This is a genomic window from Pseudomonas sp. B21-056 (assembly GCF_026016325.1).
GTDB lineage: Bacteria > Pseudomonadota > Gammaproteobacteria > Pseudomonadales > Pseudomonadaceae > Aquipseudomonas.
This window is the reverse complement of the sequence record NZ_CP087203.1, coordinates 3904650-3961226: the sequence shown is the minus strand read 5'-3', so window position 1 is coordinate 3961226 and position 56577 is coordinate 3904650. Positions and strand designations below refer to the sequence as shown.

The 56577-nt window shown below is 62.9% G+C and carries 51 protein-coding genes (1 of these 51 cut by a window edge); 18 read left to right on the top strand and 33 right to left on the bottom strand.

Translation table 11 applies throughout. The features are described 5' to 3' along the window. Positions 1-153: 153 nt before the first annotated feature. Positions 154-558, top strand: coding sequence for a TraR/DksA family transcriptional regulator (locus LOY67_RS16565; RefSeq protein ID WP_265063517.1), 405 nt, complete (start codon positions 154-156; stop codon positions 556-558). A 113-nt stretch (positions 559-671) separates the two neighbouring features. Continuing rightward, a complete protein-coding gene (locus tag LOY67_RS16560) occupies positions 672-2345 on the top strand; it encodes a methyl-accepting chemotaxis protein (RefSeq protein ID WP_413776138.1) in 1674 nt (557 codons plus the stop codon). A 240-nt stretch (positions 2346-2585) separates the two neighbouring features. Here the strand turns inward: LOY67_RS16560 and LOY67_RS16555 are convergent, their stop codons facing one another. Both LOY67_RS16555 and LOY67_RS16550 read right to left on the bottom strand, forming a co-directional pair. After that, positions 2586-2822 carry a DUF2789 domain-containing protein gene (locus LOY67_RS16555; RefSeq protein ID WP_265063515.1) on the bottom strand — a complete coding sequence of 79 codons (237 nt, stop codon included), beginning with the start codon at positions 2820-2822 and terminating at the stop codon, positions 2586-2588. 81 nt (positions 2823-2903) lie between these two features. Then, a complete protein-coding gene (locus LOY67_RS16550; RefSeq protein ID WP_265063514.1) occupies positions 2904-3152 on the bottom strand; it encodes a hypothetical protein in 249 nt (82 codons plus the stop codon). A 407-nt stretch (positions 3153-3559) separates the two neighbouring features. On the opposite strand from LOY67_RS16550, the gene LOY67_RS16545 reads away from it, so the two are divergent. The 3 genes from LOY67_RS16545 to LOY67_RS16535 all read left to right on the top strand — a co-directional run bounded on the left by LOY67_RS16545 (position 3560) and on the right by LOY67_RS16535 (position 5740). Beyond that, positions 3560-4030, top strand: coding sequence for a hypothetical protein (locus LOY67_RS16545; RefSeq protein WP_144925146.1), 471 nt, complete (start codon positions 3560-3562; stop codon positions 4028-4030). A gap of 124 nt (positions 4031-4154) precedes the next feature. Beyond that, the gene (locus tag LOY67_RS16540; protein ID WP_265063513.1) at positions 4155-5165 is read left to right on the top strand and encodes an ABC transporter substrate-binding protein; all 1011 of its coding nucleotides are present in this window, start codon (positions 4155-4157) and stop codon (positions 5163-5165) included. A 137-nt stretch (positions 5166-5302) separates the two neighbouring features. Further along, on the top strand, positions 5303-5740 hold the full coding sequence (locus tag LOY67_RS16535) for a DUF3995 domain-containing protein (protein WP_265063512.1): 438 nt from the start codon (positions 5303-5305) through the stop codon (positions 5738-5740). A gap of 151 nt (positions 5741-5891) precedes the next feature. Here LOY67_RS16535 and LOY67_RS16530 read toward each other — a convergent pair whose 3' ends face one another. From LOY67_RS16530 to LOY67_RS16500, 7 genes are all read right to left on the bottom strand, one after another. Continuing rightward, positions 5892-6245, bottom strand: coding sequence for a Na+/H+ antiporter subunit G (locus LOY67_RS16530; RefSeq protein WP_265063511.1), 354 nt, complete (start codon positions 6243-6245; stop codon positions 5892-5894). After that, the gene (locus LOY67_RS16525) at positions 6242-6520 is read right to left on the bottom strand and encodes a K+/H+ antiporter subunit F (protein ID WP_265063510.1); all 279 of its coding nucleotides are present in this window, start codon (positions 6518-6520) and stop codon (positions 6242-6244) included. The genes LOY67_RS16530 and LOY67_RS16525 overlap by 4 nt, the downstream gene beginning before the upstream one ends. Further along, on the bottom strand, positions 6517-7005 hold the full coding sequence (locus LOY67_RS16520) for a Na+/H+ antiporter subunit E (RefSeq protein ID WP_265063509.1): 489 nt from the start codon (positions 7003-7005) through the stop codon (positions 6517-6519). Before LOY67_RS16520 ends, LOY67_RS16525 begins: the two co-directional genes overlap by 4 nt. After that, positions 7002-8687: a monovalent cation/H+ antiporter subunit D gene (locus LOY67_RS16515; RefSeq protein ID WP_265063508.1), complete on the bottom strand. Its 1686-nt coding sequence runs from the start codon at positions 8685-8687 to the stop codon at positions 7002-7004. The genes LOY67_RS16520 and LOY67_RS16515 overlap by 4 nt, the downstream gene beginning before the upstream one ends. Next, positions 8684-9028 carry a Na+/H+ antiporter subunit C gene (locus LOY67_RS16510; RefSeq protein WP_265063507.1) on the bottom strand — a complete coding sequence of 115 codons (345 nt, stop codon included), beginning with the start codon at positions 9026-9028 and terminating at the stop codon, positions 8684-8686. Before LOY67_RS16510 ends, LOY67_RS16515 begins: the two co-directional genes overlap by 4 nt. Further along, a complete protein-coding gene (locus LOY67_RS16505) occupies positions 9028-11943 on the bottom strand; it encodes a monovalent cation/H+ antiporter subunit A (RefSeq protein WP_265063506.1) in 2916 nt (971 codons plus the stop codon). The genes LOY67_RS16510 and LOY67_RS16505 overlap by 1 nt, the downstream gene beginning before the upstream one ends. A 130-nt stretch (positions 11944-12073) precedes the next feature. Beyond that, entirely contained in the window at positions 12074-13087 is a 1014-nt protein-coding gene (locus tag LOY67_RS16500; RefSeq protein WP_265063505.1) for a DMT family transporter, read from the bottom strand. A gap of 3 nt (positions 13088-13090) precedes the next feature. Between LOY67_RS16500 and LOY67_RS16495 the strand changes: the two genes are divergently transcribed. After that, on the top strand, positions 13091-13654 hold the full coding sequence (locus LOY67_RS16495; protein ID WP_265063504.1) for a helix-turn-helix domain-containing protein: 564 nt from the start codon (positions 13091-13093) through the stop codon (positions 13652-13654). A 37-nt stretch (positions 13655-13691) separates the two neighbouring features. On the opposite strand, the gene LOY67_RS16490 is transcribed toward LOY67_RS16495, so the two are convergent. The 3 genes from LOY67_RS16490 to LOY67_RS16480 all read right to left on the bottom strand — a co-directional run bounded on the left by LOY67_RS16490 (position 13692) and on the right by LOY67_RS16480 (position 16876). Further along, positions 13692-14807: a Gfo/Idh/MocA family protein gene (locus LOY67_RS16490; protein ID WP_265063503.1), complete on the bottom strand. Its 1116-nt coding sequence runs from the start codon at positions 14805-14807 to the stop codon at positions 13692-13694. Positions 14808-15017: 210 nt separating this feature from the next. Further along, positions 15018-15785 carry an SDR family oxidoreductase gene (locus LOY67_RS16485; protein WP_265063502.1) on the bottom strand — a complete coding sequence of 256 codons (768 nt, stop codon included), beginning with the start codon at positions 15783-15785 and terminating at the stop codon, positions 15018-15020. Positions 15786-15808: 23 nt separating this feature from the next. Continuing rightward, entirely contained in the window at positions 15809-16876 is a 1068-nt protein-coding gene (locus LOY67_RS16480) for a phosphotransferase family protein (protein WP_265063501.1), read from the bottom strand. A 173-nt stretch (positions 16877-17049) separates the two neighbouring features. On the opposite strand from LOY67_RS16480, the gene LOY67_RS16475 reads away from it, so the two are divergent. Continuing rightward, positions 17050-17445 carry a DUF4280 domain-containing protein gene (locus LOY67_RS16475; protein ID WP_258624997.1) on the top strand — a complete coding sequence of 132 codons (396 nt, stop codon included), beginning with the start codon at positions 17050-17052 and terminating at the stop codon, positions 17443-17445. Positions 17446-17895: 450 nt separating this feature from the next. Here LOY67_RS16475 and LOY67_RS16470 read toward each other — a convergent pair whose 3' ends face one another. From LOY67_RS16470 to tssB, 10 genes are all read right to left on the bottom strand, one after another. Continuing rightward, positions 17896-18438 (bottom strand): toxin-antitoxin system YwqK family antitoxin, encoded by a 543-nt coding sequence (locus LOY67_RS16470; RefSeq protein WP_265063500.1) that lies wholly within the window; start codon positions 18436-18438, stop codon positions 17896-17898. 13 nt (positions 18439-18451) lie between these two features. Beyond that, the gene (tssI, locus tag LOY67_RS16465) at positions 18452-20461 is read right to left on the bottom strand and encodes a type VI secretion system tip protein VgrG (protein ID WP_265063499.1); all 2010 of its coding nucleotides are present in this window, start codon (positions 20459-20461) and stop codon (positions 18452-18454) included. A gap of 11 nt (positions 20462-20472) precedes the next feature. Next, entirely contained in the window at positions 20473-21039 is a 567-nt protein-coding gene (locus LOY67_RS16460) for a hypothetical protein (protein ID WP_265063498.1), read from the bottom strand. A gap of 28 nt (positions 21040-21067) precedes the next feature. After that, a complete protein-coding gene (gene tssH / locus LOY67_RS16455; RefSeq protein ID WP_265063497.1) occupies positions 21068-23611 on the bottom strand; it encodes a type VI secretion system ATPase TssH in 2544 nt (847 codons plus the stop codon). A gap of 1 nt (position 23612) precedes the next feature. After that, positions 23613-24638, bottom strand: a complete 1026-nt coding sequence (tssG, locus tag LOY67_RS16450; RefSeq protein ID WP_265063496.1) for a type VI secretion system baseplate subunit TssG — start codon at positions 24636-24638, stop codon at positions 23613-23615. After that, a complete protein-coding gene (gene tssF / locus LOY67_RS16445) occupies positions 24602-26392 on the bottom strand; it encodes a type VI secretion system baseplate subunit TssF (RefSeq protein ID WP_265063495.1) in 1791 nt (596 codons plus the stop codon). Before tssF ends, tssG begins: the two co-directional genes overlap by 37 nt. After that, positions 26376-26819 (bottom strand): type VI secretion system baseplate subunit TssE, encoded by a 444-nt coding sequence (gene tssE, locus LOY67_RS16440; RefSeq protein WP_265063494.1) that lies wholly within the window; start codon positions 26817-26819, stop codon positions 26376-26378. The genes tssF and tssE overlap by 17 nt, the downstream gene beginning before the upstream one ends. 13 nt (positions 26820-26832) lie before the next feature. Continuing rightward, complete coding sequence (locus LOY67_RS16435) at positions 26833-27330, bottom strand: Hcp family type VI secretion system effector (protein ID WP_265063493.1); 498 nt, start codon at positions 27328-27330, stop codon at positions 26833-26835. Between the two features lie 229 nt (positions 27331-27559). Next, positions 27560-29041: a type VI secretion system contractile sheath large subunit gene (gene tssC / locus LOY67_RS16430; protein WP_265063492.1), complete on the bottom strand. Its 1482-nt coding sequence runs from the start codon at positions 29039-29041 to the stop codon at positions 27560-27562. A 30-nt stretch (positions 29042-29071) separates the two neighbouring features. Then, complete coding sequence (gene tssB, locus LOY67_RS16425; RefSeq protein WP_041024202.1) at positions 29072-29632, bottom strand: type VI secretion system contractile sheath small subunit; 561 nt, start codon at positions 29630-29632, stop codon at positions 29072-29074. 224 nt (positions 29633-29856) lie between these two features. On the opposite strand from tssB, the gene LOY67_RS16420 reads away from it, so the two are divergent. From LOY67_RS16420 to tssA, 5 genes are read left to right on the top strand one after another with little or no spacing between them, the layout of a single operon-like run. Next, the gene (locus LOY67_RS16420) at positions 29857-30321 is read left to right on the top strand and encodes a type VI secretion protein (protein ID WP_265063491.1); all 465 of its coding nucleotides are present in this window, start codon (positions 29857-29859) and stop codon (positions 30319-30321) included. A 51-nt stretch (positions 30322-30372) separates the two neighbouring features. Beyond that, on the top strand, positions 30373-31701 hold the full coding sequence (gene tssK / locus LOY67_RS16415; protein ID WP_265063490.1) for a type VI secretion system baseplate subunit TssK: 1329 nt from the start codon (positions 30373-30375) through the stop codon (positions 31699-31701). Positions 31702-31719: 18 nt separating this feature from the next. After that, positions 31720-32484: a DotU family type IV/VI secretion system protein gene (locus LOY67_RS16410; RefSeq protein WP_265063489.1), complete on the top strand. Its 765-nt coding sequence runs from the start codon at positions 31720-31722 to the stop codon at positions 32482-32484. Beyond that, a complete protein-coding gene (locus tag LOY67_RS16405) occupies positions 32481-36350 on the top strand; it encodes a type VI secretion system protein (RefSeq protein ID WP_265063488.1) in 3870 nt (1289 codons plus the stop codon). The genes LOY67_RS16410 and LOY67_RS16405 overlap by 4 nt, the downstream gene beginning before the upstream one ends. Then, positions 36347-37435, top strand: coding sequence for a type VI secretion system protein TssA (gene tssA / locus LOY67_RS16400; RefSeq protein ID WP_265063487.1), 1089 nt, complete (start codon positions 36347-36349; stop codon positions 37433-37435). The genes LOY67_RS16405 and tssA overlap by 4 nt, the downstream gene beginning before the upstream one ends. Before the next feature lie 188 nt (positions 37436-37623). Here tssA and LOY67_RS16395 read toward each other — a convergent pair whose 3' ends face one another. Next, complete coding sequence (locus LOY67_RS16395) at positions 37624-38574, bottom strand: 2-hydroxyacid dehydrogenase (protein WP_265063486.1); 951 nt, start codon at positions 38572-38574, stop codon at positions 37624-37626. Between the two features lie 346 nt (positions 38575-38920). On the opposite strand from LOY67_RS16395, the gene LOY67_RS16390 reads away from it, so the two are divergent. Continuing rightward, positions 38921-40201, top strand: a complete 1281-nt coding sequence (locus LOY67_RS16390; protein ID WP_265063485.1) for a serine/threonine transporter — start codon at positions 38921-38923, stop codon at positions 40199-40201. Between the two features lie 234 nt (positions 40202-40435). Here LOY67_RS16390 and acnB read toward each other — a convergent pair whose 3' ends face one another. Further along, the gene (gene acnB / locus LOY67_RS16385) at positions 40436-43036 is read right to left on the bottom strand and encodes a bifunctional aconitate hydratase 2/2-methylisocitrate dehydratase (protein ID WP_265063484.1); all 2601 of its coding nucleotides are present in this window, start codon (positions 43034-43036) and stop codon (positions 40436-40438) included. Positions 43037-43442: 406 nt separating this feature from the next. Here acnB and LOY67_RS16380 point away from each other — a divergent pair, with 406 nt between their 5' ends. After that, on the top strand, positions 43443-43913 hold the full coding sequence (locus tag LOY67_RS16380; protein WP_024777015.1) for a DUF1289 domain-containing protein: 471 nt from the start codon (positions 43443-43445) through the stop codon (positions 43911-43913). A gap of 220 nt (positions 43914-44133) precedes the next feature. On the opposite strand, the gene LOY67_RS16375 is transcribed toward LOY67_RS16380, so the two are convergent. Further along, positions 44134-44997 carry a universal stress protein gene (locus tag LOY67_RS16375; RefSeq protein ID WP_265063483.1) on the bottom strand — a complete coding sequence of 288 codons (864 nt, stop codon included), beginning with the start codon at positions 44995-44997 and terminating at the stop codon, positions 44134-44136. Between the two features lie 179 nt (positions 44998-45176). On the opposite strand from LOY67_RS16375, the gene LOY67_RS16370 reads away from it, so the two are divergent. After that, positions 45177-45782: a tRNA-(ms[2]io[6]A)-hydroxylase gene (locus LOY67_RS16370; protein ID WP_265063482.1), complete on the top strand. Its 606-nt coding sequence runs from the start codon at positions 45177-45179 to the stop codon at positions 45780-45782. Positions 45783-45877: 95 nt separating this feature from the next. Here LOY67_RS16370 and LOY67_RS16365 read toward each other — a convergent pair whose 3' ends face one another. From LOY67_RS16365 to LOY67_RS28340, 3 genes are all read right to left on the bottom strand, one after another. Beyond that, positions 45878-46366: a GFA family protein gene (locus tag LOY67_RS16365; RefSeq protein ID WP_265063481.1), complete on the bottom strand. Its 489-nt coding sequence runs from the start codon at positions 46364-46366 to the stop codon at positions 45878-45880. 140 nt (positions 46367-46506) lie between these two features. Next, a complete protein-coding gene (locus LOY67_RS16360) occupies positions 46507-47139 on the bottom strand; it encodes a DNA-3-methyladenine glycosylase family protein (protein ID WP_265063480.1) in 633 nt (210 codons plus the stop codon). A gap of 22 nt (positions 47140-47161) precedes the next feature. Further along, on the bottom strand, positions 47162-48244 hold the full coding sequence (locus tag LOY67_RS28340) for a bifunctional transcriptional activator/DNA repair enzyme AdaA (protein ID WP_320109990.1): 1083 nt from the start codon (positions 48242-48244) through the stop codon (positions 47162-47164). 144 nt (positions 48245-48388) lie between these two features. Here LOY67_RS28340 and LOY67_RS28595 point away from each other — a divergent pair, with 144 nt between their 5' ends. Both LOY67_RS28595 and LOY67_RS16340 read left to right on the top strand, forming a co-directional pair. Further along, on the top strand, positions 48389-48853 hold the full coding sequence (locus LOY67_RS28595) for a hypothetical protein (protein WP_413776137.1): 465 nt from the start codon (positions 48389-48391) through the stop codon (positions 48851-48853). A gap of 190 nt (positions 48854-49043) precedes the next feature. Further along, the gene (locus LOY67_RS16340; RefSeq protein ID WP_265063479.1) at positions 49044-49631 is read left to right on the top strand and encodes a LysE family translocator; all 588 of its coding nucleotides are present in this window, start codon (positions 49044-49046) and stop codon (positions 49629-49631) included. 151 nt (positions 49632-49782) lie between these two features. Here the strand turns inward: LOY67_RS16340 and LOY67_RS16335 are convergent, their stop codons facing one another. Next, entirely contained in the window at positions 49783-50607 is an 825-nt protein-coding gene (locus LOY67_RS16335; protein WP_265063478.1) for a helix-turn-helix transcriptional regulator, read from the bottom strand. Between the two features lie 146 nt (positions 50608-50753). On the opposite strand from LOY67_RS16335, the gene LOY67_RS16330 reads away from it, so the two are divergent. After that, complete coding sequence (locus LOY67_RS16330; RefSeq protein WP_265063477.1) at positions 50754-51716, top strand: sensor domain-containing diguanylate cyclase; 963 nt, start codon at positions 50754-50756, stop codon at positions 51714-51716. A 1084-nt stretch (positions 51717-52800) separates the two neighbouring features. On the opposite strand, the gene fabI is transcribed toward LOY67_RS16330, so the two are convergent. The 4 genes in view from fabI to LOY67_RS16310 are tightly spaced (at most 19 nt apart) and all read right to left on the bottom strand, a layout consistent with a single transcriptional unit that may run on beyond the window. Beyond that, entirely contained in the window at positions 52801-53595 is a 795-nt protein-coding gene (gene fabI / locus LOY67_RS16325) for an enoyl-ACP reductase FabI (protein ID WP_003202751.1), read from the bottom strand. A 19-nt stretch (positions 53596-53614) separates the two neighbouring features. Continuing rightward, positions 53615-55225, bottom strand: a complete 1611-nt coding sequence (locus LOY67_RS16320) for an ABC transporter ATP-binding protein (protein WP_265063476.1) — start codon at positions 55223-55225, stop codon at positions 53615-53617. Between the two features lies 1 nt (position 55226). Continuing rightward, the gene (locus LOY67_RS16315) at positions 55227-56246 is read right to left on the bottom strand and encodes an ABC transporter permease (RefSeq protein WP_265063475.1); all 1020 of its coding nucleotides are present in this window, start codon (positions 56244-56246) and stop codon (positions 55227-55229) included. Between the two features lies 1 nt (position 56247). Further along, on the bottom strand, positions 56248-56577 hold the end of the coding sequence (locus LOY67_RS16310; protein ID WP_265063474.1) for a microcin C ABC transporter permease YejB. Its footprint extends 744 nt past the window's final position; the window shows 330 of its 1074 coding nt (coding positions 745-1074); its start codon lies beyond the right edge, outside the window; it ends in the stop codon at positions 56248-56250.

Genomic DNA, 56577 nt, shown 5'->3' with positions numbered 1-56577 from the left:
CTGAGGCCTCGACTCGGCCTTAGACTGCCGCCCCTCGTAAATTGAGTGCCGGGTGGCGCTTGGAATAGACGGCGCCTTCCTGACGAGCGTGGCAGCTGCGCTGCGGGACGCTCCATAATTCGCCTTAATGCACGTTTTTTTATAGAGATATCAATGACAAAGGAAAAGTTGCTGGCTATGCCGGCGGATGACTACATGAACCCCGAGCAGCTGGCTTTCTTCACCAAGCTGTTGCAGAACATGAAAGTCGAAACCCACGAGCGCATCGAACAGAACCGAATCGCCATTGAGAGCCTGGATTCCCCGGCTGACCCGGCCGACGCTGCTTCCGTGGAAGAAGAGCGTACGTGGCTGGTCAACGCCATCGATCGTGACCAGCGCATGCTGCCCCAGCTGGAGCAGGCCCTGGACCGTATCAGCGACGAAAGCTTCGGCTGGTGCGACGACAGCGGCGAGCCGATCGGCCTCAAGCGCCTGCTGATCAGCCCGACCACCAAGTACTGCATCGAAGCCCAGGAACGTCACGAGCAGATCGACAAGCACCAGCGTCAGGCCTGATCCCCGACCTGGCAGGCCTCGTGGCGAGGGCGCTTGCTCCCGCCGGGCCGCGTAGCGGCCCCATAGAATCACCCGATCCCGTTGATCGACCGCAAGAACGCGACTAATGGACCATGGATAATGGCTCGATAGTGGCGTTTAATGCTGGCATAACAACGAGAAGTGTGGTGACGAACATGGCGACAGACGGATCTCTGGCGGGAGCGGTGCCTGCCTCGGTATCTGCTACAAAGAGCACGGCGCGCTGGCTGACGCCGACCTTGCAGAGCCTTGCCTTGACCTTGCTGCTGTGCGGCATGGTGCTGGGAGGCTGGTCGCTGTACCTGGGCCTGCCCCTGGCGATACTGATCGTCTGGTTGCCGCGATTGCGCTCGCGTCTGGTCACTGTGCCGCAATCTTCGCCTGGCACCGGCTCCCTGGCCGAGCTGACCCGCGATCTGTCCCACACCACCAGTCATAACGCGTTGTCGGCCGCCGGTGTCGCCTATTCGGTCAGGCAGTTGGCCGGCAAGGTCCAGTCACAACTCGATGCGGCGGCGCAGATCGTCAGCAATGCCGAATCGATGATCGTCACCGAACAGGCCACTTCCCAGCTCAGCCAGCAAGCCCTGGGCGCCGCCAGCGAGGCCCATCGCAGCAGCGTTGCCGGGCGCAGCGAACTGGTGGAGTCCATCAGCCGCATGCACCAGCTCAGCCAGCGGGCAAACGAAAGTCGCGAGTTGATCGAGGCCTTGAGCGTGCGCAGCGACGAGATCCAGCGGGTGAGCCTGGTGATTCAGTCGATTGCCAGCCAGACCAACCTGTTGGCGCTGAACGCGGCCATCGAAGCAGCGCGGGCCGGCGAGCATGGCCGTGGGTTCGCCGTGGTTGCCGATGAAGTCCGTGGCCTGGCGGGCCGCACGGCGGCGGCGACCGGCGAGGTCGGGGTCATGGTGGCGGACATCCAGCAACGCACCGCCCAGGTGGTCGAGCAGATCCGTCAGTTGGCCGGGGACCTGGACAGCGGCGTGCAGCAGGTCGAGCACACGGGCCAGCACCTGGAGAACATTGCCCGGCTCGCGGCCGGTGTCGAAACCCAGGTCAGCGCCATCGCCCAGGGTACGGACACCAACCGCGAGCAGCTCGACAGCCTGTTCCACGCCATCGAGCAGATGCGCAGCGACCTGTCCATCAGCGACCAGCAGACCCAACGCCTGGCCGAAGCGGCGGTGCAGATGGAAGGGCAGGCCGAAACCATCAGTGAGCGCCTGGCCGAAGTGGGCCTCGACGATTATCACCAGCGGGTCTACGACCTGGCGCGTGAAGGCGCGGGTCAGATCGCCGCGCAGTTCGAGGCGGATATCGATCAGGGGCGTATCAGCCTGGAGGATCTGTTCGATCGTAACTACCAGGCCATTGCCGATACCCATCCAGCCAAGTTCCAGACCCGATTCGACCGTTACACCGACCAGGTCCTGCCGGCCATCCAGGAGCCTTTGCTCGCCCGACACGAAGGCCTGGTGTTTGCGATTGCCTGCACCCAACAGGGGTATGTGCCGACCCACAACAAAGTTTTCAGCCAGCCACTGACCGGCGATCCGGCGGTAGACACACTGAACAACCGCACCAAGCGCAAGTTCTCCGACCGTACCGGGATCCGATGCGGCAGCCACCAGCAACCGGTGCTGTTGCAGACCTACACCCGGGACACGGGCGAGCTGATGCATGACCTTTCCGTACCCATCATGCTCAAGGGCCGCCACTGGGGTGGGTTGCGGTTGGGCTATAAGCCCGAGAAGCCGCGCTAGGCCTCTTCGGATAGCGCGATTTGCGCTGTATCAGTCGATACCTTGGTGACGGGGCCATAGCTATCGCGAGCAAGCTCGCTCCCACATGGGGCTTGCGGTGGCCGCAAGATCCGGGAGCACCACAAATCCCCTGTGGGAGCGAGCCTGCTCGCGATAGCGGTGGGGCTGTCAGCAAAGTATCGACTGACCCACCGCTATCACGCGCAAGCTCGCTCCCACAAAGCAAATGCTGTTGAGCCGCTATTTATCGTCGTGCAGACGCACGTTCAACTGATCCACCAACACCGCCTCTTCGCCATCGGCGAGCAACCATTCCCGTAGCAGGTCCTTTTGCTGATCCGACCAGAAATCGGCCTCCACCAGTTTGGTCTCCGGATCCAGGGGGTGTGCCACGATGAAATCGTCGATGGCTTTTTCATCCGAGGGCAGGCCCAGTTGATCGAACAGGGTCTTGAGTTCGTGGGAAGGCTGTTCCATGGGGTTCTCCTTTGGGCATGCGCCGTCATGGCGCTTCGGTTGCGTCCCTTTATCTGAGGCAAGCGAGCGTCAGGAGTTCGATTATTGCTGCGTTCCGGCACTTCGCTCGAGATGCCTGGCCAGGTAGCAGGCTTCGTTATGATCCGTGCGGAAACCTCTTACACGTCCAGTCGATGTTTCTTCAATATGGAAAAAACACTTGCCGGCCAGGACCACCCGATAACGCGGTTGGATCAGCGAGGCTGGCAGATAGTCGATCCCGTCAAAGCTCTCATGCGTATTGACGAGGCAAGGTACGACGGGTTGGATCAAGGTTGTGAAAGTGCCCATGTGAATTCCTTTTCTATGGTTTACCGACGAATTGCCGGGTGTTTCGAGTAGTCTCCGCGCCTCCGGCTGCTCTAGAATCGTCAGCACTGTGTGGACGGTTGCGCCTATCTAAAGCAATTTTTTTTAGGCTCGATGTCAGAAAAATGCTTTTTTAAGTGAGAATTTTCCCTAAAGTTAGTAGTCCCACCTTTTCCGATGCTCAGAGTGGCTATTTCCTTCAGCTCCTGACGACCTCCCGGGAAAGACGGCGAGAGTGGCAATCCTTTAGTCTTCTCTCGCCCCGGGACAGGGGGCGCCGTTTACTTCGAATTTCAGTGACAGGTCCATTGCGACATTACAGTCGGCACGGGTTCTTGTGGTCCGTCCTTTCTGTAGAACGGGCCATTTTCAAAGATGGGGATGTTTCCTTGGCAGTAAGTAATCTCGACACGCATGCATTATTTGTACTGGGTGACCTGCGGGCGAAACTGGTCAAACTGTTTCAGTCTCGTTTCGTCTACATCACCGAGCAGACCGCCGAAGGCATCTACGTCGCCGAAATCGACACCGAGTCGGCCCTCGTGGTTGACGACAAGCCCAGGCTCGAGCTCAAGGTGGGTGATCATTTTCGCGCGGCGGTATTGCCCAGTCGCGAGGGTGGCAAGTTTGAGATCAGGTTTCGCGAAATCAAACTGACGGTCTATGGCCTTGGGGACTACGCGTTCGTCACGACCCCGGGCGGCCAGGCCATCCTCTTCAAGGAAGGCCACAGCGTGGTGACCGTGTACGCGGCGAACGAACAGCTGCAGGAAGGCTTGACCAAGACCCTGAAGGCAGTCACTGCCAAAGCCGCGAAATGGCGCAAGGGCGAACTGGTGACGTTCAAGGCCAGCGAGTGATACCCGGCACCGGCGACCGTTTTGCGGGAACCTCGGCTACAGTCAGTTGACTGAATTATTCAGGGACTTGCGTTCGGTTGCGCAGGACCGTTCAGCTATGGCTGTCTGGCATGGGGTACATCGTATGAAACGAGTTCGACAGTGGCTGGCTGCCTGGGCCGCCTGTGCTGTATTGGTTTCCTCATTTCCAGCATCGGCTGCTTCAGCACCGATCCACTTCGCCGACCTGAACTGGGAAAGCGGTAGCCTGATCACCGATATCCTGCGGATCATCGTCGAAAAAGGCTACGGCCTGAAAACCGACACCTTGCCGGGCACCACCATCACCCTGGAAACCGCCCTGGCCAATAACGACATACAGGTCATCGGCGAAGAGTGGGCCGGGCGCAGTCCGGTGTGGGTCAAGGCTGAAGCCGAGGGCAAGGTGATCGCCCTGGGCGATACGGTCAAGGGCGCGACGGAAGGCTGGTGGGTGCCGGAATACGTGATCAAGGGCGATCCCGCCAAGGGCATCAAGCCTCTGGCGCCGGACCTTCGCAGCGTCAGCGACCTGGCGCGCTACAAGCACGTGTTCAAGGATCCGGAAAGTCCCGACAAGGGGCGCTTCCTCAACAGCCCCATCGGCTGGACATCCGAAGTGGTCAATAAACAGAAGCTCCAGGCGTATGGTCTGACCGACAGCTATGTGAATTTCCGCAGTGGCTCGGGGGCGGCGCTGGATGCGGAAATCACCTCGTCGATTCGTCGAGGCAAACCGATCCTGTTCTATTACTGGTCGCCCACGCCGCTGCTCGGGCGCTTCAAGCTGGTGCAACTGCAAGAGCCGCCGTTCGATGCCGAGGCCTGGAAAACCCTGACCGACGCCGACAATCCCAACCCCAGGCCGACCCGTTCGCTGGCGTCGAAACTGTCGATCGGCGTCTCCGCGCCGTTCCAGAAACAGTATCCGGACATTGCCGAATTCTTCAGCAAGGTCGACCTGCCCATCGATCCATTGAACAAGGCCCTGGCCGAGATGAGCGAAAAACGCACGCCGCCCCGTGAGGCTGCCGAGGCGTTCCTCAAGGCCCATCCCCAGGTGTGGCAGGCCTGGCTGCCCAAAGAGGTCGCGGATAAGGTTTCCGCCGGCCTGTAGTGCGCCGCTTGTCGACGGTTTGAACACTTGATCCTGAGCAATGCGTCGTTCGCTGGAAATGGGCAATCTCCATCCGTCCTGCGAAATGCCAGATTCGAGCTAGGATGATTGTTCAACCTTTTCCAGGAGGCTGGCGAATGACGCTTTTATTGGCACGGACGCTGGTCGCGGTGTTTGCGGCCATCAGTTTGATTCATTTGTACTGGGCCCTGGGCGGACGCTGGGCGGCCCAGGCGGTGGTGCCTCAGGTTCCGGTCAGGCAGGGGGAAGTGCTGCGCCCGGCGTTCGATCCTTCGGGCTGGTTGACCTTGTTGGTGGCCCTGGCGCTGTTGTTTATCGCGCTGCTGGTGTGCCTGCGAGGCGGGCTGCTGGCGCCGCCTGTCACCCATCGGGCGCTGCAGTGGCTGATCAGTGCGATTGCCTTGCTGATGTTTGCCCGGGCCATCGGCGAGTCGAACCTGGTGGGGTTCTTCAAGGAGTTCAAGGAGTCGACCTTCGCCCGGCTCGATACCTGGGTCTATTCCCCGTTGTGCGTCGTGCTGGGCGCCGGGTTGCTGGCGGTGGCCTGGGCCTGAGCACTCTGGCGCAGTTGTGGCGAGGGGATTTATCCCCGCTGGGCTGCGAAGCGGCCCCAATATCCTGCATCTGATCCTAATCTGGCGAGCGCTTCGCACTCGAGCGGGGATAAATCCCCTCGCCACAATAGTGCACGGCTCGGAATGTCCGTCAGTCTTGCCGCCGGCTACTCACCTCCGCCGGCACATCATCCCCGGCCATGCGCTTGCGAAACAACGCCGCCCGGGCCAGCAGCAGGGTGGTCACCGGTACGGTGATGGACAGCAGGATCGGTATCAGCCACGCATGCAGCACCGGCCCGGACTTGAGCGCCGAGAAATAAACGATCGAGGCCAGCGCCACGCACCAGGCCCCCAGCGTCGAAGCCAGGGCCGGTGGATGCATGCGCTGGAAATAATCCTTCAAGCGCACCAGGCCGATGGCCCCGACCAGGGCGAACAGGCTGCCGAGTACCAGCAGGATCGCCACCGGCACCTCGACCCACATCGATAATTGCCCGGTCATTCGATCACCTCGCCACGCAGCAGGAACTTGGCAAGGGCAAACGAGCCGACAAAGCCGAACAGGGCGATCAGCAACGCCGCCTCGAAGTAGGTGTCACTGGCGTAGCGAATGCCCAGCACCAGCATTATCAGCATCGCAACGATGTACAGGTAATCCAGGGCCAGGACCCGGTCTTGCGCCGATGGCCCCTTGAACAGCCGCAGCAGGGTCAGCACCAGTGCCAGGGAGAACAGGAACAGGCTCAGCAGAATCGCGTTGGACAGTAACGGACTCATTCGAAAATCTCCATCAACGGTCGCTCATAAGTGGCCTTGAAATGCGCGATGAACGACGCTTCGTCTTCCAGATCGAACACATGCATCAGCAGGACGCGGCGATCCAGCGCCAGTTCCGACCAGACGGTCCCGGGAGTCATCGCGGTGATCATCGACAAGGCCGCGAGGCCATTGGCATCGTGCAGGTCCAGCGGCACCTTGACGAACCGCGAGCGAGGCGGGCGCCGCCCGGCATTCAGCACGCCCCAGGCCACCGCGAGGTTGGACGCCAGCACATCACGACCCACCCGCAGGAACAGCCGCAGCACCACCCAGGGGCGTCGGATACGAATGGGGCGTGGCCGCAGCGGGCGCATCAGCAGCGGTGCCAGCAAGCCCAGCGCCGCCCCCAGCAGCAGGTGCCCGGCGCTGAGGGACTGGTTCAGCAGCAGCCACAGCGCCCAGAGTGCCAGGGACAGCCATGGCGCGGGAAACAGGCGTTTCATGGTTGCACCTCCGGCACTGCGCTGATGGCGTCGGGGCTGGGGACGCTACGGGTAGCAAGCACCGACATCACGTAGTGTTCCGGCGTGTTCAGCGCATTGGCGGCGTCCTGGGTATAACGCAGCAGGGGTTCAGCCTTGAACGTCAAGGCGATCCCCAGGCCGAGCAGCGCAATGATCGGCAGGCATTCGAAAGGCCGTAGCAAGGGTGACGGCCGTTCCTTTGGCGTCCAGAAACGCTGGATGCCCAAACGCGAGAAAGCGATCAACGAGGCCAGCCCGGACAGGATCAGCAAGGCCAGCAGGCCCCATGCCTGAGGCGACACCGGCTGTCCAGTGTCAGCTCCGAGCCCCTGGGGATTGAGCAGGGCGTTCAACAGCCCCAGCTTGCCGATGAATCCCGATAACGGTGGCATGCCGACGATCAACAGCGCGCAGGCAATGAAACTCAGGCCCAGGAACGCCATGGTCCAGGGAATCACTTGCCCGACCACGGCTTTCTGCTCGTCATCGAGGTTGGTGCCCTTGGGCGGTTGCAGGGACTCCAGCGGTCGCGGCAAGGTATCGAGGTCGTCCTCCAGCGACAACTCATTGGCCGAACGCGAGCGCTCGATCAGCTCCGCCAGCAGGAAGAGTGCGCACAGCGCGAGGGTCGAACTCACCAGGTAGAACAGCGCAGCACCCACCAGATTCGGCTGGGCGAAGCCGATGGCCGACAACAGGATGCCGGCCGACACCAGGATGCTCAGGCTGGCCATGCGTTCCAGGCGTTGGGCGGCCAGAATGGCGATGGCCGCGCAGACGATGGTCGCCATGCCGCCGTAGATCAGCCAGTCGCCGCCGAAATAGGCAGAGGCACCGGCCTGGCCGGAGAACAGCAAGGTCCACAGGCGCAAGATCGTGTAGACGCCCACTTTGGTCATGATCGCGAACAGCGCCGCTACAGGTGCGCTGGCGGCGCTATAGGCCGGCACCAACCAGAAGTTCAGCGGCCACATGCCGGCCTTGGCCAGGAACGCCACCGCGAGGATCGCCGCCCCCGCATGCAGCAAGCCCCGGTCGGCTTCTGGCACCAGCGGCACTTTCAGGGCCAGGTCGGCCATGTTCAGGGTGCCGGTGACGCCATAGATCAACGCCGCGCCGATCAGGAACAATGACGAGGCCAGCAGGTTGATCGAGATGTAGTGCAAGCCTGACGACACCCGCGCCCGCCCCGAGCCATGCAGCAGCAAGCCGTAGGAGGCGGCCAGCAATACCTCGAAAAACACGAACAGGTTGAACAGGTCCCCGGTGAGGAAGGCGCCATAGAGGCCCATCAGCTGGATCTGGAACAATGCATGGAAACTGGCCCCGGCGCCGTGCCAGCGGGCCATGGCGAACAACAGGGCGCTGACACCGATGATGCCGGTCAGCACCAGCATCAGCGCCGACAGGCGGTCTACCACCAGGACGATGCCGAACGGTGCCTGCCAGTTACCCGGCAAATACACGCCAATGGAGGCGGGCAGGGCCTGGTCCTGGGTCCAATGCAGCAACATGACCGAGATGCCCAGGCCCAGCAGGCTGGAGAACAGATTGATCCGTGCCTTGAGCGAGCGGTGCTTTTCGCCCAGCATCAGCATCAACGCAGCGGTGAGCAGCGGCAGCAGGATCGGGGCGGCGATCAGATGGGGCGTCAACATCATTCCCTGGGCTCCCGGCCGTCCACATGGTCGGTGCCGGTCAGGCCCCGGGAGGCCAGCAGTACCACCAGGAACAACGCGGTCATGGCGAAGCTGATGACGATGGCGGTCAGCACCAGGGCCTGGGGCAGCGGATCGGTGTAGTGCAACAGGTCCTGGGTCACGCCGTCCTTGACGATCGGCTCCTTGCCGATGAACAGGCTGCCCATGCTGAAGATGAACAGGTTGACGCCGTAGGACAGCAGGCACAGGCCCATGACCACCTGAAAGGTCCGTGGCCGCAGCACCAACCAGACACCGGAGGCGGCCAGGACGCCGATTGCAATAGCGATGACTTCTTCCATCAGGGGGTGGCTCCTTTGAGGGCTTTGGCCTGCAGGCCCGGTTTGTGGGCCCGCACCGACTGGTGCGCCAGCGCGGTGAGGATCAGCAGCGTCGAGCCGACCACCACGGCGTACACGCCGATGTCGAAGAACAGTGCGCTGGCCAGGTGAATGTCACCCAGCAGCGGCAACTTCAAATGCCAGGTGTGAGTGGTGAGGAACGGGTAGCCCACGGCCATCGCCCCCAGGCCCGTCGCCGTGGCGAACAGCAACCCGGTGCCCATCCAGCGCAACGGTCGCAGGCTCATTTGCGCCTCGACCCACTGGGTACCGGCGACCATGTACTGGAGGATGAACGCCACCGACATCACCAGCCCGGCCACGAAACCGCCACCTGGTTGGTTGTGACCGCGCATGAACAGGTAGAACGACACCACCAGGGCAATCGGCAACAGCAGGCGCACCAGCACCGACGGCACCATCATGAAGCCCAGCGCGGTGTCGCTGGCATGCCGCGGGTTGACCAGGTCGGTGACCACGTCCGGCGCCAGCAGGCGTTGCTGCGCTGGTAGCTGCATGCTTTCCTTCGGCGGCCGGAAGCGCCGCAGCAGGGCAAACACGGCCAGGGCCACGGCCACCAGCACGGTGATTTCCCCCAGGGTGTCGAAGCCGCGGAAATCCACCAGCATCACGTTGACCACGTTGCTGCCGCCGCCTTCGGGCAGGGCCCGGCTGAGGTAGAACGAAGAAATGTCGTTGGGCGTCTGGCGCGTCAGCATCGCGTAGGACAACAGCGCCATGCCGCCACCCACCGCGCCGGACAACAGCAAGTCACGCAGGCGCCGGATGCGCGCGCGCCGTTCGCTGTCGGGCCGGGGCGCTGCGTCCTCGATCCGCCGAGGCAGCCAGCGCAGGCCCAGCAGGATCAGCACCGTGGTCACCACTTCCACCACCAGTTGCGTCAGGGCCAGGTCGGGGGCGGAGAACCAGACGAAGGTCACGCAGGTCATCAGCCCGCAGACGCTGACCATGGTCAGGGCCGCGAGACGGTGATACTTGGCCTGCCAGGCCGCGCCCAGGGCACAGGCGATGGCCAGCAGCCAAAGGATGACGAAGACGATGGAGCCGGGAATCTTCGGCCGGTCGCCCCAGACCAGCGAGCTGTGCAGCATCGGGATCAGCCCGGCCAGCACCGCTGCCAGCACCAGCAGGAACAACTGGGCCTGGAGGCGGCGGGTACTGATGAGTCGCTCCAGTCGCCGGCCCTGGCGCATCATCAGCACCAGGCTGCGCTCGAACAGACGCTTGCCGCTGAACCGGCCAATGAACGGAGTACGGGTGATCTGCCCACGCTTGAATTGCTTGCGCAGCAGCAGATACAGCACGACGCCAGCCGACATCGCCACCAGGCTCATGATCATCGGCGCATTGAAACCATGCCAGATCGCCAGGCTGTACTGGGGCAGGGCCCCCCCCACGACCGGCAGCGCGGCCGCCGCGAGCAAGGAACCGACCACCTGGGCCGGGAAAATCCCCACCAGCAGGCAGGTGAACACCAGCAATTCCACCGGCGCGCGCATCCAGCGCGGTGGTTCGTGGGGAATATGGGGAAGATCGCTGGCCGTCGGGCCGAAGAACACGTCCACGGTGAAGCGCAGGGAGTAGGCGACGCTGAAGGTTCCGGCGATGGTGGCAATGATCGGCAGCGCCAATTCGACCCAGGCCGTGGCGGAAATGAACACCGTCTCGGCGAAGAACATTTCCTTGGACAGGAAACCGTTGAGCAACGGCACCCCGGCCATCGCCGCGCTGGCGACCATCGCCAGGGTCGCGGTGAAGGGAATCAGCCGCACCAGGCCGCTGAGCCTGCGGATGTCCCGGGTGCCGCTTTCATGGTCGATGATCCCGGCGGCCATGAACAGCGAGGCCTTGAAAGTGGCGTGGTTGAGAATATGGAACACCGCCGCCACGGCCGCCAGCGGACTGTTCAGGCCCAGCAGCAGGGTGATCAACCCCAGGTGGCTGATGGTGGAATAGGCCAGCAACCCCTTGAGGTCATTCTGGAACATCGCGCAGTAGGCCCCCAGCAACAGCGTACAGGCCCCGGCACCGCCCACGATGTAGAACCATTGCTCGCTGCCCGACAGCGACGGCCACAACCGTGCCAGCAAGAACACCCCGGCCTTGACCATGGTCGCCGAGTGCAGATACGCAGAGACCGGCGTGGGCGCGGCCATGGCGTGGGGCAACCAGAAATGGAACGGGAACTGGGCACTTTTGCTCAGGGCGCCGAGCAGGATCAGCGTCAGCAGGATGGGGTAGAGAGCATGGGCCCGGATCAGATCGCCAGCCGCCAGGACCTTGTCCAGCTCATAGCTGCCCACCACGTGGCCGAGCAGCAGCACCCCGGCCAACAGGCACAACCCGCCGGCCCCGGTCACCATCAAGGCCATGTAGGCGCCGCGCCGGGCATCGGCGCGGTGGTGCCAGTAGCCGATCAGCAGGAACGAGAACAGGCTGGTCAATTCCCAGAAAAATACCATCTGGATCAGGTTGCCGGAGATCACCAGCCCGAGCATGGCGCCCATGAACGCCAGGAAGAATGCAAAGAAACGCGGCACCGGATCTTCCGGCGACATGTAATAGCGGGCGTACAACGACACCAGCGTACCGATACCCAGCACCAGCAACGAAAACAGCCAGGCAAACCCGTCCAGGCGCAGGATGAAGTTAAGGCCCAGGCTGGGCAACCACGCGTATTGCTCGTAGATCACCCCACCGCTGGCGATCTGCGGGTAGAGCAAGGCCACCTGAACGGTGCCGACCAGGGCGACGAGGCCTGCCAGCAGCGATTCGGCGTTACGGGCGTTATGCGGCAGCAGCGCCGCGACACAGCTGCCGATGAAGGGCAAAAGCAATAGAACTATCAGTGACATAGGCTTCTATTCGGCGGGAGGTTGTGAGGGATCATACGTGGCGTGATCCTGATCACCAACCGCGAGGATGTCGCAGAATCCTACAAGATAGCTGGAGTTTTCCTGTTTTGAGTTGTTTCAGGGAATGGCCTCAACCCTCACCTTCCAGCACCTTGTCCGCCTCGATGGCACTTTTGCTCCGGGTCTTGAGTTCACTGACAATCACCGCCGCCACGATCAATGCCGCGCCGAGCAAGGCAATCCCCGGCAACCGCTCGCCCGCCAGGCGCCCGGCGATGCCGGCCCATACCGGTTCACCGGCGTAGATCAGTGTGGCGCGGGTCGGCGAGACGCTTTTCTGTGCCCAGTTCATCGCCACCTGGATCGCCGCGCTGGCGGCGCCCAGGCCCACGGCGCTGAACAGCAGGGTCCAGGAGAATCCCGGGAGCGCCTCCTGGGTCGGCACCACCATCAGGAACGCCAGCACCGCCGTGCTTGCCAGCTGCACCACGGTCACACGGCGCACATCGACCTGGCCGGCATAGGTGCTGATCAGGATGATTTCGGCGGCAATCGCGATGGCGCTGATCAGCGTGGCGATTTCGCCGGGGCTGAAGTTCAGCGACGCACCGGCAGGTCCCGATAGCAACATCAGCCCGGTGAACGCCAGCATGATGCCGATGCTCGGCATCAAGCCAGGCCGACGGCCCAGCACCAGCCACTGCAACAGCGGCACGAATGGCACATAGAGCGCGGTAATGAACGCCGACTGGCTGCTGGGGATGGTTTGCAGGCCGACCGTCTGCAGACCATAGCCGAGCATGATCGCCACGCCGATGAAGGCCCCGGCCTTGAGTTCGAACAAGGTCAGGTCCCGTAGATGTCGCCAGGAGAACAGCGCGACAAACGCCGCCGCGGCGGCAAAGCGCAGGCCGACGAAAAACATCGGCCCGCTGACGGTCATGGCGTGCTGCACCAGCAGGAAAGTACCGCCCCAGATCATGGTGATCAGCACCAGCACGCATTCAGCCTTGCTGAGCTGCAGGAAGCGGGAGGAAGTTTGAGGGGCGTTCACCGATGCCATGACCTTGCGCGCCACTGGAGAGGGACGCACAATGCGTCCGAAGTTGGGCAGTATAATGCGCAATCTCGACAAATGAGTCATACCGTGCACAAAGAAAACGGCCAGCGCGCCTCAGTCCTGCAACACGTCAGCCAGAACGTCCGCCGTCTGCGACATGCCGCGCAGCTCAGCCAGACGGCGCTGGCGGAACTGTCCGGGGTCAGCCGGCGCATGCTGGTCGCCATCGAGGCCGGTGAAAAGAACGTCAGCCTGACTACCTTGGACCGTGTTGCCGAAGCCCTCGATGTGGCCTTCAGCGATCTGATCCAGGCCCCCGATGTCCGTGACCCGAGCCGTATCAACGAGCTGGCCTGGGCCGGCACGATCTCCGGCAGCAAAGCTGTGCTCCTGGCCAAGGCCAATGCCAGCCGCGAAGTCGAACTGTGGGAATGGCGCCTGGAGCCTGGCGAACATTACGCGTCTGAACCGGATAACGATGGCTGGAGCGAACAGCTCTATGTATTCGAGGGGTGCCTGACCTTGCTGCTGGGCGAGGAAGAGCGTCGGATCGGCTCGGGTGAGTTTTTCATGTTCGCCAGTAACCAGCCCCATGGTTATCGCAACGATGGGGCGGTGGCGACGCGGTTCGTACGCAACGTGGTGATTTGATTCCTAAAGACAGCCAGTGGCGAGGTGCAACGCGGGGTCACAAACCGCTGACTTGCACCCACCGCTGTTCCCGTGCCGACAGGCGAATTGCCGCCGCCAGCCGCTCCACTTCCCAGGCCTCTTCGAAGTCCGTCCCACTGCCACCCTGATCGGCAAGGGCCATGATCAATTCCTGCACCTCCAGGGTCTTCAATTCGTTGTAGCCCAACTGATGCCCGGCGGCCGGGCTGAACGCGGCATAGCCTGGCAGGTCCGGGCCGGCCAGCAGTCGCTGGAAACCCGCCTGGCCGACACGGCACACTTGCAGTTCGTTCAGCCGTTCCTGATCGAATATCAGCGTGCCAAGGGTGCCGCTGATCTCGAAGCCCAGCTGATTCTTACGGCCGTGTTTCAGCCAACTGCTGCTCACCGTGCCCCGGGCGCCGCAGCTGAAACGCAGCAGGGCGTGGACCTGATCGTCTACCGCAAGGGTGCGTTGCTCGGGATTGCCGGCGCTGGCGGGGCGTTGGTTATGCACGGTCTGGCTGTCGGCGCACACCGCCTCGACATCGCCCAGCAGATAGCGGGCCATGGCCAGCAAGTGGCTGCCCAGGTCCGCCAGCGCTCCACCGGCATGGGCCGCTTCGCAACGCCATGACCACGGCGAGGCCGGATCAGCCATGAAATCCTCGCTGAACTCGCCCTGGAAACTGATGATCCGGCCCAGCTCGCCGCGCTGGATCATTTCCCGTGCCAGATGAATGATCGGGTTGTGCTGGTAGTTGTAGCCGACCCGAGTCACCACGCCGGCAGCCTTGGCGGCTTGGCGCATCTGGTCGGCCTGTTCCAGGGAGACCGCCAAGGGTTTTTCGCAATAGACCGGCTTGCCCGCCGCCAACGCCGCCATGGCCATCGGAAAGTGCAGGTGATTGGGGGTGGTAATGGCGATCAGATTGACCTTCGGGTCGTCGATCAGTTGTTGCCAGTCGCTATGAGCCGTCTCGAACCCCCAACTCCGGGCGCATTGCCGTGCGCGCTGTGGATCGGCATCGGCCAACGCTGCCAGCTGCAAGTTCAGGGGAAGGTCGAAGACCGCTTTGGCATTGTTGAATGCCAAGGCATGGGCACGGCCCATGAAACCGGTGCCAATCAGACCGATGCCGAGTTCGCGCATGAGAAAGAGCCCTTTGAATGGTGATGTTCAGGAGGGTTCTTTATGGAATAAATATTCGCAAATTGCAAATATTGGAATAAATATTCATTTGCCTTGCGAAGACCCCTGTGGGAGCGAGCCTGCTCGCGATGGCGGTGTGTCAGTCAACATCAATGCCACTGAGCCACCGCCATCGCGAGCAGGCTCGCTCCCACAGGGGGAAATGCGGTGTCAGGAAAGGAACCCGCCATCCACATTCAGCGCCACGCCCGTGGTGTAGCTCGACGCGTCACTGGCCAGGTACAACACGGTGCCGGCCATTTCGCTCGGGTCGGCCACGCGCTTGAGCGGGATCTGCGCCAGGGCGGTTTTCAGGATGGCGTCGTTCTTGACCAGTGCCGAGGCGAACTTGGTGTCGGTCAGGCCCGGCAGCAGGGCGTTGCAGCGGATGCCGAACTGCGCGCATTCCTTGGCGAACACCTTGGTCATGTTGATCACCGCGGCCTTGGTCACCGAGTAGATGCCCTGGAAGACTCCCGGCGAGATGCCGTTGATCGATGCCACGTTGATGATGCTGCCACCGCCGTTGTCGCGCATCAATTTGCCGGCTTCTATCGACATGAAGAAGTAGCCGCGAATGTTCACGTCGACGGTTTTCTGGAAGGCGCCGAGGTCGGTGTCCAGCACGTTGCAGAACTGCGGGTTGGTGGCTGCGTTGTTCACCAGGATATCCAGGCGTCCGAACTGTTCGCGGATGCCGGCGAAGACCTGGCTGATCTGCTCCATTTCGCCGATGTGGCAGGCAATGGCGGTGGCTTTGCCGCCCGCGGCGATGATGGCATCGGCCACATGCTGGCAACCGTCGAGCTTGCGGCTGGAAACGATCACATGGGCGCCTTGCTGGGCGAGCAACTTGGCGATGGCCTCGCCGATGCCACGGCTGGCGCCGGAAACGAAGGCGATTTTACCGTCGAGGTCGAACAACTGGGTCTTGGACATGCTGTTTCCTTGTTATAGGGCGCTCAGAGCGTGGATTGACCGATAACCTGCAGGCTCATCTGCTCCAGCAGTTTGTTCATCTGAACGAACTGGGCGAAGCGTTTGTCCTGGGTCTGGCCGTGGAAGAAGCGGTAATAGATCTGCTGGACGATACCGGCCAGGCGGAACAGGCCGTAGGTGTAATAGAAATCGAAATTGTCGATGCGGATTCCGGCGCGTTCGGCGTAGTAATCCACGAACTCGCGACGGGTCAGCATGCCGGGCGCATGGCTGGGCTGGCGGCGCATCAACTGGACCGGTGCCGGGTCCGTCGCCTCGATCCAGTAGGCGAGGCTGTTGCCCAGGTCCATCAGCGGGTCGCCGAGGGTGGTCAGCTCCCAGTCCAGCACGCCGATGATCTGCATCGGGTTGTCCGGGTCGAGGATCACGTTGTCGAAGCGGTAGTCGTTGTGGACGATGCTCGAGGTCGGATGATCGGCAGGCATCTTGTCGTTGAGCCAGGCCTTGACCGTCTCCCATTGCGGCGCGTCGGGGGTCAGGGCTTTTTCGTAGCGCTCGCTCCAGCCGCGGATCTGGCGGGCCACGTAGCCTTCGGGCTTGCCGAGGTCGGCCAGGCCGCAGGCCTGGTAATCGACCCGGTGCAGTTCGACGAGCCGGTCGATGAAGCTCTTGCACAGCGCTTCGGTGCGGGCGGCGTCGAAACCCAGTTCCGGCGGCAGGTCGGAGCGCAGGATGATGCCCTTGACCCGTTCCATCACATAGAACTCGGCGCCCATCACCGATTCGTCGGTGCAATGCACATAGGCTTTCGGGCAATACGGAAAGCCGTCGCGCAACTGGTTGAGGATGCGGAATTCACGGCCCATGTCATGGGCGGACTTGGCCTTGTGACCGAACGGCGGACGGCGCAGGACGAATTCCTGTTCGGGGTATTCCAGCAGGTAGGTCAGGTTCGACGCGCCGCCGGGAAACTGGCTGATCCGTGGCGTGCCGGTGAGACCGGGGATGTGGGCCTTGAGGTACGGGTCGATCAGGTTGGCATCGAGTTCTTCACCGTCGCGCACGCGGGTGGACTGATCAGTAAACGCCATGCTTATCCCTTCTGCTTATTCTGGAGGCCATCGATCATTGGCTAATCTAATGGCGTGTGGGAGGCGTCACAAGCACGCCCGGGTCTTATAGGTTAGCGTGTTGCCGGATAATCAGCGGGCCTGATGCGCGCAGGTGAGCTATGGTTTCGGGGTCGCTTCATGGAGCCGCCGCGATGGGATGCCCGCAAGTCTGCAGTACCGCCACCCTGCAATGCAGCTTTGGCGCAGCCCCGGCGGTGCTCAATGTATTGCCGGTCAATCGCATGCTGACCGGTGGGATGCCGGCGGCGAATATCATGGACCATATCCCGCTGGTGAACGTCACCACGTTCGGGATGTGCATGAGCCTGGCGAACCCTACCGTAGCCGCTGCGACTGCGGCGGCCCTGGGTGTGCTGACCCCCATGCCTTGTATTCCGGCTACTGCTGCGCCCTGGATACCGGGTGGGGCGCCCACCTTGTTGTTGGGCAACATGCCGGCGATCGATGCCAACAGCACCTTGATGTGTTCCTGGGCGGGGGTGATCAAGATTGTTGTGCCGGGGCAGGTGCAGATGTTGATTCCCTGACTTGTTGACCGGGTACATATCCATTGCTGCGGTAACGGCTGATTATGGTTCCGCTTTTACAGCGGCTCACTTTTGAAAAGCGGTAACTGACAGATAGCCATCGCGAGCAAGCTCGCTCCCACGGGGGATTGGCGGTGGATGGAGATCTTGTGTCCAGCCCGGAACCCATGTGTGAGCGAGCCTGCTCGCGATAGCGGTAGCTCAGCCAATATTAATGTAACTGACAGATAGCCATCGCGAGCAGGCTCGCTCCCACAGGGGATTGGCGGTGGATGGAGATCCTGCGCCCAGCCCGGAACCCATGTGGGAGCGAGCCTGCTCGCGATAGCGGTGGCTCAGCCAATATTAATGTAACTGACAGATAGCCATCGCGAGCAGGCTCGCTCCCACCGGGTTTTCCGGTGGCTTCAGGTCTTGTGTCCCCTGCAAGGTCCTACAGCAGCAAGGAGCTCAGGCCTGCGCCGGATCATTCCAGCGCCTGAACCACCAGCGTATCCGAGAGATCGGCTTGCCATCCGCATCCAATGGTCGCCCATCCTCGGCGTAGGCGTGGGCCGGTTCCAGCAGTTGGCCGTTGAGGTAACGGGCCTCGACCGCCGGGTTGCCGTTGGGGTGCAGGCGGCGATAGCGGCCGTCGCGCACGCCGTCGCGATAGAACTCGGCCTCGGCCAGTTGCCCATCCGGGAAATAGTTGTTGGCTTCACCGTGCAGCAACCCGCCGCGATAAGTGGCCTGGCGCTGCAATCCGCCTTCGGCCGCGTAGAAGCTCGCCACGCCCTGCAGTTTGCCTTGCACAAACGGCAACACCGCCGAGACCTTGCCATTGGGGTGGTACAAGGTGCTGGTGCCTTGCAGTTCACCCCGGCTGTAGTTGAGTTTCGCTTGCGGGCGCCGGGCTTCTTCGATGTGCAGCGGGCCGTCGAGGTGGCCGTCGATCAATTGACCGTTCAGTTGGCTGTCGCCACTTTCCACATCGAGTTGCTTCGAGGCCATCGTTGCACTCCCGTCAGTTGACCTTCACCAGGCCGCCCTTGATGGTCAGCATGCCGCCGCCGTCCACTGTCTGTTCGGCGGCGGCCTTGTTCACCAGGCTGATGCCGGCGTCGTTGGTCAGGGTGGTGCCGGCCTTGTTCTCCAGCGAGGTACCGGCCTGGTTGCTCAAGGCGGTGCCGGCCTTCTGGCTGATGGAGGTGCTGGCCTGGGCTGCCAGGTCCGCGCCGCTCTTGATCGCGAAGCTGCCGCCGCTCTGCAGGGTCAGGGTGCCGCTGACCTTGATGGTCAGGTTGCCGTCCACCGTCAGTTCGTAGTTGCCGGTGACCTTGTGCGTGTAGTTGCCGCCGGTGCTGTGGTTCTGGTCCGAGCCCACCGTCACGCTGCGGGTGTCTTTCACATCGAGGCTGTCGCTGCCGGTCTGGATCGTCACGCTGCGCTTGCCTTTTTCCAGGGTGACGGTCTCGTCGCCATCCTTCACCGTGCGGGTGCGGGCGTTCTGCACGGTCAGGGTTTCGTCGTGGCCGACGGTGGCGGTGGTGTCGTTGAGCACGTTGATGTTGAAGTCCTTCTGGGCCTGGAGAAACACCTCCTCGGCGTCTTTCTTGTCTTCGAAGCGCAGCTCGTTGAAGCCGCCGCCACCCTTGGACGAGTTGGTCTTGATCCCGGACTGGGTCTGATTCGCCGGCAGCGCGTAGGGCAGGGCGTTGTCGCCGTTGTAGACGCAGCCGGTCACCAGCGGTCGGTCGGGGTCGCCATCGATGAAGGTGACGATGACTTCCTGGCCGATCCGGGGCACGAACTGCATGCCAAAACCCTTGCCGCTCCAGGGCAGGACCACCCGCACCCAGCAGGACGAGGTTTCGTCGTTCTTGCCGGTGCGGTCCCAGGGAAACTGCAACTTGATCCGCCCGTATTCATCGGTCCAGATTTCTTCGCCGGCCTTGCCCACCACCAGCGCCGTCTGGGTGTGCATGCGCGGTTTCGGCGTTAGGCGGGCGGGTCGATATGGCGTGGCCTTGGGGATCGCTTCGAAGCGATTGCGGTAGCTGTCGTGACTGGCTTCGTGGCTGACCGAGGTCACCACCCAGTCGATATTCAGCGACGGGTCTTCATGGCCGGCGAGGGTGAACCAATACCCCGGCACCAGCCAGCGGCAATCGCTTTCGCCGACAAACCGCTGCGCCTGGCTGCGCAAACCGTCCACCCGCTGCTTGGTCAGCGCATCGCCCTGGGCCTTGGCGTTATAGCCGCCCGGATGGTCGTACATCGAGCTGGGTCCGGCCACGGCTTCGGCCTGGCTGTAGAGCGAGGTCGTCGGCGTGGTGAATTCATAATCGGTCGTCTGATAGACCCCGGCCACCGCTTGCAGGGACACGTGCCCCGAGCGGATGCCATGCAGTTCCCGCTTGCCCATTCCTTGCCCGAGATAGTTCACTGTCGGCCCGTTGGGAATCGGTGCGAAGGCGTCGTTGCTGTCGGCCAGCACCAGGGTGTGCTTGCCGGCTTCATGGCTGAAGAACCAGAAAATCCCGTCTTCCTCCATCAAGCGCGAGACGAAGGCCAGATCGGTTTCGCCGTACTGCACGCAATATTCCCTCGGCGTGTAGCTGCCGCTGAGCTTGAGCTGGAAATCGGTAAACGCGTGGGCCTTGAAAATCGTCGTGACGATGTCCGAGGTGGCGAGGTTCTGGAACACGCGGTTGTTGCTGGCCAGGCTCAACCACCAGAGCCAGGGCCTGAGCAGCAGTTGATAGCGCTCGGCGGTGGCGTCGGCGGGAAGCTGGCGGATTTCGGCGACCAGCCAATCCAACGGGCGCAGCAGGGCGTCCTTGTGCAGGGTGGTGGTGACATGGCTGGCGACTGCGCTGGCGAGCGTCAGCGGGGCGCCGTCGACGACGCCATTGAGGATATGCGAGCCCAGAGCATTGAGGCGCTCTTCACCGGACAATGATTCAGGAAACAGCGCCGACACCGTGGCGGCGGTGAGTGAGAGAGTGGCGTTACTGTCGGTGTCGCGGGGCATCGGGCGACCTGTTATTGATAATTCAGTTCATGGATAACTTTGTTGCTGTTGCCGTTCTGGTAGTAAAAGTGCCATTTCGACGTGAATGGCCAATAAGTGGCGACGTACTCGCCCCACAAGACCGCTTCGGCCCAAGGACCCTGATGGGTATAGGGGGCTGCCCGTTGTATTGCGCCGACATTGTATTTATCCGCAGGCAACAGCCAGGAAATGTTGGTGCCGTAACGGAAAAGATCGTCTTGGGAAAAAACCGGATTCTGGTTTCCAGAGGTGTACAGGTTGTAGTGCCTGACCCTGATGAAGCCACCGAAGTTCTGAATGCCCACGCAGCATCCCGTCAGGTTTGCGGTGAGAAACAACAGGGGATCATTGCCTGTCGGATGCGCGGGGAGGTCGACGTAAAGACCCGAGTCCATATTCCAGGGCAGGTAGTAGGCGCGATGGGTGGTGCCTTCGACCAATGCCAACAAGTCCCGATCAAGGTCAAGGCTCAGGTCGAAGGTCTCAATGCCGGTATGGGCAGTGGGAAAAGTGGGGCGAAGGTGGCGATTGTGCTGTTCGAGACTGGCCTTCAACATGATGATGTTTCCTCCAACGACAATGAAATTATTCCAACACCCACTCCGCCAACTTCCCCGTCACCTGCGTCATCAACACGTTCTCGACATCCCGCGCCCCCGCCGCGCTGCACTTGGCGAGTACGGCCTTGACGATCCCGGCATCGAACTCGAACTGCTTGCCCGTCGCCGCCTTGTAGCGCCCGCGCAATTTCTCCAGTTTCGCCAACACGATCCCTTCCAGCGTCGCCTCATCCAGCGGCCGATACGCCACCACCGTCATGCGTGCCAGGAACGCCGGACGAAACGCTTGCAGCAGTACCTTGTGCAAGGCCTCGTTGAAGGCATCGCTGCCCAGTTGCGCGGCCGGTGTGTCCAGCAGCAATTCGGCGCCGACGTTGCTGGTGGCGAGCATCACGGTGTTCTTGAAATCCACCACCAGGCCGGTGCCGTCCTCCATCAGGCCCTTGTCGAAGACGTTGTAGAACGCCTCGAGCACATCGGGGTGGGCCTTTTCGATTTCATCCAGCAGCACCACCGAATAGGGCTTGCGCCGCACTGCCTCGGTGAGCACGCCGCCGCTGCCGTAACCGACGTAGCCGGGTGGGGCGCCTTTGAGTTGGCTGACGGTATGGGCTTCCTGGTACTCCGAAAGGTTGATGCTGATCAGGTTGCGTTCGCCGCCGTACAAGGCATCGGCCAACGCATAAGCGGTTTCGGTCTTGCCCACCCCGGTAGGGCCCACCAACAGGAACACACCCACCGGTTTCTGCGGGTCGGTGAGGCCGGCGCGGTAGGCTTGCAGGCGCTGGGCGATGGTATTGAGCGCGGTGGCCTGGCCCATCACCCGTTGGCCCATGCGCTGACCGAGGGTGCGCACGGCATGGGCTTCATCGGCGAGCATCTTGCCGACGGGGATGCCGGTCCAGCCGGCGATCACGGCGGCCACGGTCTTGCTGTCCACCTGCTCGGGCACCAGCGGATCGTCCTGGCGAATGGCATCGAGGCCGGCTTCCAGGCGCAGCAGTTCGGCGGCCAGGTGGTCGATGCGATTGTCGACTTCGGTGTCGGCTTTTTCAGCGTCGGCGCGTTCGCTCAGGGCCAGCAGTTCGCGCCGGGTGTCGAGCAGTTCGCGCACGGCTTCGCGTTCTTCGCCCCAGCGGGTTTCCAGTTCGCGGATGGCCTGCACGTTGTGGGTGGATTCGCCTTCCAGCAGGGTGATGCGTTCGCGATGGTCCAGCCCGGTGGCCTGCTCACGGCGCAGCCGTTCGACTTCGTCCTTGAGGCTGTTCTGCCGGTGACGCAGGCTTTCCAGGGGGGGCGGCACGTCGTGCTGGCCGAGGGCGACCCGGGCGCAGGCGGTGTCGAGCACGCTGATGGCCTTGTCCGGCAGTTGCCGTCCGGAAATGTAGCGGTGGGAGAGTTTCACCGCTTCGTGGATCGCCGCATCCAACACCTGCACGCCGTGGTGCTGCTCCAGTTTGCTGGCCACGCCACGGAGCATTTCCACGGCGGTGAGTTCGTCCGGCTCTTCGACCTGCACCAGTTGGAAGCGGCGGGCCAGGGCCGGGTCTTTCTCGAAGTATTTCTTGTACTCCAACCAGGTAGTGGCGGCCAGGGTGCGCAGCTCGCCCCGGGCCAGGGCCGGCTTGAGCAGGTTGGCCGCGTCGCTGCCGCCCTCTGCGCCACCGGCACCAATCAAGGTATGGGCTTCGTCGATGAACAGGATGATCGGTTTCTCGGCGCTGCGCACCGCGTCGATCACGCCTTTGAGGCGTTGCTCGAATTCACCCTTGACCCCCGCGCCGGCCTGCAACAGGCCGAGATCGAGCACCCGCAGCGTGACCTCTTGCAACGATGGCGGCACATCCCCGGCAGCGATGCGCAGGGCCAGGCCTTCGACCACGGCGGTCTTGCCGACGCCCGGTGCGCCCACCAGGATCGGGTTGTTCTGCCGGCGCCTGAGCAGGATATCGATGCATTGGCGGATCTCACCGTCGCGCCCGACGATGGGGTCGATGCGGCCGTTACGGGCATCATCGGTCAGGTCCTGGGTGTACTGGTCGAGTACCGGGTCCTGTTTTTGCGGCGCCTGCCCGGGTTTGGCCGCACGTGGGACGCCGACATGCTCCCGGGAGCTTTCGGTCCACTCCAGCAGATGCGTGCGCAAGGCATCCCGTGGAATGCGCAGCAGCGACGAGGCGCTGTTGAGCAACAGGCTACGGCGCTCATCACGGTCCAGCAGCGCCAGCAGCAACAGCCCCGAGCGGATGCTGTCCAGGCCGAGCACGCTGGCCTGGACCACGGCGTCTTCCAAAAGGCCGATGGTCTGCGCCGACAGGGCGGGGGTGCGGGTGCTGCCGGCCTTGAACAGGTCCAGGGCCTTGTTGGTTTCTGCCGCCACCGCGTCACGCTCAAGCCCGAAGCGCGGCAGCAGGCAGGCGAAGTCGCCGCCTTCGATGTCCAGCAACTCCAGCAGCAGATGCTCGATTTCCACGTAGTGATGACTGCGCTGCATACAGCGCTGCGCGGCCCGTTCCAGGGCGCGGCGGTTGTCCGGGTTGAGGCGTCCGATCAGGCTGGCCAGTTCCATTTCAGGCGATCTCCGGCTGACGAAGGCGGGTTTCGATCCGTTGCACGGCCAGGCTCGACTGCCGTTGCAGGCCGCCGTTCCAGTTCAGTCGAGGCGGGGCCTGATGGCCCAGTTGCAACGGGCCGGCACCGCGGATCAACAGCACCAGGGTGCAATCCAGGTCGGGGCCGAAATACAGGGCATACAGGCTGGCGAGCAGCGGATGGGTTTCGCCGTTGGGCAACAATCCGCCGGCCTGGGCTGCATTCAATGGGCCGAGGGTCAGGCGCACGCCGGCATGCTCGTCCCAGACCCGGGTACCGGCCACTGCGCTACGACCCAGGCGCAGGTTGCGACCGCCCGGTTGCAAGCGGCTACGGCTGGCTGGCGGGATTTCGCGCCAGCCACCTTCATACGCGGTCAGCTCCACTGGCAAGCCGAACTGCTCGCGGACGATGGCCGCGAATCCGGCCAGGGAACGCCGGCCATCGGCGTACAGCGCGGTGCATGCCAGTACGGCGGAATCGGGGGCGGCCTGGCGTTCCTGCAAGGCCTTGGGCAGCAGGCCGGTCAGCGCGCGCAGTTGGGCCTGTACGGCGGAGGCGCCCGGGGCGGTGAAGCCCAGGGCGATGCGGTGCTTGCGCATCACTTTGTAGAGCAGGCTGAGCAGGCGATGCTGGAACAGATCGAGAAATTCCGCCGGCGCATGATCCCGCGCTCGCGCCCGTTGCTGCAGCCATTCCTGATAGGCATAGGGCAACGGGCCGTCGGGGCCGCCGAGGCCGAAGATCGGCGTGGTCAGCACGGGTGGCGAATCGGGTGCCTGGCTCAGGTGCTCGACTTCACTGGCGGCGAACAGCGGCGTCAATGGTCCACGCAGGCGTAACGCTTCGGCGTGGGGCGCGGTGCCGCTGCCCAGGGGCTCGGCCTGGGGATGCTCACGCTCCAGCAGCAACAGCGCCTGGAGCCATTCGAAGCTCTGCGGATCGTGTCGCAGGCGTTGGCTCAGGTTCAGAGTGTCAGGGGTTTGCCGGCTTGGGGTTGCCACGTTTTCACCTCCCTGTCGGACTGAACCAGTACCGTGCGCACGAAGCGATTGGCGGTGGCATACAGTGAGAAGAACTGCGCCAGTACCCCGGAGAAGAGCACGGCGCTGCTGCCGACGAAATGCTGCGGATCGAGTTGCAGGCGTACTTCCAGGCCGTTGCGCCAGCCGCGCCAGGCGTCTTCGCCGACATGGGCGATGACCCGGTCGCAACCCAGGCCCATGACTCCTTCGATCTGACGGCGGGCGCTGGCCTCGTCCCGCAGGTTGTGCAGTTCCAGAATCTCGCGCAGCGCATCCAGCGCCTGGGGGCCTTCCACCAGGGACAAATGGTTGAGGGTCAACTGCGACACCAGCCGCCAGCGCGATTCACCGTCCAGCCGTGGCAGGCTCTGTGGGCTCGGCGGGTTGCGCAGGCGCGCCCAGGCCACCGGGCCCGGACGCTCGAAACCCAGCGGCGTGCCCGCCGGCAGGCTCTGGGCCAGGTGCCGGCTGGTGCACAGCAGTTCGGCGGTGAGGCTGTAGTCGCGGGTATCGGCGAGCGGGTCGAGCTGGGTGTCCACCAGGCTGACCATCAAGTCGGTGCCCAGCCGGTTCGGGCTCATGCCGCTGACCCGCCGCGCATGCCAATAGCAGGTCTGGTCGTTGCCGTGCTGGCTGCCGTAATAGGCCGGCACCTTGCGCACGCCCTGGCTGGACGTGGCGCGCATGGTGCGGATGCTGTGGATCTCGACACTGTTTTCCCGGTGACTGTCGGCCACCAGCCGATATTCGCTGCGGGTGCCGTCCGGGCGCAGCGGTTCGCTGGTCCGGGGAAACAGGTTGATCACCGGCGTGCAGCCCAGGGCGATGTCGCTGGCCTGGAGCGGCAGGCGACTGGCAGGGGCGCGATCAAAAACGATGTACAGGTACAGGGACGAACTGTCGCTGGTTGCTCCGGCCAGGGGCAGGTCGAAGAAGCCGAACTTGTCAGGGAAGGCAAAGTATTCCGCCAGCAGGCGCATGCCCGGATGCACGCCATCTTCGTCCGGCAGCAGGACTTCATCGCTGGCGAAACCGACGACCTGCGGCAGGCCGGCCAACGGTTCCGGCACGCTGCCCGGCGCACCGGCCAGGACCTTGACCGTGTGGGCGCCGAGCAGGTCGTACAGCCAGGCGTTGATCATCGGCGAAGCCGCCAGGTGCACCCGCAGGTAGTCGATCCCCAGCGTCGACCATTGACGCTCGCCCAGGCAGCGCAGGTTCAGGCGCAAGGCCGAACGCGCCTGGACCACGCCGGTCAGCGCCTGGGCCTCGTCACTGCCCAGCAGCACGGCTTCGCTGACTGCCAGCGGCCACAGGTGCACGGCGGCGGTGGTGCGAAAGTGAATGCTCTGGCCCTTGTCCGTGGTGACGAACAGTGGCGTGTCCCGGGGCAGGGGGTAGCCGTCGTCGAGGTTGCCTTTGCTCGGGTCGGGCTCGAACTGCACGATTGCGCACGAAGGCAGTGGCCGCATGGCCAGGGGATAAAGCTGTTCGAGCAAGGCATCGCTGAACTCGGCGTAGTCGTCGTCCAGTCGCCGTTGCAGGCGGGCGGCCAGCAGCGCGAAGCCTTCCAGCAGCCGTTCGACGTGCGGGTCCGGGCATTCGCCGGGGGACAGTTCCAGGCGCCGGGCAACCTTGGGGTAGCGTTCGGCGAACAGGCTCCCGGCATGCCGCAGCCAGGTCAGTTCGCGCTGGTAGTAGTCCAGCAGTTGCGGGTCAATCGAGTCGCTCATGTCGCACCTCAAGACCGTCGCCAGCGTGCTCGATGACAAATGCCACGGGCCATGCGTGCACGTCGCCGCGCAGCACTCCCAACAGCCGTATGCTCAGTTGTTGCGGGTGGCCCGGTACCGGGACGACCTGGACCTCGCCCAGTTGCAGGCGAGGTTCGAAATGGCTGATGGCCTGGTGTATCTCCCGGGTCAGCAAGCGCCGGTCATCGCTGCGCTGCTGTTGCAACGCGGTCCAGTCGGCAATGCCGTAATCGAGGATGCTCGGTGGTTCGGTCAGTGCCTGGGGGCCGCGTCGGGTGTTGAACAGGCGCTGCAGTTCGGCGTGAACCGAATCCTGCAACGCCTGCCGGTCGAACACCCGGCCGTGCTCATCCGCCTGGCTGGCCAGGCGTTCGAACAGCGGAGGGCGAAGCCCGAAGCCAGCCATGGCGGCAGCGTCCCTACTTGGTCATCTTGTTGGCCGCCAGGTCCCAGGTCGTGCCCGCCGTGCCTTCCTTGGTGCCGTCGTCTTTCTGGGCGGTGAGCTCCCACTTGATCTTGGTGAAGTTCAATGACACGGTTTCCACCGGCTTGCCACCCGTACCGCCACTGACGCTGACGTTGGACAGCACCACGTTGGTCAGGGTGTAGACGATGAAGGGCATGATCTGGCCGCTGCCTTCGGCGGCGTTGCGGCCGATGGTGATGACGGCTTGCGGGATCGGTTTGCCGGCGCAGCAATATTCGTTGAGCGACGGCGTGGAGCTGTCGATGAATTTGGTCAGGGTGAACTCACCGATGTGCGGCCGGCCGGAGGTACGCTCCGAGTTGCTGACGTCGTTGGTGACTTGCATCGCCACGTTGTGGCTGTAGGACATGACCTCGATCTTGTCCGTGAAACCCTCCAGCAGGCTGTCGCCCTTGATGTCGCCGCCGAGGTCGAGAATGATTGCATCCATTGTGTGGAACTCCAGAAGAGGACAAGTAGGTGGTACCCAATACCGCTAGAAACGAATGCCGAACCCCTGTGGCGAGGGGATTTATCCCCGCTGGGCTGCGTAGCAGCCCCTTGAACAGCCAGCTCAATCTCTCGGATAGACCGAGTTGCCGGGATTTGGGGCCGCTTCGCGCCCCAGCGGGGATAAATCCCCTCGCCACAACAAGCATCTTCGCCACAGGTTTCAGTCGTCAGGCAGCAACCGGTGGCGGCAGGGTCGCCACCAGGCGGATCGAGGCGGTCAGTTCCTCAAGCTGGAAGTGCGGTCGCAGGAACACCGTGGCCTTGTACGCCCCCGGCTTGCCGGCCACTTCCGTCACGTCCACCCGCGCCTCGCGCAACGGGTACTGCGCCTTGATCTCCTGGGGCGCGTTGTCGTTGATCAGCACGTAGTCGGCGATCCAGTTGTTGAGGTAGGTCTGCACGTTGTCGCGGGTCATGAAGCTGCCGACCTTGTCGCGCATGATCACCTTCAGGTAGTGGGCGAAACGCGAGGCCGCGAGCACGTAGGGCAACATCGCCGAGATCCGTGCGTTGGCGTTGGCCTCGTTGGTGTTGTAGACCTTGGCCCGGTTGGTGGTCTGGCCGCCGAAGAACACCGCGATGTCGCTGTTTTTCTTGTGGCACAGGGCGATGAAGCCCAGGTCGTTGAGCTCTTTCTCACGGCGGTCGGTGATCGCCACTTCGGTCGGGCACTTGAGTGACAGGTCCCCGGAGCTGGTGCGGAAGGTATGGGCCGGCAGGCCTTCCACCGCGCCGCCACCTTCGGCACCACGGATCGCCGCGCACCAGCCATATTTGGCGAAGGCTTCGGTGATGCGTTGCGACAGCGCCCAGGCGGCATTGCCCCACAGGTACTTGCTGTGGTCGGTGCCATTGACGTCTTCGACGTAGTTGATGCCTTCCACTGGCCGGGTGTCCGGGCCGTAGGGCAGGCGCAGGAGGAAGTGCGGCAGCACCAGGGACACGTAGCGCGAATCCTCGCTTTCACGGAACGAGCGCCACTTGATCAGCTCCTGGCTCTCGAAGATCTTCGACAGGTCCCGGGGCACTGCCAGTTCGGTGAAACTGGTCATGTCGAACAGGCGCGGGCTGGCGGCGGCAATGAACGGTGCGTGGGCCGCAGCAGCAACGTTGGAAAGTTTCTCCAGCAGGCCGATGTCCTGCGGATGGCGGCCGAAGGTGTAGTCGCCCACCAACAGGCTGAACGGGTGCCCGCCGAAGGTGCCGTATTCTTCCTCGTAGATTTTCTTGAAGAGTGCGCTCTGGTCGAACTCGACGGCTTTTTCCAGATCGCTCTGCAGCTCTTTCTGGGTGACGTTGAGCAGGCGCAGCTTGAGCCGGGTGCTGGTTTCGGTGTTCTGCACCAACAGGTGCAGGCCGCGCCAGGAAGCTTCGAGTTTCTGCAGGTCGGGGTGGTGCAATACTTCGTTGAGCTGGGCGCTGATCAGCCGGTCGATCTGGCTGATGCGGTCGTTGATCATCGCCACGGTGTCCTTGTCGATGGCCATGCCTTCGTCGAGGACCTGGGTGGCGAATTCGGCCAGCATGTCGCGGGCGTAATCCTGTTGGCTGTCGTCGTGGGCCATACGGCCTTCGGCGATGATCTTGTCCAGCAGGGACAGGGTCTGGGTCGTGCTCTCGCTGGCTTGAGCGCTGGATGAAGCAGGCATGGCTTTATCTCCCTTGAGTGATGAGCACGATCAGGCCTGTGGTTCGGCCGGGGCCGGATCATCGTTGGCGGCCACGGTCGGCAGCTCTTGCGGTGCGTCCTGGGGCCGGGCCGACTTGATCTCTTGCAGGCCTTCGGTGTTGACGATCACGTCGCGCAGCAACTTGTCCAGGTCATCGTTGCCGTCGAGCTTGGTCAGCAGGTCGCGCAGGCGCTGGCGGGCTTCGAACAGACGGCGCAATGGCGTGACCTGCTCCACGACCTTGACCGGGTCGAAGTCATCGATGTGGCGGAAGTTGAGTTCGATGTTGAGCTTGCTGTCGTCGCCACTGAGGGTGTTGTTCACCTGGAGCGTGGCGCGGGGGGCGATGGAGGCAAGGACCTCGTTGAAATTGTCGCGATCGATTTCCGTGAAGCGCCGCTCGTTGAGCTTGGGCAGCGGGTCCAGTGGCTTGCCCGAGAGGTCGGCCAGAATGCCGACGACCAGTGGCAATTCTTTCTTTTCGATGGCATTGCCGATTTCCACGTCGTAGGTGATCTGGACGCGGGGAGGACGGACTCTGTCGAGCTTGTGCTGGGTACTTTCTGCCATGGCGGCCGACTCCGATGCATGAGTGGAAGCAATGCATCGGGAGGCCCGCTCATCGCATTCCCTTGCTGATCCGCAGGTTGCAAATGGAGGGCAGAAAACCTGTCATTCCGTTGACGAACCTGGTGCATTCGACCGTGCAGGTCGAACTATCCAAGACGCTAGAACAGGTCTATAAAAATGCAAGCAAAAACAATTTTTGACCGCGACGAAAAGGAAGATTCATTTTGCGTGTGTTTTTTCATGGATTTTTTTTCAGCCTGGCGCTCAGCGGTTGCTCGTTCTTTGCGCCCAGCGTCGACCTGGACAGCCTGACCCTCGACGTCGCGTCCGGCGCCAACGACGACACGCCGATCGCCGTGGATTTCATCGCGGTGAACGATCCTGACCTGCTCAAGCAACTGTCGGCCATCACCGCCCGCCAGTGGTTCGCCGAGCGCGAACAGTTCCAGCGCGACTATCGTCAACTCATATCGGTGTGGGGGCTGGAGCTGGTTCCGGGACAGTTCATCGACCGCCAACCCTTCCCGCTGGAGGGCCGGCGCGCCGCTGGACTTTTGGTCTTCGCCAGCTATAACACACCCGGAGCCCACCGGCTCCGGCTGGACGATCAGCGCAACGCCTGGCTGAAGTTCGACAGCCGTGAGATGAGCCTCGTCAATGACGGCCAACTCAATGCCAGTCAGCCTTGAATGACCGCGGGCCGCCTCGTGCGGCGACACTGGGATGTCGAAGGGAGTCGTATGAGTCTGTTACCTGACGCGGTGTGCTGGCATGAGGGCATGCAACTGTTGCCCCAGCATTTTCAACTGCAAGGACTGCGCGCCGAGGCCCTCGCCGCGCATGTCGCGGCGGCCTGCAATCCCTGGTTCTGGGGTGTCAGCCAACTGGAGGTCGACCCATCGGCCCTCAGTGCCGGCCAGGTCCGGTTGCTGCAACTGCAGGGCACCTTGCCGGACGGTTTGCCGGTCAGTCTCCAGGCCGGTGTCGGGCCGACCCTGGAGCTGGACATCACCGAGGCGGTCAACAAGACCGACGATGCCACCGTCACCGTGTACCTGGCGATCAGCCCGCTCTGGCGTGCCGGGCAATTGCTGCCGCTCAAGGGACGCCTGCAATCGGTGGTCGGCGATGCGCTGCCGGACCTCACCAGCGGCGAGTTTCCCGAATCCATCACCGTCTGGCGCCCCAACCCGCGGCTGTGCACGCAACTGAGCAAGGCCGATTCGATCTGTCTGCCGCTGTTGCGCATTCGCAAGGAAGGCGGCGGTTTTCTGCGGGTGGCCTATACGCCGCCCACGCCGGTCCTGTTGCCCGAATCGGTGCTCGGTCGGCGGATTGCCGGGCTGTGTGCCCGGGCCCGGGAAAAATGCCTGTTCCTCGCCGGTCGGTTGCGCCAGGCCCAGGCGGCCGGCAACCAGGACGATGCGCTGGAGATCCGTCGGCAGATGACCGCCCTGTGGGCGCGCCTGCCGGAAGTCGAAGGCAGCCTGAACACGCGGGTGGCGACCCCCCAGGCGCTGTACGGTCTGTTGCTCGGGCTGGCCGGGGCCTGGTCGGCGCTCGATCCGCTGGCCGGCGTACCGGCGTTTGCACCCCTGGATTTCCTCGAGTTGCAACGCGGTTACGAACCGCTGCTCGACTGGCTCGACATCACCCTGGAACTGGTCCGCGCCGGTTATCGCAGCCTGGCCTTCGAGCGCAATGAGCAGGTCTTCTCCATCCAGTTGCCCGACGACCAGCCGAGCCAACGCCTGGTGATCGGCCTGCGCATGCCCAACGGCGCCAGTGAGCAAGCCGCCGCCGATTGGTTGCGCGGGGCGATCATCGCGTCCGCGCCACATGTCCCGCTGTTGAGCCGGCAGCGCATGAGCGGTCTGCCCCATCAGGCCATGAGCCGCAACGAGCAGGTGGCCTATAGCGTGGGCGACGACACCCGGTTGTTCGTGGTGGCCGCGGGCGGTCAGTGGTTCGACGGGCAACTGCCGTTGCACATCGTCGCGCCGGCGTCGACCCAGGCCAGCAGCCCGTGGCAAGTGGTGTTGTTCGTCGCGCAAGGTGAAAGTGCCTGATCGTAAAAGGGGAGTCGTATGCCTGACGGAAGTGGCGGGGCGGTTCGGGGTCTGCATGAGGCGCCGCTGAGCAGCGCGTTTCGGCAGGCCTGGCTGAAATGGTTCCAGGAATGGCAGGACTTGCCCAAGGACAACGACTCCGCGGCCCTGGTCAGCCGGGTGGTGGAATTTTCCGGACGCAGTGCCCAACGCTTGTGGCGGGTGGCGTTTGCCACCGTCGGCGACTCGGCCACCGAGCAGGTCAAGGCGCTGGTCTATGCCTTCGTCGCCCTGGTGGACGAAACCTTGCTGTTCACCCCTTGGCCCGGGCAACTGGCCTGGCAGCAGCATCCCCTTGAATCACGCATGTATTCCAGTCGCCAGGCCGGCGAACGACTGCCCTCGGCCATCAAGAAACTGCTGGACGAGCAGATGCCCGGTACCCGGGACCTGGCGAACGTCTACTTGCAATGCCTGATCCTCGGGTTCCAGGGCCGCCTGCGCGGCGAGCCCGGGCAGATCCAGCATGAGAAATGGCGCACGGCGCTGTTCACCTTCGCCTGGCAGCACGACCCGGATTATGTCGACGTCAGCCAACGCCTGGCGATGTCTGCGGCGGCGCCGCCGGTGCGTATGCCGGCGCAGACATCGCTGCCGGATGGATTGCGTCTGGGGCTGGCGATCCTGGCGATGGTGTTGCTGCTCACCGGGCTGGGGCACGTGTTCTGGCGTGACATCCGCGCGGAACTCGAGCCGGTGCTGCAATTGAACGAGTCGGTGGTCCTCCAGGAGCAAGACTCATGAGCCCCTTGAGCATCGTCGCCCTGGTGGTGCTGGCCATCGTCGTGGTGCTGCTGATCGCGGCGCTGATCTGGTGGCTGCGGACCCAGGGCGGAGCGGCGATCCGCAGTTTCTATGGGGCGGTCCGCCACATGGAGCAGGAGCAAGGCACCCGGGACCGCTACCAGATCCCCTGGCTGTTGATGCTCGGCAACGAAACCGACGGTGCCCAGTTGTGCAGCCAATGGCATTTGCAGCCGACGGACAAGGCCGCGTGGTTCGGGCGCTGGTGGTCGGATGCCGAGGGCGCGGTGCTGGTGGTGCCCCAGGCACTGTTCCTGCCCGATGAAGGCATGAACCGGCAGCGGGGCAACTGGTGGCGGCTGTTGGGGCTGATCCTGCGGTTGCGCAGCCGGCGGCCGATGGACGCGGTGATCTGGACCGTGCCGTTCGGCCGGCTCGACGACATCGAACACACCACCGAGCTGAGCCTCAAGGTCCGGCGCTGCTTCATCGACCTGCTGCAACGCTTCGGCCTCAGCCTGCCGGTGTACGTGGTGATTACCGGGATGGAAGAATTGCCCGGCTTCCAGGAACTGGTCAGCGCGCTGCCTGCCGAGGCGCGGGAATCGACACTGGGCTGGTCGTCGCCGTATTCACCCGACGCGGCCTGGCAATCGCACTGGAGCGACCAGGCGCTGGATCAGGTCAACGCCGCGCTGTCGCAGTCGATCATTGAAATCGGCGCGCTTTGCGGGCAGTTGAGCGGCGATCTGTATGGGTTGCCGGAGCGCTTCGAAGGGTTGCGGCGGGCCTTGCAGATCCTCCTCGAGCCGGTGTTCCAGGGCAACGCCCAGGGCGAGGCACCGCGTTTTCGCGGTATTTACTTCACCGCGAGCCAGGCTCCGACCGTCACCGGGGATGGTTTTGCCGCCAGCGACAAGGTCTTGCGTCAGACCGTGTTCGCCCGGCAGCTGTGGGCGCGGCGTTTCGTCGCCGAACGCGGCCTGGCCCAACCCGTGCCGCGCCTGCTGCGTCTGCGCCAGCGCTGGCATCGACTGGCCGGTGTGGTTGCGCTGGTGGTCGGGCTGGTCTGGTTGGGGGGCATGCTCTGGGTCTGGCATGACTCGGTGGAAGAGGCCGAGGCGTTGTCGCAGTTGATCCTGCGCACCCATAAGAACTACGTGGTGGTCGACCCTGACCAACCGCAACTGGAGCCGACCCGCTACAACGTGCAGGCCTACTGGAACATGCTGGAAAAAGCTCCGCGCTGGCACTTCGTCGCGGTGGTGTTTCCCACCTCGTGGTTCTCCTACGTAGACACGCAGTTGGAAGAGGGCTTGCGCCTGACCGCCCGGCATCACTGGGTCTTGCCCCTGCGTGACCTGCTCGCGTCGGACCTGGAGCAGCTCAAGGCCATCCGCAACACCGAGCGGCGCGGCAACGTGGAAAGCGAAGACCCGGCCCAATGGCAAAGCTATGTGAAGGCCAAGGACCTGGTGGAGCGCGCCGTGCGCCTCGAGCAGCAGAACCAGATGTTCAGCCAGGCGGTGAGCAACCCCAAGGCGCCGCTGGATGAGCTGGTGCTACTGAGCAATAACGCCTTGTCGCTGAGCCTCAACGCCGGCACGCTGAGCCGGACGCGGTTCTACAACCGGGTGTTGTTCGATGCAAAAAACCTGGATGCACAAGGGCAGGACTTGCAAGGGCTGGACCTGAACGCGGCGCGCACGGTGATCGGCGATAACTTCACTGGCCTGATGCAGCGTTGGCTCGATCATTACTTCCTGGCGGACAACTTCGTGCGCCAGGCCGGTTACCTCAAGCTGCACCTGCAACGCTTGGAAGCGGGCAGTGGCAATTCCCTGAGCGAACTCGAAGACCTGATGGCGCTGGTCGACGATTTACAGACTCTGGTCAACCTGACCAACGCGGCCTGGGGGCGGGGCAAGGGCCAGGACCTGGTGCCCGGTTACACCCAGATGATGGACAAGGTCAGCCACAGCACATTGCTGGGGCCGGAGCTTGCCCAGGACCTGGAGAGCCAGGCGGCGAAGCTGCAACAGAGCTTTCGCGACCAATGGATCGTCCAGACCGGTTCCCGGGACAATCTGCTGGTCCAGCAGGGCAGTGGCTTGCTGGTGTTGCAGGAGCATGTCACGGCGCTGGATGATGCAGTGAAAGCCTTGTTCAAGCGTGACTTCGTGGCGCTGGCCTTGCAGAAGGATCCCTCTGACAACACGTCCGATGCCATGGGGCAGGGCGACGGCAGCGATGATTTCAGCGTCGCCCTGAACTATTTCACCAGCTACAAGAGCTACACCAATGAGGAACTGCCGCGCATCCCGCCGGACTACCGTGACGCATTGATCCAGGCGGCTGAAGCCGCCGCGGCGCGCGCCATGTGGCTGAGCCTGGATGAAAGCGAGGAACAGTTGCCGGGCATGGGCTTCAATGTCCAGACCACCCAGGCCGTCGCCCTGCAAAAAGCCTTCATGGACGTACATCGGGCCGACCTGGCGACGCGCTTCCAGCGCCTGCTCAACCGTCGTGCCTTGGCGCAGATCCAGAGTGGCCTGGACGAAATCGACGCCCAGCCACTGTTCAGCCAGCGGGCCGATGTCCAGCGCTGGGACGGCTCGAAGAATTTCGGTTTGCAGCTCTATGGGGCCAGCGATCCGCAAGGGTTGAAACTGAGCCTGAACCAGCAGTTCGACGCCATGCTGCAGATTGCCGAGCAGCGCATGCCGGCCCTGGAGTGGCTGATCGTCCAGCAGGATGATCTGTCGGCGATGGAGCACGACCGGGTGTCGCGGTTCATGGCCATCAACGACGAGTTGCTCAAGTACAAGAGCCAGAACCCGGCCAGTTCGGCGGCGCAGCTGGAACAGTTGGTGAGCCGGGATTTCAACCAGATGGACACCGCGTCCTGCGCGCAGATCCTGCAGACTTCCAACCTGTCCGGTGGCCGCGGCGACCTCGCCCAGCGCGCCGTCAGCTTGCAACAGAGTGCCCTGCAACGCTGTCTGTACCTGCAACAGAACCAGGCGGCGACGGCCTGGAACGACGTGGCCAACTACTTCAATCAGTACCTGGCCGGGCGCTTTCCGTTTTCCCAGGACCTGCGGGCCAGCGACGCCGACCCGGCGCGGGTGCAGCGCCTGCTGGAGCTGATCGACACACGCCTGCCCCTGGCCCAGGCCGGGCTGGCGCTGAGCCAGACACCGGAGCGCCTGGCCGCCGAGGACTTTCTCAACCGGTTGAAACAGGCCGGTACCTGGTTGGGGCCACTGTTCGTGCGCGACAAGAGCGGCATTCTCGGCGTGGAAATGGACGTGCGCTGGCGCACCGACCGCAACGAAGAACGCGGCGCCGACCAGGTGATCGCCTGGGCACTGAACGCCGGCAACCAACAGATCAACTACCCCGGCGATGCCCAGCAGAACCTGCGCTGGATGGTCGGCCAGCCGGTGCGGCTGACCTTGCGCTGGGCCCGCAACGGTTACCAGCGCCCGGCCAACGACCCGTTGCAGCCGAACCTGGTGGTGCGCGACCTGGAGGCCGGTTGGGAATACCAGGGGCCGTGGTCGTTGCTGCGCCTGATGCGTTCGCTGGTGTCGGTGCAGCGTCAGCCGAATGTCGACTACACCGACTTCCCGCTGACCCTGCAACTGCCGGTAACCGGCCAGATTCCAGCCCCGAGCCCGGCCCAGGCCCAGCTCCAGGCCCGCACGACGCAGCAGACGTTGATGTTCCTGCGCCTGTCATTGATGAGCCAGGGGTCGAAGCTGCCGTTGTCGATGCCGCCACTGCCGACCCAGGCACCCCGTTCACCTTTCATGGCGACCTCGTCGAGTCCCGCCGTTGCAACCCGTGAGGAGGGCCCGTGAGCGTACCTGTTTCCCCTTTGCCCGAGCTGATCAGCCAGTTGCTCGAGCCGGTCAGCGCCGAATCACCCTGCGGCCAGGACCTGCGCTATGAGCCGGAATACGATCAACTGCGGGAGTTGCGCCGGGAGGACGACACCAGCTTGCCCACCGGCGTGTGGCAGTCCCAGATCAAGCGCGCCCAGTGGCCGGAGCTGGAAAAACTCGCCACCGCGCTGCTGCTCGAGCGCAGCAAGGACCTGATGATCAGTGCCTGGCTGGGCGAGGCCTGGTTGCACTTGAGCGGGCTGGAAGGCTTGCCCGGCAGCCTGGCGCTGGTGGCGGGCCTGTGTGAGCGCTACCCCGAGCAGTTGCACCCCCAGGCCGAAGAGGGCGACCAGTCATGGCGGGTGATTCCGCTGGAATGGCTGGCGCGGCGCTACAGTGAAGTGCTGTTGACCCGGGTGTCGCTGTTCAATGGCCGCGATTCGTCCTTCGACAGTTTTTGCCTGGATGACTGGCAACGCTTGCAGCGTCAGCAGGTGCAGGTCAATGACAGCAAGAACGCCAAGGCCTCGGCGGAAGCGGCGCGCAGCGATCAGAAGAAACTCAGCGAACTGATTCGCGGCACGCCGTTGTCGTTCTGGCTGCATCACCAGGGCAGCCTTATGTTGAGCCAGCAGCACCTGCAACGGCTCGAAGCCTGGAGCGACGCCTACCTGGGCAACCTGGCCCCGGGCTACAAATCCCTGCAGGACGTGATACAGGCCTTGCTGGCACTGGTAGAGGAGTTCATCGCGATGCATCCACAAGAACCCACCGTCGTGCCGGTGCCAACTTCACCCGCCGTCGCGTCGCCGGCTGTTCAGGCCCAGGCGGGAGCCGCGCCGGCCCAGGTTTTCCAGGAGCCGGCCAGTCGTGAAGAGGCCTACCGGCAGTTGCTGGTCATCGCCGGCTACCTGTCGCGCACCGAACCCCACAGCCCGGTGCCCTACCTGATCCGACGGGGCGTGGAGTGGGGCAACAAGCCGCTGAGCGAGTTGCTGGGGGAACTGATCAGCGCCGATGCCGAATCCCGGCGGTTGTGGACGTTGTTGGGGGTTCTCTGATTTGTGCTAGTACTGGTGAATGGCTTTTGTGGCGAGGGGATTTATCCCCGCTGGGCTGCGCAGCAGCCCCAATACAATCAACACAATCTATCTGATGCACCGAGGTGTCAGGATTTAGGGCTGCTGCGCAGCCCAGCGGGGATAAATCCCCTCGCCACAGGTTCGGTGTCAGTTCTACAACGTTGTAATCAATTCGGCTCCGGCAGCGGCACCGGCGTCAGCACCGGCTTACCGGAAAAGAACGCCGTGAGGTTCTGCCCCACCAGCTCCACCGTGGCCCGGGTCGATTCCGGCGACAGGCCGGCGACGTGGGGTGTCAGGACCACATTGGGCAGTTGCTTCAGGGCGTCGGGCACTTCCGGTTCGTGGTCGAACACGTCCAGGGCCGCCCCGGCAATGCGCCGGTGCTCCAGGGCGCTGATCAGCTCATCGGTGGCGACCACACTGGCCCGGGCGATATTCACCAGGAAACCCTTGGGACCGAGGGCATCGAGGGCCTGTTTGTTGATCAACCGGCGGGTATCGAGCCCACCGGGCGTGGCGACGATCAGGAAGTCCGAAACCCGGGCCAGCTCCGTGGGCGTGGCGCAGAAGGTGTAGGGCACATCATTGCGCACCCGCCGACTGTGGTAGCTGACGCTCATGTCGAAGCCGAGGGCCGCGCGCCTGGCAATAGCCATGCCCACCGCACCCAGGCCCAGCACGCCCAGCCGCTTGCCGGCCAGGGAAGGGCGCATGACCTTCGTCCATTCACCCCGGCGTATACAGGCGTCGGCCCGGGGGATGTCGCGCACCAGCGCCAGCAGCAGCGCCATGGCATGGTCAGCCACCGACGACGCGTTGACCCCAGCACCGTTGGTGACCACGATGCCGCGGTTACGGGCAGCCTGCAGGTCCACCTGTTCGTAGCCGGCGCCGATCACGCAAATGATCTGCAGGTTGGGCAGGGCGGCCATTTCTTCGGCCGTCAGACCCAGGGGGCCGCGGGTCAGCACTGCATTGAACCGCTCGCCATGCTCGAAAATCGCTGCCTTGCGTTCGGCTGGCGTGGGTGCCAGCTCCAGGTGATACCCCTGGCGCTCGAGGATCGGCAGGTAGTCGTTGACGGTTTCAACCAGTACCAGGACGGTTGCGGTCATGCTGGGCTCCTGTGGGCAATCGCATGGACGAATCCCTGTCGGAGCGAGCCTGCTCGCGATGACGGTGAGTCAGTCAGTTCAATGTTGGCTGACACGCCGTCATCGCGAGCAGGCTCGCTCCCACAAGTATTGTGGATTCTGTGTTTGAGTGTAGGAGCTGGGGCAAAGCGGCGATACCTTGCTCTCTGGCTTTTTTGCCGTGCACCACCGTTCCTCAGCTAAGTCTTTGCTTCTGCTCGTTAATCCCGGACAATCGCGCCCCTGTTTCGGCCAGGACGCTGCCTGTCGGGTTTTTCCGACTCGTCCCGGCCGGGTGCATATGACCGGAAAGCGGAGATCCGACCGGATGAATGATCAGGCCAATAGCGTCGAAGAGCGCTTTGAATCGACAGCCCCAGCCACCCTCAGTCAGTGGAGTCGCCAGGATACGACCTGGATGCTGGGCTTGTTTGGCACCGCCATCGGTGCCGGTACGCTGTTTCTACCGATCAACGCCGGCCTGGGTGGTTTCTGGCCCTTGCTGATCCTGGCGTTACTGGCGTTTCCGATGACTTTCTACGCGCACCGGGGCCTGACCCGTTTCGTGTTGTCCGGCCGTGATGGGGCGGACATCACCGAGGTGGTGGAGGAGCATTTCGGTATCAAGGCCGGTGCGCTGATCACCTTGCTGTATTTCTTTGCGATTTTCCCGATCCTGCTGATCTACAGCGTGGCGCTGACCAACACCGTGGGCAGTTTCCTCGAGCATCAATTGCATATCCAGCCGCCTTCCCGCGCGGTGCTGTCCCTGGTGCTGATCCTGGGGCTGCTGGCGGTGGTGCGCTGTGGCGAGCAGGCGATCGTCAAGGCGATGAGCCTGATGGTCTACCCGTTCATCGTCGCGCTGCTGTTCCTGGCGGTGTTTCTGGTTCCGCACTGGAGCGGCGGCATCCTGACCACCGCGTCCACGCCGCCGGCCCCTTCGGCGCTGCTGCATACCCTGTGGCTGGCGATTCCGGTGATGGTGTTCTCGTTCAACCACTCGCCGATCATCTCGGCGTTCGCGGTGGACCAGAAACGCCGCTACGGCGATGGCGCGCAGGAGCGCAGCGCGCAGATCCTGTCCCGCGCCCATGTGTTGATGGTGGTGATGGTGCTGTTCTTCGTGTTCAGTTGCGTGCTGACCCTGTCGCCGGCGCAATTGGCCGAAGCGAAGGCGCAGAACCTGTCGATCCTGTCGTACCTGGCCAACCATTTCAGCAACCCGACCATCGCCTTTGCGGCGCCGTTGATTGCCTTCGTGGCGATCTCCAAGTCATTCCTGGGGCACTACATCGGCGCCAGTGAAGGCCTCAAGGGCCTGATCGTAAAAAGCGGCCATCGCCCGGCGGCCAAGACCCTGGACCGCCTGACGGCGGTGTTCATGCTGGTGGTGTGCTGGATCGTCGCCACGCTCAACCCAAGCATCCTCGGCATGATCGAAACCCTCGGCGGCCCGGTGATCGCGGCCATCCTGTTCCTGATGCCGATGTACGCCATCCGCAAAGTCCCGGCCATGGCCCGCTATCGCGGCCAGGCGTCGAATGTCTTTGTGGTATCGGTGGGGCTGGTGGCGATTACCGCGCTGGTCTATTCCCTGGCAGCCTGAGACACAAATCCCCCGGTGGGAGCGAGCTTGCTCGCGATAGCGGTATGTCAGTTGAGATGGATGTGGCTGACCCGACGCCATCGCGAGCAGGCTCGCTCCCACATTTGAAATGCGATCCCCTGTGGGAGCGAGCCTGCTCGCGATAGCGGCGGCCCGGCTTGCATCAAAAGCCCAGGCATAAAAAAACGCCGCCCCTCGCAAGAAGGGCGGCGTTTTCAGTCGAGCGTCGAAGCCTTAGGCTTGAACGACCGGGATGTTGGCGTTTGCAGCCGCTTCACGGAACTCGGCGATCTGGTCGAAGCTCAGGTAGCGGTACACGTCCGCTGCCATGCTGTCGATCTTGCCGGCGTATTCCATGTACTCCTCGACGGTCGGCAGGCGACCCAGGATCGATGCAACGGATGCCAGTTCGGCCGAAGCCAGGTAGACATTCGCGCCGTCGCCCAGACGGTTCGGGAAGTTACGGGTCGACGTCGACACCACGGTGCTGTTCGGCTCGACGCGTGCCTGGTTACCCATGCACAGCGAGCAGCCTGGCATTTCCATGCGCGCGCCGGCCTTGCCGTAGATGCCGTAGTAGCCTTCTTCGGTCAGTTGGTGAGCGTCCATCTTGGTCGGCGGCGACAGCCACAGACGGGTTGGCAGCTGACCCTTGACCTGATCCAGCAGCTTGCCGGCTGCGCGGAAGTGACCGATGTTGGTCATGCACGAACCGATGAACACTTCGTCGATCTTCTCGCCAGCCACGCTGGAGAGCAGACGGGCGTCGTCCGGGTCGTTCGGCGCGCAGAGCACCGGCTCGCTGATGTTGGCCAGGTCGATTTCGATGACTTCGGCGTATTCGGCGTCGGCATCGGCTTCCATCAGCTCAGGGTTGGCGACCCAGGCTTCCATCGCTTGGGCGCGACGTTCCAGGGTACGGGCATCGCCGTAGCCTTCGCCGATCATCCAGCGCAGCAGGGTGATGTTGGACTGCAGGTACTCGGTGATCGACTCTTTCGACAGCTTGATGGTGCAACCGGCAGCCGAACGTTCGGCCGAGGCGTCGGACAGCTCGAAAGCCTGTTCCAGCGTCAGGCCTTCCAGGCCTTCGATTTCCAGGATGCGGCCGGAGAAGGCGTTTTTCTTGCCTTTCTTCTCGACAGTCAGCAGACCGTTCTGGATGGCGAAGTAAGGAATGGCATGAACCAGGTCACGCAGGGTGATGCCAGGTTTCATCTTGCCTTTGAAGCGCACCAGGATCGATTCCGGCATGTCCAGCGGCATGACGCCGGTGGCAGCGGCGAACGCCACCAGGCCGGAACCGGCCGGGAACGAGATGCCCATCGGGAAACGGGTGTGGGAGTCACCACCGGTACCGACGGTGTCCGGCAGCAGCATGCGGTTCAGCCACGAGTGGATGATGCCGTCGCCCGGACGCAGGGAAACGCCGCCACGGGTCATGATGAAGTCAGGCAGGGTGTGGTGGGTGGTCACGTCGATCGGCTTTGGATACGCCGCGGTGTGGCAGAACGACTGCATCACCAGGTCAGCGGAGAAGCCCAGGCACGCCAGGTCTTTCAGCTCGTCACGGGTCATGGGACCTGTGGTGTCCTGGGAACCCACGGTGGTCATCTTCGGTTCGCAGTAGGTGCCAGGACGCACACCGGCTACGCCGCACGCCTTGCCGACCATCTTCTGCGCCAGGGTGAAACCCTTGGTGCTTTCGGCAGGGGCTTCAGGCTTCTTGAACAGGTCGAACGGCGGCAGGCCCAGCTCGGCACGCGCCTTTTCGGTCAGGCCGCGGCCGATGATCAGCGGGATACGGCCGCCGGCACGGACTTCGTCCAGCAGGACCGGGGTCTTCATTTCGAAGGTGGTGAGGACTTCGTCGGTACCGTGCTTGCAGACTTTGCCAGCGTGCGGGTACAGGTCGATCACGTCGCCCATGTTCATGTTCGACACATCGAATTCGATCGGCAGGGCGCCGGCGTCTTCCATGGTGTTGTAGAAAATCGGGGCGATCTTGCTGCCGAAGCAGAAACCACCGGCACGCTTGTTCGGTACGTACGGGATGTCGTCGCCGAAGAACCACAGCACCGAGTTGGTGGCGGATTTACGCGAGGAACCGGTACCGACCACGTCACCGACGTAGGCAACCGGGAAACCGCCGTTGCGCATTTCTTCGATCTGCTTCATCGGGCCGGTCTTGCCTTGCTCGTCCGGAACGATGCCGTCACGGGCCATTTTCAGCATGGCCAGGGCGTGCAGCGGGATGTCAGGGCGCGACCAGGCGTCCGGGGCAGGGGACAGGTCGTCGGTGTTGGTTTCGCCGGTGACCTTGAACACCCGCAGGCTGATCTTGTCGGCCAGCACCGGACGCTTCTTGAACCACTCGCCGTCGGCCCAGGATTGCAGCACGGCCTTGGCGTGGACGTTGCCGTTCTTGGCTTTTTCAGCCACGTCGTGGAAGGCATCGAACATCAGCAGGGTGTGCTTGAGTTCTTCGGCGGCCACTGGCGCCAGCTCGGCGTTGTCCAGCAGTTCCACCAGGGTCACGATGTTGTAGCCGCCCTGCATGGTGCCGAGCAGTTCAACGGCGCGCTTCTTGTCCAGCAGAGGGGATTGGACTTCGCCCTTGGCCAGGGCGGAGAGGAAACCGGCCTTGACGTAGGCGGCTTCGTCGACTCCCGGTGGAACGCGATTGGTGATCAGGTCAACGAGGAAAGCTTCTTCGCCAGCCGGGGGATTCTTCAGCAGCTCGACCAGGCCTGCGGTTTGTTCGGCGTTGAGCGGCTGGGGAACGATACCCAGTGCTGCACGCTCTTCGATATGTTTGCGGTAGGCTTCAAGCACAGTATTACCCTCATCAGTGGTCCCAAATGGGTGTCCGGGACGCTCATCCAGAAACCCGCGGTACTCATGCGCGTCGGGGGCTTTTTGAGCCACCACGCCAGGGTTTCCGGGGTTCCTCACAGAAGCTGCTTTCAAAGTTTTACGCCTGCAGAACGGGGAGCTGATGAGGGTTGGCGTTGGGCTTTCCCCGCTGGAAAGACCCTTCGCCAACACCGTTCTGAAGGAACGACTGTGCTCGTGACGCTTTGAAAACAGCTTCTAACGGACATTGGCGCCTTAAAAGGCTGGCTGATTCTACGGGAAAAAAAAATTAAAGGTAAGTTGGGCGGGGAAGTTTGAGGGGTGATCAATCTTAGACAAAGGGCTAACATGCCGGCCTGTCCTGCTTTTGCGTGTGCGTTCCGTTATGCCCAACCAGCTCATCAAGACCCCCTGTGTCGGCCTTTGCTCCACTGTCTACGGTGACCTGGTGTGCCGTGGCTGCAAGCGCTTCCACCATGAGGTGATTCACTGGAACGGCTACAACGAGGACGAGAAGCGCGCGGTGTGGATGCGCCTGGAGCAACTGCTGGTGCAGGTCATGGTGGCGAAACTCGAAGTGTTCGACCCAGGCCTGCTGCGCGAGCAACTGGTCGCGCGCCAGATCCGCTTCGTGGCGCACCAGTCGGAATATTGCTGGGCCTATCAGTTGATCGCACGGGGTGCCAGGGTGATCAACAACCTGGAAGCCTACGGCATGGTGCTGCTGCCGGAGTTTCGCGACTGGGAACTGCCGGACCTGCGCGATGCCATTGATCGGGAATTTTTCCTGCTGTCCGAAGCCCATTACCAGCGCTACATCGCGCCGGGGTTCCTGAAGGATGCGATGGGGCGGTGACAGCGGACTCTTTTGTGACAAGGTGATTTATTGTGGCGAGGGGATTTAGCGAAACGTCGCACCGCCCCGCTGGGTTGCGAAGCAACCCCCATTAAACTGACTCCATCTGGCTGATACTCCGCAGTGGCTGATCCAGGGGCTGCTTCGCACCCCAGCGGGGCGGTGCGACGTTTCGCTAAATCCCCTCGCCACAAGGGTAGTGTTCCCACAAGGGGGGCTTTCAGTTTTTCACCGCCAGCTCCACCAGATGATCCTCAACCTCCTGCGGCTTGAGCACCAGCACATCGCTTTCCAGGGCATCGAGCACCGCTTCGGCGGTATTGCCGATCAGCACCCCTGACAACCCCGTGCGGGCCACCGTGCCGATCACGGTCACCGCCGCTTGCAGTTTGTGCGCCATGAACGGGATCAAGACGTCCGCCGGGCCTTCCTCGATGTGCAGGTGCTGGTCGTCGATGTCGAACTCCGCCTGGAACGAGCGGCATTGCTCGCGATAGCGGGCCTCGATGGTTTCCTTGAGCTGGAACGTCGGATCGGCCGCCGAGAGCATCGGCGAAGGGTGGGCGCTGATGACGTGCAGGTGGGCCTTGGCGAGGCTGGCGATGTCATAGCCGTGGTCGATGATGGTGTTGTGCAAGTGCCGGTGCTCACCGTCGGCATTGCCCACGTCGACGGCGGCCAGGATCACCTTGTCCCGCCAGGAACCTGCGGTTTTCACCAGCAACACCGGAGTCGGGCAATGGCGCAGCAGTTTCCAGTCCATTGGCGTCAGCAGGGCTTTCTTGAGCGGGCTGTCCGGAAAGTGCTGCTTGACCACCAGCCCGCAGCCTTCGGCTTGCTGCACGTCGATAATGGTTTCGTAGAGGCTTTCGTTCCACGCCTGTTCAGTGGTCACGCTGTAGCCATCCGCCAGCAGCGCGGCCTTCAACACGCCGAGCATGCCGGCATGGTCGTGCTTCTTGTCGCACACCAGCAGATGCAGGTGGGCCTGGGTCACACCGGCGATCAACTTGGCGCGCTTGAGCGCCAGGCTTTCCGAGTGTTCGGGTTCGATGACCACCAGGATGCTGCGAATGGCTTGCATGATCGGCGTCTCCAACGATGAAAAGGCGTGGCGTTGCTCAACTATAGTTGTTGTCGGGCAGTCTAGTTGCTGTGAAGCAGGCGTCGACTTGATGCCTATCAACGGCGGTGACTGGTGGTCTGGGGGCAGGCCGGTATAATCGGCGCCCTTCGCTCGACTACCTTTTGCCCGTGAGCCCCATGATCCTTCCCGAAATCCACGAATTCCTTGGCTGCCGCACCCCCGATGGCTGGGTCCAGGCCGCGCTGGCCGATCAGGAAACGTTGCTGATCGACCACAAGAACTGCGAGTTCAAGGCCGCCAGCACCGCCCTGAGCCTGATCGCCAAGTACCATTCCCATGTCGATCTGATCAACATGATGTCGCGCCTGGCCCGGGAAGAACTGGTGCACCACGAGCAAGTCATGCGCCTGATGAAAAAGCGCAAGGTCGGTTTGCGCCAGCTCTCCGCCGGGCGCTACGCCTCGGGCCTGCGCAAGGTGGTGCGCAGCCACGAACCGGTCAAACTGGTGGATACCCTGGTGGTCGGTGCATTCATCGAAGCCCGCAGTTGCGAGCGTTTCGAGGCGTTGGTGCCGCATCTGGACGAAGAACTGGGCAAATTCTATTTCGGCCTGCTGAAAAGCGAGGCCCGGCATTTCCAGGGTTATCTGAAACTGGCTTACCAGTATGGTGATGCCAAGGACATCGCCCAGGTGATTGACAAGGTGCGTGAGGCCGAGCGGGCGTTGATTGAATCGCCGGATGTGGAGTTTCGTTTTCACAGTGGGGTGCCGGCGCTTTAGTCCTGCGTCGTTTGTACTGACGCCATCGCGAGCAGGCTCGCTCCCACATTGAAACGCATTCCCCCTGTGGGAGCGAGCCCGCTCGCGATGGGGCCTTAAGCTGTCAACCCCAACCGCTCATGCCACTGGGCAATGGATTCCTCCGGATAAACCTCGAACCGCTGGTCGCCCGGATGCGCCTCGACTTCCACCCACGGGGCCTTGGAACCGAGCATCAGGTGGGTGTGCTCCGGCGGTACCGGCAGCGGCGTGTCGATGGCCGAGGCGAAAGGGTGGATCAGTTCCGGCCATTCAGGGCTGAACAGCCACAGCCCCGAACCGCAAAGAGCGCAGAAATGCCGTTCGGCACTGCTGCGGTGGGCGCGTTTATCGCCTTCGTTCTTGAGTCGCGCATGATAGATCGAGATGTGCCGGCGACCGCGCACCTTGAGGCTGCGGGCGTCGCCTCCGAGGTTGATCGCAAAACCGCCGCCGCCCTGGGTCTTGCGACAGATCGAGCAGTAGCAGCGCTGATAAGGGTAGGGGTGGGCACAGGTCAGGCTGAATGACACCTCGCCGCAATGGCAGGAACCTTCGAGCTGCATGGGAGCCTCCGATTGGATTGGGATGAACCGGGATAGCGTAGACGGTCAGTGTTTCGACAGGCTTGACGCCATCGCGAGCAGGCTCGCTCCCACATTGAAATGCGTTCCCCTGTGGGAGCGCGCCTGCTCGCGATGAACGATTACGCGGTCCCACGGCCAGGCACCGGCACCCGCCACAAGTACCATGCTGCCACCGTCCGATAGGGGCTCCAGGCCAGGCCGATGTCGATCATCTGCTTGCGACCGGGTTGTCGTTCGAGGCCCTTCAGGCGCCGATAGCCCTCGCGCACGCCAAAGTCGTCGACTGGCAGGATGTCCGGCCGCTCCAGGCTGTAGATCAGCAGCATCTCCACGGTCCAGCGACCGATGCCGCGCAGGGTGACCAGGCGCTCGATCAAGGCTTCGTCGTCCATGGCCAGCGCCGTCGGGTAGTCCGGCACCACGCCGTCCAGGGCCGCCTGGGCGATACCCTGGATGGTCGCGATCTTGCTCGCGGAAAATCCGCAACCGCGCAACTGCTCGAAGCCTGTCGCCAGAATCTGCTCCGGCCTGGGAAACGTCTGCGTCGGGAACAACGCCAGCAGCCGACCGAAGATCGCATCGCCGGCCTTGGCGTGCAGTTGCTGGTAGGCAATGGCCCGCACCAGGACTTCGTAGGGATCACGGGCCGGCCGGGGTTGCAGCAGGCAGGGGCCGGTCGTTTCGACATGACGCCGCCAACCGTCATCGAGGTTGGCAAGAAAAACGCTGGCGTCGTGGTACGGCACGGGCATCGGGTAAGTGTCCTCGGGCTGATCAGAACGCCAGGGGCAGGGAAACCTGCACCGCCGCTTTTTCCAGCCGCAGCAGAAAGGCCTTGCGCGGCTGCCCACCACCATAGCCGGTCAAGGAGCCGTCCGCACCGATCACCCGATGGCAGGGGACAACGATGGCCAGGCGATTCTGCCCGTTGGCCAGCCCCACGGCGCGGCTGGCGCCAGGGCTGCCGAGTACGGCGGCGATGGCGCCGTAGCTGCGAGTCTCGCCATAGGGGATTTTCTGCAGCTCGGCCCAGACCCGGATGGCGAATGGGCTGCCGGGCATGTGCAGCGGGACATTGAAGGTGGTGAGGTGGCCGGCGAAATAGTCCGCCAGTTCGGCTTCGATCTGCTGCAAGTGCGCGTTATGCCCCGGCGCGACGGTGTAGCCATAGCGGTGTTGCAGCTCCTCGATTTCCCGGGTCAGGGCCGGGCGGTCGAGAAACTCCAGCAGCACCAGTCCGCGTCGTTCGGCCATGGCCAGCATTGGCCCCAATGGCGTGGTCAGGCGCGTGAACAGCAGCGGCTCGCTTTGGGCGGCACGGCCGGGCGTGATGTGGAAAGACTTCACGAAAGCATCACGAAACCCGCTCAGGGATTCGTAGCCCGAATCGAACGCCGCGTTGTCGATGGAGTTGCCTTCCTTGATGCCCCCCAGGGCGATGCCCAGGCGTCGGGTGCGCAGGTAGGCGTGAAAGGTCATGCCGAAATGTTGCTTGAACCAGCGCCGCAGATTCAGCGGTTCGATGCCTTGTTCCAGTAGCAGGGCGTCGGTCCAGCGCAGGTCGGGTTCGGCATCTACCGCCTTGAGCAGCGCCTGGATCCAGTCCGGTGCGATGGCGGCGGCATCCAGGGGCTTGCAGCGCAGGCACGCCCGGTAGCCGGCCGACATGGCTTCGTCGGCGTGGGCGAAGAACTCCACGTTCTCTGGTTTGGGTTTGCGCGCCGTGCAGGCGGGGCGACAGAAAATGCCGGTGGTCTTGACCGCAGTGAAGAACACCCCCTCGTAGGCGGTGTCTCGCTCGAGCATGGCGCGGACCATTTCGGCGTGGGGTGGGAGCAGCGAGTCTTGTCTGTTCATGGGGCTGAGCATAGAACTGCCCCCGGTCCAGCTCCACCGAAAAATCGACAGTGAATTTTCTGTCGTTGGTCGGGGAGCCGCGAACAAAAATTGAACCTTTGAGTCTTAGAGGTTCAACCGTTGATTTTGTCTTTCGGAGACAACATGTCCAAACAGAAGAAGTCATTAATCGCCGCCGCAATCTGCACCCTGATGCTCGGTGCCTCTGCCTTGCTGCCGGCGGATCTATCGCCCATTGGTGTGAGCTACGCTGCTGCAGGTGGCAATGGTGGCGGTCATGGCGGTGGCAACGGAGGCGGCAACGGGGGTGGTAATGGCGGCGGCAAGGGCAGTGGCAAGTCCAGCGACTCCAGTGGTCATAGCAAAGGCCTGAGCAGCGATCACACCGGCACCGCCACACGCACCCGCGATCATGGCGTGAGCGGCAAGCACACCGGGACCACGCGCACTGACCGTACGAGCCATGCGTCGGTCACTTCGAGCATTGCCAACGACCGTGATACCCGTGGCTTGAGCAAGGCTTCGGCCATCTCCGCCAGCACGCCCGGTACCCACAACACCAAGGGATTGACCAACGCGATCGGCTCTTCTACCAAGAACGACCGCTGATCGTTTGAAAAAAAGCCGCGACGCCTGGGAAGGTGTCGCGGCTTTTTCATGTCTGCCGGCCGTGTTGCTCGCCCTCACTGCATGCTTGATGAGCAGCATTACTTTGATGAAAGGCAGTTTTGTTCAATATCTCCAGTCGCCGGACACTTAGCCTGATCGCCACCACACACAGATTTGAAGAAGGTATGCGATGAGTCTGATTTTCTCCATGGCGGCATTTGCCCTGGTCGCCTCCATCACGCCGGGGCCGGTGAATATCGTGGCCCTCAGTTCCGGGGCCCGTTATGGGTTCCGCGCCACCCTGCACCATGTGGCCGGCGCCACCCTGGGGTTCGTCCTGTTGTTGGTGCTGATGGGGCTGGGGTTGCACGAAGTATTGCAGCACTGGCCCGGCCTTACCCGAGTGGTGCAACTGGGGGGCGTGGCGTTCCTGCTGTTCATGGCCTGGAAACTGGCGATGGATAACGGTCACTTGGGCGCCAATGACGAGGGACGGGCGCCCTCGATGTTCTATGGGGCGCTGATGCAATGGCTCAATCCCAAGGCCTGGCTGGCCTGTGTCGCGGGCATGGGCGCGTTCGTGGCCGATGGCGAAGCGAAGCTGGTGTGGCAGTTTGCGGCCATTTATCTGGTGATTTGTTATCTCTCGGTGGGGTGCTGGGCCTATGCCGGCAGTTTTCTGCGCAACTGGCTGGGCAACCCGGCGACCATGCGGCTGTTCAATCGGGCGATGGCGGTGTTGCTGGTGGCGAGTGCGGGGTATCTGTTGTTGCCTTGAAATTGTCGATCCTGGCCCTGCGTTGCGCCGCTGTAGGAGCTGCCGAGCGAAGCGAGACTGCGATCTTTCCCCAGACAGTTGAGTCGCGAGCGGAAGATCAAAATCAAAAGATCGCAGGCTTCGCCAGCTCCTACAGCGCCCGGCGGGCGGGTCAGCCGCGATACTGCCCCGGCGTAGCCGCCAGGTGCTGCTTGAAGGCCCGCTGGAAATGCGCCTGGTCGGCAAAGCCGCTGTCCAGCGCGACGTCGGCGATCAGCTTGCCTTCACGCAATTGCTGGCGGGCGAACTGGATCCGGCGATTGACCAGGAAGGCATGGGGCGTCATCCCGTAGTGGCGCTTGAACGCCCGGCTCAGGTACGACGGCGACAGTTGTGCGGCGGCGCAGATGTCTTCGAGCTTCAAGGCGTCGGTGCAATGGTCGTGGATGAACTGCGCCGCCCGCATCAACCCCGGATGGCTGCCCCGGTCCGGACGTCCCGACGGGTTGAGACGCTGCTGCAGATCGATAAAGAATGCCTCGGCGGCAGCCTGTTTGCGCGAGGGCGCGAGCCGTTCATCCACCAGTTGCCCATACAACCCCTGCAGTGCGGCAAACAGTTCGACATCGCGGCTGTGAGTGGTGGCGAAGCCTTGGAAATCCAGCTGTTCGTCAAAGCCGATCCGCCGCTGCAGGTCCCTCAGCCACAGGGTATCCACGTAGAGCATCACGTATGACCATGGCTGATCGTCAATCGGGTTGCAGGCGTGGACATCACCCGGGTTCATCAGCACCACTGTGCCGCTCTCGACCTTGAAGTTCGACTGCTCATGCACGTAGGTGCTGCATCCGGCGGTGATCGCCCCGATGGAGAAATGGTCGTGGGAATGCCGTGAATAACAGACCTTGCGCCCATCCGCGATGGCCCGGGCTTCGATGAAGGGCAAGGCCGCGTCGCGCCAGAAGCGGGGGGCGGAATCGTGGGGGACAGGCTTCATCAGTCAGTGCCTCTTTTTGAACCTGTGTCGCAGTGTATAAGCCCTCGTCGGCAAATGCCCGTCCGATTCAGTCACGGGGCTCGTCAGCGCTGGAAGCGAAGCGGAGCTGGACTAGACTTCAATCAGTGCCGACAACGGAGTGACCGATGCTCGAACCCGGTGAACCTGACGACGAAGCCGTCCGTCTCAAGACCCTGCAATCGCTGAAACTGCTCGATACCGCACCCGAAGAGCGGTTCGACCGATTGACCCGTCTCGCTCGACGCCTGTTCGATGTGCCCATCGCGCTGGTGTCCCTGGTGGACGCCAACCGGCAGTGGTTCAAATCCAACGTTGGCATGAGCGTCAGTGAAACGCCGCGGGCGGTTTCCTTCTGTGGGCATGCGATCTTGCAGGATCAGATCCTGGAGGTTTGCGACACGGAGCAGGACGAACGCTTTCGGGACAATCCGTTGGTCACGGGTGAGCCCGGCATTCGTTTCTATGCGGGGCAACCGCTGAGCCTGGAGGGGGGCAGCAAACTGGGAACGCTGTGCCTGATCGACACCCGCCCACGCACGCTCGATGACGAGGAGCGCGCGCTGCTGCGCGACCTGGCGCGCATGGCCGAGGGGGAAATGATTGCGGTGCAGATGGCGAGCATGGACGAACTGACGCTGCTGTCCAATCGGCGCGGCTTCAAGACACTGGCCCAACATGCACTGAATGTGTGTGATCGCCTGTCGCGGCCGGCGACGCTGCTGTACTTCGACCTCGACGATTTCAAACCCATCAACGACCGCTTTGGGCATGCCGAGGGCGATAGCGCGCTGAAAACCTTTGCCGACGTGTTGCGCATCGCTTTTCGCGAAAGCGATGTGATCGGCCGTCTGGGCGGTGATGAGTTCGTGGCCTTGCTCACCGGCTCCTCCCATGTCGAAATCTCGACGATCATGGCGCGACTCCAGGAAATCCTCGATGAGCGTAATGCGATGTTGCAGCGCGGCTATGACATCCGCTTCAGCGTCGGGCAGATCGAATACCACCCGCAGCGCCATCGAGCCATCGACTACCTGCTGGCTGACGCGGATGCAGCCATGTACGCCCAGAAACAGAGCCAGCGGCGCTGATACCCTCCATCACCTGCAACTGACCCACCGCCATCGCGAGCAAGCTCGCTCCCACAGGGGATTGGCGGTGGATGGAGATCTTGCGGCCAGCCCGGAACCCATGTGGGAGCGAGCTTGCTCGCGATAGCGGTAGCTCAGCCAATATTGATGTAACTGACAGATAGCCATCGCGAGCAGGCTCGCTCCCACAGGGGGTTGGCGGTGGATGGAGATCTTGCAGTCCACCCTGGAACCAATGTGGGAGCGAGCCTGCTCGCGATAGCGGTGGCTCAGCCAATATTGATGTAATTGACAGATAGCCATCGCGAGCAGGCTCGCTCCCACAGGGGATTGGCGGTGGATGGAGATCTTGCGTCCAGCCCGGAACCCATGTGGGAGCGAGCCTGCTCGCGATAGCGGTGGCTCAGCCAATATTGATGTAACTGACAGATAGCCATCGCGAGCAGGCTCGCTCCCACAGGGGATTGGCGGTGGATGGAGATCTTGCGGCCAGCCCGGAACCAATGTGGGAGCGAGCCTGCTCGCGATAGCGGTAGCACAGCCAATATTGATGTGACTGACAGATAGCCATCGCGAGCAGGCTCGCTCCCACGGGGGGTTGGCGGTGGATGGAGATCTTGTGTCCAGCCCGGAACCCATGTGGGAGCGAGCTTGCTCGCGATAGCGGTGGCTCAGCCAGTATTGATGTAACTGACAGATAGCCATCGCGAGCAGGCTCGCTCCCACGGGGGATTGGCGGTGGATGGAGAGCCTGCGTCCAGCCCGGAACCCATGTGGGAGCGAGCCTGCTCGCGATAGCGGTGGCTCAGCCAGTATTGATGTAACTGACAGATGGCCATCGCGAGCAGGCTCGCTCCCACAGGGGATTTATGGTGGACGGTGATTTCGAGCCTACCCCGGAACCCATGTGGGAGCGAGCTTGCTCGCGATAGCGGTGGCTCAGCCAATATTGATGTAACTGACAGATGGCCATCGCGAGCAGGCTCGCTCCCACAGTGGAATGTGGTGGCTGGGAGGAAGTCTTGAATGAAAAACGCCGCTCGTCCCTTCCAGGACGAGCGGCGTTTTTCAGGCGTGGTGAAGATTACTCTTCGATGTTGCCCATGGCGGTGGTGTTGAAGCCGCCGTCCACGTACATGATTTCACCGCTGATGCCCGACGCCAGGTCGGAGCACAGGAAGGCGCCGGCGTTGCCGACTTCTTCGATGGTGACGTTGCGACGCAGCGGGGTTTGCGCTTCGTTGGCGGCCAGCATCTTGCGGAAGTTCTTGATGCCGGAAGCGGCGAGGGTGCGGATCGGACCGGCCGAGACGCAGTTGACGCGGGTGCCGTCCGGGCCCAGGGAGCCGGCCAGGTAGCGCACGCCGGCTTCCAGGGAGGCCTTGGCCATGCCCATGACGTTGTAGTTCGGCATGGTGCGCTCGGCGCCCAGGTACGACAGGGTCAGCAGGCTGCCGTTGCGGCCCTTCATCATTTCGCGACCGGCCTTGGCCAGGGCCACGAAGCTGTAGGCGCTGATGTCGTGGGCGATGCGGAAGCCTTCACGGGTGGTGGCTTCGGTGAAGTCGCCGTCCAACTGGTCGCCCGGGGCGAAGCCCACGGAGTGCACGATGCAGTCCAGGCCGTCCCACTTCTTGCTCAGCTCTTCGAAGACCTTGGCGATTTCTTCGTCGCTGGCCACGTCGCACGGGAAGCACAGCTCAGGGCTCGAACCCCAGCCTTGGGCGAACTCTTCGACACGACCCTTGAGTTTGTCGTTCTGATAAGTGAAGGCAAGTTCAGCGCCCTCGCGATGCATGGCGGCGGCGATGCCGGATGCGATGGACAGCTTGCTGGCGACACCGACGATCAGTACGCGCTTACCGGCGAGAAAACCCATGTGTTGCTCCTCTTTCAGGTTATTCGGCAGTTGTTGGGGCCAGGAAGGCGGCCTCCAGCAACTGCTGTGTATAGGGGTGTTGCGGCGCGGCGAATATGCTGCGGGCATCACCTTGTTCGACCACTTGGCCATGCTTGACCACCATCAACTGGTGGCTCAGCGCTTTGACGACAGCCAGGTCATGGCTGATAAACAGGTACGTCAGGTTGTACTTGGTTTGCAGCGACCGCAACAGCTCCACCACCTGGCGTTGCACGGTACGGTCCAGGGCCGACGTCGGTTCATCCAGCAGAATCAACGCCGGCTTGAGCACCAAGGCCCGGGCAATGGCGATACGCTGCCGTTGCCCTCCGGAAAATTCATGGGGGTAGCGGTTCCGGGTCTCCGGGTCCAGGCCTACCTCCTTCAATGCCGCGATTATCGCTTGTTCCTGTTCGGCTTCGGTGCCGATCTTGTGGATCCGCAGGCCTTCACCGACGATCTGGCCCACAGACATCCGCGGGCTCAGGCTACCAAACGGATCCTGAAACACCACTTGCATCTCCCGGCGCAGCGGTCGCACCTGCTGCTGCGTCAGGCTGTCCAGCGGCTTGCCTTCGAAGCGTATCCCGCCCTGGCTGCCGATCAACCGCAATATCGCCAGCCCCAGGGTGGACTTGCCGGAGCCGCTCTCGCCGACGATGCCCAGGGTCTGGCCCTGGGGCAGGCTGAAGCGGATACCGTCCACCGCCTTGATGTAATCCACCGTGCGCTTGAACAGGCCTTTCTTGATCGGGAACCAGACTTTCAGGTCCTCGACCTGCAACAGCGGCGGGCCGACCACGTTGCTCGCCGGGTTGCCGCTGGGTTCGGCGGCCAGCAGTTCCCGAGTGTACGGATGCTGCGGCGCGCGGAACAACTCTGCGCACGATGCCTGTTCGACGATGCAACCGCGCTGCATGACACATACGCGATGCGCAATTCTTCTGACCAGGTTCAAATCGTGGCTGATCAGCAGCAGCGACATGCCCAATCGTGCCTGCAGATCCTTGAGCAGATCGAGGATTTTCAGCTGGACGGTGACGTCCAGGGCGGTGGTCGGTTCGTCGGCGATCAGCAGTTCCGGCTCGTTGGCCAGGGCCATGGCGATCATCACCCGCTGGCGCTGGCCACCGGACAGCTCGTGGGGCAGGGCCTTGAGGCGCTTGTGGGGCTCGGGGATGCCCACCAGCTCCAGCAACTCAAGGGTGCGCCGGGTCGCGACCTTGCCGGTCAGGCCCTTATGGATGTCGAGCACTTCATTGATCTGTTTGCCGATGGAGTGCAGCGGATTGAGGGACGTCATCGGCTCCTGGAAAATCATCGCGATCCGGTTGCCGCGGATATGACGGATGGTTTTTTCCTTCAGCCCCAGCATGTTTTGCCCGGCGTACAGGATGGCACCAGTGGGGTGGTGGGCCAGCGGGTAAGGCAGCAACCGCAGGATCGAGTGGGCGGTGACCGACTTGCCCGAACCGCTTTCACCCACCAGGGCCAGGGTTTCGCCGCGCTTGATGTCGAAACTGACACCTTCGACCACGCGCTGGCGATGTTGCCCGACCACGAATTCTACCGCCAGGTCGCGGACTTCGATCAGATTGTCCTGGTTCATGTCACTTCCTCGGATCGAAGGCATCGCGAGCGGACTCGCCGATGAACACCAGCAGGCTCAGCATGATCGCGAGTACGGCGAACGCACTCATGCCCAGCCAGGGCGCCTGGAGGTTGGATTTGCCCTGGGCCACCAGCTCACCCAGGGACGGCGCGCCGGCCGGCAGGCCGAAACCGAGGAAGTCCAGGGCGGTGAGGGTGCCGATGGCGCCGGTGAGAATGAACGGCATGAAGGTCATGGTCGAGACCATGGCATTGGGCAGGATATGCCGGAACATGATCGCGCCATTCTGCATGCCCAGGGCCCGGGCGGCCCGCACGTATTCGAGGTTGCGCCCGCGCAGGAACTCGGCGCGCACCACGTCCACCAGGCTCATCCAGGAAAACAGCAGCATGATCCCCAGCAACCACCAGAAATTGGGCTGGACGAAACTGGCCAGGATGATCAGCAGGTAAAGCACCGGCAATCCGGACCAGATCTCCAGGAAGCGCTGGCCGGCCAGGTCGACCCAGCCGCCATAGAAGCCCTGCAGGGCGCCGGCGATGACGCCGATGATCGAACTGAGCAGTGTCAGGGTCAGGGCGAACAGCACCGAAATGCGAAAACCATAGATGACCCGGGCCAGCACGTCGCGGCCCTGGTCGTCGGTGCCCAGCCAGTTCACCGCGGAGGGCGGTGCGGGGGCCGGGACCTTCAGGTCGTAATTGATGCTCTGGTAGCTGAACGGAATCGGTGCCCACAGCACCCAGGCGTCCTTGGCTGTCAGCAGTTCGCGGATGTATGGGCTCTTGTAGTTGGCTTCCAGCGGGAACTCGCCACCGAAGGTGGTTTCCGGGTAGCGCTTGAGGGCCGGAAAGTACCAGCCGCCGTCGTAATGCACCACCAGCGGCTTGTCGTTGGCGATCAGTTCGGCGCCCAGGCTCAGCCCGAACAGGATCAGGAACAGCCACAGCGACCACCAGCCACGTTTATTTGCCTTGAACAGTTCGAAGCGGCGGCGATTGAGGGGGGACAGGTTCATCTCAATGCTCCCGGCTTTCGAAGTCGATGCGTGGATCGACGAAGGTGTAGGTCAGGTCACCGATGAGTTTCACCACCAGTCCGAGCAGGGTGAAGATGAACAGGGTACCGAATACCACCGGGTAGTCGCGGTTGATGGCCGCCTCGAAACTCATCAGCCCGAGGCCGTCGAGGGAGAAGATCACCTCCACCAGCAAGGAGCCGGTGAAGAAGATGCCGATGAATGCCGAAGGGAAACCGGCGATCACCAGCAGCATGGCGTTGCGGAATACATGGCCGTAGAGCACCCGGTTGCGGGTCAGGCCCTTGGCCTTGGCGGTGACCACGTACTG

Excerpts from the sequence above, each read along its gene's own strand:
- LOY67_RS16565 (WP_265063517.1), top strand. The coding sequence starts at position 154 with ATGACAAAGGAAAAGTTGCTGGCTATGCCGGCGGATGACTACATGAAC.
- LOY67_RS16560 (WP_413776138.1), top strand. The coding sequence starts at position 672 with ATGGATAATGGCTCGATAGTGGCGTTTAATGCTGGCATAACAACGAGA.
- LOY67_RS16555 (WP_265063515.1), bottom strand. The coding sequence starts at position 2,822 with ATGGAACAGCCTTCCCACGAACTCAAGACCCTGTTCGATCAACTGGGC.
- LOY67_RS16550 (WP_265063514.1), bottom strand. The coding sequence starts at position 3,152 with ATGGGCACTTTCACAACCTTGATCCAACCCGTCGTACCTTGCCTCGTC.
- LOY67_RS16540 (WP_265063513.1), top strand. The coding sequence starts at position 4,155 with ATGAAACGAGTTCGACAGTGGCTGGCTGCCTGGGCCGCCTGTGCTGTA.
- LOY67_RS16535 (WP_265063512.1), top strand. The coding sequence starts at position 5,303 with ATGACGCTTTTATTGGCACGGACGCTGGTCGCGGTGTTTGCGGCCATC.
- LOY67_RS16530 (WP_265063511.1), bottom strand. The coding sequence starts at position 6,245 with ATGACCGGGCAATTATCGATGTGGGTCGAGGTGCCGGTGGCGATCCTG.
- LOY67_RS16525 (WP_265063510.1), bottom strand. The coding sequence starts at position 6,520 with ATGAGTCCGTTACTGTCCAACGCGATTCTGCTGAGCCTGTTCCTGTTC.
- LOY67_RS16520 (WP_265063509.1), bottom strand. The coding sequence starts at position 7,005 with ATGAAACGCCTGTTTCCCGCGCCATGGCTGTCCCTGGCACTCTGGGCG.
- LOY67_RS16515 (WP_265063508.1), bottom strand. The coding sequence starts at position 8,687 with ATGATGTTGACGCCCCATCTGATCGCCGCCCCGATCCTGCTGCCGCTG.
- LOY67_RS16510 (WP_265063507.1), bottom strand. The coding sequence starts at position 9,028 with ATGGAAGAAGTCATCGCTATTGCAATCGGCGTCCTGGCCGCCTCCGGT.
- LOY67_RS16505 (WP_265063506.1), bottom strand. The coding sequence starts at position 11,943 with ATGTCACTGATAGTTCTATTGCTTTTGCCCTTCATCGGCAGCTGTGTC.
- LOY67_RS16500 (WP_265063505.1), bottom strand. The coding sequence starts at position 13,087 with ATGACTCATTTGTCGAGATTGCGCATTATACTGCCCAACTTCGGACGC.
- LOY67_RS16490 (WP_265063503.1), bottom strand. The coding sequence starts at position 14,807 with ATGCGCGAACTCGGCATCGGTCTGATTGGCACCGGTTTCATGGGCCGT.
- LOY67_RS16485 (WP_265063502.1), bottom strand. The coding sequence starts at position 15,785 with ATGTCCAAGACCCAGTTGTTCGACCTCGACGGTAAAATCGCCTTCGTT.
- LOY67_RS16480 (WP_265063501.1), bottom strand. The coding sequence starts at position 16,876 with ATGGCGTTTACTGATCAGTCCACCCGCGTGCGCGACGGTGAAGAACTC.
- LOY67_RS16475 (WP_258624997.1), top strand. The coding sequence starts at position 17,050 with ATGGGATGCCCGCAAGTCTGCAGTACCGCCACCCTGCAATGCAGCTTT.
- LOY67_RS16470 (WP_265063500.1), bottom strand. The coding sequence starts at position 18,438 with ATGGCCTCGAAGCAACTCGATGTGGAAAGTGGCGACAGCCAACTGAAC.
- tssI (WP_265063499.1), bottom strand. The coding sequence starts at position 20,461 with ATGCCCCGCGACACCGACAGTAACGCCACTCTCTCACTCACCGCCGCC.
- LOY67_RS16460 (WP_265063498.1), bottom strand. The coding sequence starts at position 21,039 with ATGTTGAAGGCCAGTCTCGAACAGCACAATCGCCACCTTCGCCCCACT.
- tssH (WP_265063497.1), bottom strand. The coding sequence starts at position 23,611 with ATGGAACTGGCCAGCCTGATCGGACGCCTCAACCCGGACAACCGCCGC.
- tssF (WP_265063495.1), bottom strand. The coding sequence starts at position 26,392 with ATGAGCGACTCGATTGACCCGCAACTGCTGGACTACTACCAGCGCGAA.
- tssE (WP_265063494.1), bottom strand. The coding sequence starts at position 26,819 with ATGGCTGGCTTCGGGCTTCGCCCTCCGCTGTTCGAACGCCTGGCCAGC.
- LOY67_RS16435 (WP_265063493.1), bottom strand. The coding sequence starts at position 27,330 with ATGGATGCAATCATTCTCGACCTCGGCGGCGACATCAAGGGCGACAGC.
- tssC (WP_265063492.1), bottom strand. The coding sequence starts at position 29,041 with ATGCCTGCTTCATCCAGCGCTCAAGCCAGCGAGAGCACGACCCAGACC.
- tssB (WP_041024202.1), bottom strand. The coding sequence starts at position 29,632 with ATGGCAGAAAGTACCCAGCACAAGCTCGACAGAGTCCGTCCTCCCCGC.
- tssK (WP_265063490.1), top strand. The coding sequence starts at position 30,373 with ATGAGTCTGTTACCTGACGCGGTGTGCTGGCATGAGGGCATGCAACTG.
- LOY67_RS16410 (WP_265063489.1), top strand. The coding sequence starts at position 31,720 with ATGCCTGACGGAAGTGGCGGGGCGGTTCGGGGTCTGCATGAGGCGCCG.
- LOY67_RS16405 (WP_265063488.1), top strand. The coding sequence starts at position 32,481 with ATGAGCCCCTTGAGCATCGTCGCCCTGGTGGTGCTGGCCATCGTCGTG.
- LOY67_RS16395 (WP_265063486.1), bottom strand. The coding sequence starts at position 38,574 with ATGACCGCAACCGTCCTGGTACTGGTTGAAACCGTCAACGACTACCTG.
- LOY67_RS16390 (WP_265063485.1), top strand. The coding sequence starts at position 38,921 with ATGAATGATCAGGCCAATAGCGTCGAAGAGCGCTTTGAATCGACAGCC.
- LOY67_RS16380 (WP_024777015.1), top strand. The coding sequence starts at position 43,443 with ATGCCCAACCAGCTCATCAAGACCCCCTGTGTCGGCCTTTGCTCCACT.
- LOY67_RS16375 (WP_265063483.1), bottom strand. The coding sequence starts at position 44,997 with ATGCAAGCCATTCGCAGCATCCTGGTGGTCATCGAACCCGAACACTCG.
- LOY67_RS16370 (WP_265063482.1), top strand. The coding sequence starts at position 45,177 with ATGATCCTTCCCGAAATCCACGAATTCCTTGGCTGCCGCACCCCCGAT.
- LOY67_RS16365 (WP_265063481.1), bottom strand. The coding sequence starts at position 46,366 with ATGCAGCTCGAAGGTTCCTGCCATTGCGGCGAGGTGTCATTCAGCCTG.
- LOY67_RS16360 (WP_265063480.1), bottom strand. The coding sequence starts at position 47,139 with ATGCCCGTGCCGTACCACGACGCCAGCGTTTTTCTTGCCAACCTCGAT.
- LOY67_RS28340 (WP_320109990.1), bottom strand. The coding sequence starts at position 48,244 with ATGAACAGACAAGACTCGCTGCTCCCACCCCACGCCGAAATGGTCCGC.
- LOY67_RS28595 (WP_413776137.1), top strand. The coding sequence starts at position 48,389 with ATGTCCAAACAGAAGAAGTCATTAATCGCCGCCGCAATCTGCACCCTG.
- LOY67_RS16340 (WP_265063479.1), top strand. The coding sequence starts at position 49,044 with ATGAGTCTGATTTTCTCCATGGCGGCATTTGCCCTGGTCGCCTCCATC.
- LOY67_RS16335 (WP_265063478.1), bottom strand. The coding sequence starts at position 50,607 with ATGAAGCCTGTCCCCCACGATTCCGCCCCCCGCTTCTGGCGCGACGCG.
- LOY67_RS16330 (WP_265063477.1), top strand. The coding sequence starts at position 50,754 with ATGCTCGAACCCGGTGAACCTGACGACGAAGCCGTCCGTCTCAAGACC.
- fabI (WP_003202751.1), bottom strand. The coding sequence starts at position 53,595 with ATGGGTTTTCTCGCCGGTAAGCGCGTACTGATCGTCGGTGTCGCCAGC.
- LOY67_RS16320 (WP_265063476.1), bottom strand. The coding sequence starts at position 55,225 with ATGAACCAGGACAATCTGATCGAAGTCCGCGACCTGGCGGTAGAATTC.
- LOY67_RS16315 (WP_265063475.1), bottom strand. The coding sequence starts at position 56,246 with ATGAACCTGTCCCCCCTCAATCGCCGCCGCTTCGAACTGTTCAAGGCA.